The sequence below is a fragment of the Sorangium sp. So ce836 genome (assembly GCF_028553905.1).
Classification (GTDB): Bacteria; Myxococcota_A; Polyangia; order Polyangiales; family Polyangiaceae; genus Sorangium; species Sorangium cellulosum_D.
This window is the reverse complement of sequence record NZ_CP102233.1, coordinates 10,117,776-10,173,630: the sequence shown is the minus strand read 5'-3', so window position 1 is coordinate 10,173,630 and position 55,855 is coordinate 10,117,776. Positions and strand designations below refer to the sequence as shown.

Annotated in this window: 49 protein-coding genes (2 of these 49 only partly in view); 20 read left to right on the top strand and 29 right to left on the bottom strand. The window is 71.6% G+C overall.

Annotation, left to right across the window (positions count from 1 at the left end; translation table 11 throughout):
* The 7 genes from NQZ70_RS36955 to NQZ70_RS36925 all read right to left on the bottom strand — a co-directional run.
* On the bottom strand, window positions 1–172 hold the 5' portion of the coding sequence (locus tag NQZ70_RS36955) for a protoglobin domain-containing protein (RefSeq protein ID WP_237244377.1). 1,430 nt of this gene lie to the left of the window's left edge; the window shows 172 of its 1,602 coding nt (coding positions 1–172); it begins with the start codon at window positions 170–172; its stop codon lies off the left edge, out of view.
* 11 nt (window positions 173–183) lie between these two features.
* On the bottom strand, window positions 184–717 hold the full coding sequence (locus NQZ70_RS36950) for an adenylyl-sulfate kinase (RefSeq protein ID WP_129578425.1): 534 nt from the start codon (window positions 715–717) through the stop codon (window positions 184–186).
* Window positions 714–1,829 carry a phosphotransferase gene (locus tag NQZ70_RS36945; RefSeq protein ID WP_129581802.1) on the bottom strand — a complete coding sequence of 372 codons (1,116 nt, stop codon included), beginning with the start codon at window positions 1,827–1,829 and terminating at the stop codon, window positions 714–716. Before NQZ70_RS36945 ends, NQZ70_RS36950 begins: the two co-directional genes overlap by 4 nt.
* A 247-nt stretch (window positions 1,830–2,076) precedes the next feature.
* Window positions 2,077–4,041 carry a multicopper oxidase family protein gene (locus NQZ70_RS36940; RefSeq protein ID WP_275938178.1) on the bottom strand — a complete coding sequence of 655 codons (1,965 nt, stop codon included), beginning with the start codon at window positions 4,039–4,041 and terminating at the stop codon, window positions 2,077–2,079.
* A gap of 290 nt (window positions 4,042–4,331) precedes the next feature.
* Entirely contained in the window at window positions 4,332–6,251 is a 1,920-nt protein-coding gene (locus NQZ70_RS36935) for a multicopper oxidase family protein (protein WP_165374353.1), read from the bottom strand.
* A gap of 290 nt (window positions 6,252–6,541) precedes the next feature.
* Window positions 6,542–7,636, bottom strand: a complete 1,095-nt coding sequence (gene xylF / locus NQZ70_RS36930) for a D-xylose ABC transporter substrate-binding protein (protein ID WP_129578424.1) — start codon at window positions 7,634–7,636, stop codon at window positions 6,542–6,544.
* Window positions 7,637–7,710: 74 nt separating this feature from the next.
* Window positions 7,711–9,093 (bottom strand): cellulase family glycosylhydrolase, encoded by a 1,383-nt coding sequence (locus tag NQZ70_RS36925; RefSeq protein ID WP_237244375.1) that lies wholly within the window; start codon window positions 9,091–9,093, stop codon window positions 7,711–7,713.
* Window positions 9,094–9,823: 730 nt separating this feature from the next.
* Between NQZ70_RS36925 and NQZ70_RS36920 the strand changes: the two genes are divergently transcribed.
* Window positions 9,824–10,942: a sterol desaturase family protein gene (locus NQZ70_RS36920; RefSeq protein ID WP_129578422.1), complete on the top strand. Its 1,119-nt coding sequence runs from the start codon at window positions 9,824–9,826 to the stop codon at window positions 10,940–10,942.
* Between the two features lie 78 nt (window positions 10,943–11,020).
* On the opposite strand, the gene NQZ70_RS36915 is transcribed toward NQZ70_RS36920, so the two are convergent.
* From NQZ70_RS36915 to NQZ70_RS36905, 3 genes are all read right to left on the bottom strand, one after another.
* Window positions 11,021–11,500, bottom strand: coding sequence for a nucleoside deaminase (locus NQZ70_RS36915; RefSeq protein ID WP_129578421.1), 480 nt, complete (start codon window positions 11,498–11,500; stop codon window positions 11,021–11,023).
* 172 nt (window positions 11,501–11,672) lie between these two features.
* Window positions 11,673–13,478: a carbohydrate binding domain-containing protein gene (locus NQZ70_RS36910; protein WP_129578420.1), complete on the bottom strand. Its 1,806-nt coding sequence runs from the start codon at window positions 13,476–13,478 to the stop codon at window positions 11,673–11,675.
* A 216-nt stretch (window positions 13,479–13,694) separates the two neighbouring features.
* Window positions 13,695–14,321 (bottom strand): hypothetical protein, encoded by a 627-nt coding sequence (locus NQZ70_RS36905; RefSeq protein ID WP_237244374.1) that lies wholly within the window; start codon window positions 14,319–14,321, stop codon window positions 13,695–13,697.
* 18 nt (window positions 14,322–14,339) lie between these two features.
* On the opposite strand from NQZ70_RS36905, the gene NQZ70_RS36900 reads away from it, so the two are divergent.
* Window positions 14,340–15,404: a DUF4423 domain-containing protein gene (locus NQZ70_RS36900; RefSeq protein ID WP_237244373.1), complete on the top strand. Its 1,065-nt coding sequence runs from the start codon at window positions 14,340–14,342 to the stop codon at window positions 15,402–15,404.
* 25 nt (window positions 15,405–15,429) lie between these two features.
* Here NQZ70_RS36900 and NQZ70_RS36895 read toward each other — a convergent pair whose 3' ends face one another.
* The 3 genes from NQZ70_RS36895 to NQZ70_RS36880 all read right to left on the bottom strand — a co-directional run bounded on the left by NQZ70_RS36895 (window position 15,430) and on the right by NQZ70_RS36880 (window position 18,582).
* Window positions 15,430–16,008 (bottom strand): superoxide dismutase, encoded by a 579-nt coding sequence (locus NQZ70_RS36895; protein WP_129578419.1) that lies wholly within the window; start codon window positions 16,006–16,008, stop codon window positions 15,430–15,432.
* A gap of 451 nt (window positions 16,009–16,459) precedes the next feature.
* Window positions 16,460–17,134, bottom strand: a complete 675-nt coding sequence (locus NQZ70_RS53545) for a DUF1552 domain-containing protein (RefSeq protein ID WP_408022446.1) — start codon at window positions 17,132–17,134, stop codon at window positions 16,460–16,462.
* On the bottom strand, window positions 17,095–18,582 hold the full coding sequence (locus NQZ70_RS36880) for a DUF1592 domain-containing protein (protein ID WP_165374352.1): 1,488 nt from the start codon (window positions 18,580–18,582) through the stop codon (window positions 17,095–17,097). The genes NQZ70_RS53545 and NQZ70_RS36880 overlap by 40 nt, the downstream gene beginning before the upstream one ends.
* Before the next feature lie 598 nt (window positions 18,583–19,180).
* Between NQZ70_RS36880 and NQZ70_RS36875 the strand changes: the two genes are divergently transcribed.
* Together NQZ70_RS36875 and NQZ70_RS36870 are read left to right on the top strand one after the other, a co-directional pair.
* Entirely contained in the window at window positions 19,181–20,014 is an 834-nt protein-coding gene (locus NQZ70_RS36875) for an AraC family transcriptional regulator (RefSeq protein WP_237244372.1), read from the top strand.
* A 91-nt stretch (window positions 20,015–20,105) separates the two neighbouring features.
* Entirely contained in the window at window positions 20,106–20,570 is a 465-nt protein-coding gene (locus NQZ70_RS36870; protein ID WP_129578416.1) for a VOC family protein, read from the top strand.
* Between the two features lie 130 nt (window positions 20,571–20,700).
* Here NQZ70_RS36870 and NQZ70_RS36865 read toward each other — a convergent pair whose 3' ends face one another.
* Window positions 20,701–21,273: a response regulator gene (locus NQZ70_RS36865; protein WP_129578415.1), complete on the bottom strand. Its 573-nt coding sequence runs from the start codon at window positions 21,271–21,273 to the stop codon at window positions 20,701–20,703.
* Between the two features lie 777 nt (window positions 21,274–22,050).
* On the opposite strand from NQZ70_RS36865, the gene NQZ70_RS36860 reads away from it, so the two are divergent.
* The 4 genes from NQZ70_RS36860 to NQZ70_RS36845 all read left to right on the top strand — a co-directional run bounded on the left by NQZ70_RS36860 (window position 22,051) and on the right by NQZ70_RS36845 (window position 26,486).
* Entirely contained in the window at window positions 22,051–23,274 is a 1,224-nt protein-coding gene (locus NQZ70_RS36860) for a hypothetical protein (protein WP_129578414.1), read from the top strand.
* A complete protein-coding gene (locus NQZ70_RS36855) occupies window positions 23,271–24,029 on the top strand; it encodes a ferritin-like domain-containing protein (protein WP_129578413.1) in 759 nt (252 codons plus the stop codon). Before NQZ70_RS36860 ends, NQZ70_RS36855 begins: the two co-directional genes overlap by 4 nt.
* Before the next feature lie 153 nt (window positions 24,030–24,182).
* Window positions 24,183–25,505 (top strand): triacylglycerol lipase, encoded by a 1,323-nt coding sequence (locus NQZ70_RS36850; RefSeq protein WP_129578412.1) that lies wholly within the window; start codon window positions 24,183–24,185, stop codon window positions 25,503–25,505.
* A gap of 51 nt (window positions 25,506–25,556) precedes the next feature.
* On the top strand, window positions 25,557–26,486 hold the full coding sequence (locus NQZ70_RS36845; protein WP_129578411.1) for an undecaprenyl-diphosphate phosphatase: 930 nt from the start codon (window positions 25,557–25,559) through the stop codon (window positions 26,484–26,486).
* On the opposite strand, the gene NQZ70_RS36840 is transcribed toward NQZ70_RS36845, so the two are convergent.
* Window positions 26,468–26,752 carry a cupin domain-containing protein gene (locus NQZ70_RS36840; protein WP_129578410.1) on the bottom strand — a complete coding sequence of 95 codons (285 nt, stop codon included), beginning with the start codon at window positions 26,750–26,752 and terminating at the stop codon, window positions 26,468–26,470. The two genes, NQZ70_RS36845 and NQZ70_RS36840, sit on opposite strands and share 19 nt — an antisense overlap.
* Before the next feature lie 488 nt (window positions 26,753–27,240).
* Between NQZ70_RS36840 and NQZ70_RS36835 the strand changes: the two genes are divergently transcribed.
* The 3 genes from NQZ70_RS36835 (at window position 27,241) to NQZ70_RS36825 (ending at window position 28,277) form a co-directional block, all read left to right on the top strand.
* Window positions 27,241–27,627 (top strand): RNA-binding protein, encoded by a 387-nt coding sequence (locus NQZ70_RS36835; RefSeq protein WP_129578409.1) that lies wholly within the window; start codon window positions 27,241–27,243, stop codon window positions 27,625–27,627.
* Window positions 27,628–27,735: 108 nt separating this feature from the next.
* Complete coding sequence (locus NQZ70_RS53540) at window positions 27,736–27,918, top strand: hypothetical protein (RefSeq protein WP_129578408.1); 183 nt, start codon at window positions 27,736–27,738, stop codon at window positions 27,916–27,918.
* Between the two features lie 8 nt (window positions 27,919–27,926).
* Complete coding sequence (locus tag NQZ70_RS36825; RefSeq protein ID WP_165374351.1) at window positions 27,927–28,277, top strand: hypothetical protein; 351 nt, start codon at window positions 27,927–27,929, stop codon at window positions 28,275–28,277.
* Window positions 28,278–29,476: 1,199 nt separating this feature from the next.
* Here the strand turns inward: NQZ70_RS36825 and NQZ70_RS36820 are convergent.
* A complete protein-coding gene (locus NQZ70_RS36820) occupies window positions 29,477–29,881 on the bottom strand; it encodes a hypothetical protein (protein WP_237244371.1) in 405 nt (134 codons plus the stop codon).
* A 541-nt stretch (window positions 29,882–30,422) separates the two neighbouring features.
* Between NQZ70_RS36820 and NQZ70_RS36815 the strand changes: the two genes are divergently transcribed.
* The 4 genes from NQZ70_RS36815 (at window position 30,423) to NQZ70_RS36800 (ending at window position 36,500) form a co-directional block, all read left to right on the top strand.
* On the top strand, window positions 30,423–31,388 hold the full coding sequence (locus NQZ70_RS36815) for a DUF72 domain-containing protein (RefSeq protein WP_237244370.1): 966 nt from the start codon (window positions 30,423–30,425) through the stop codon (window positions 31,386–31,388).
* Between the two features lie 107 nt (window positions 31,389–31,495).
* A complete protein-coding gene (locus NQZ70_RS36810) occupies window positions 31,496–34,768 on the top strand; it encodes a hypothetical protein (RefSeq protein ID WP_129578405.1) in 3,273 nt (1,090 codons plus the stop codon).
* Between the two features lie 68 nt (window positions 34,769–34,836).
* On the top strand, window positions 34,837–35,940 hold the full coding sequence (locus NQZ70_RS36805; RefSeq protein WP_129578404.1) for a deoxyhypusine synthase family protein: 1,104 nt from the start codon (window positions 34,837–34,839) through the stop codon (window positions 35,938–35,940).
* 14 nt (window positions 35,941–35,954) lie between these two features.
* Entirely contained in the window at window positions 35,955–36,500 is a 546-nt protein-coding gene (locus NQZ70_RS36800; protein ID WP_129578403.1) for a hypothetical protein, read from the top strand.
* A gap of 12 nt (window positions 36,501–36,512) precedes the next feature.
* On the opposite strand, the gene NQZ70_RS36795 is transcribed toward NQZ70_RS36800, so the two are convergent.
* From NQZ70_RS36795 to NQZ70_RS36780, 4 genes are read right to left on the bottom strand one after another with little or no spacing between them, the layout of a single operon-like run.
* The gene (locus NQZ70_RS36795; RefSeq protein WP_129578402.1) at window positions 36,513–37,673 is read right to left on the bottom strand and encodes a homogentisate 1,2-dioxygenase; all 1,161 of its coding nucleotides are present in this window, start codon (window positions 37,671–37,673) and stop codon (window positions 36,513–36,515) included.
* Window positions 37,673–38,824: a 4-hydroxyphenylpyruvate dioxygenase family protein gene (locus NQZ70_RS36790; protein ID WP_129578401.1), complete on the bottom strand. Its 1,152-nt coding sequence runs from the start codon at window positions 38,822–38,824 to the stop codon at window positions 37,673–37,675. Before NQZ70_RS36790 ends, NQZ70_RS36795 begins: the two co-directional genes overlap by 1 nt.
* Window positions 38,825–38,863: 39 nt before the next feature.
* Entirely contained in the window at window positions 38,864–39,538 is a 675-nt protein-coding gene (gene maiA, locus NQZ70_RS36785; RefSeq protein WP_129578400.1) for a maleylacetoacetate isomerase, read from the bottom strand.
* The gene (locus NQZ70_RS36780; protein ID WP_129575679.1) at window positions 39,535–40,512 is read right to left on the bottom strand and encodes a fumarylacetoacetate hydrolase family protein; all 978 of its coding nucleotides are present in this window, start codon (window positions 40,510–40,512) and stop codon (window positions 39,535–39,537) included. The genes maiA and NQZ70_RS36780 overlap by 4 nt, the downstream gene beginning before the upstream one ends.
* A 138-nt stretch (window positions 40,513–40,650) precedes the next feature.
* On the opposite strand from NQZ70_RS36780, the gene NQZ70_RS36775 reads away from it, so the two are divergent.
* Window positions 40,651–43,077: a substrate-binding domain-containing protein gene (locus NQZ70_RS36775; RefSeq protein WP_129578399.1), complete on the top strand. Its 2,427-nt coding sequence runs from the start codon at window positions 40,651–40,653 to the stop codon at window positions 43,075–43,077.
* 40 nt (window positions 43,078–43,117) lie between these two features.
* Here NQZ70_RS36775 and NQZ70_RS36770 read toward each other — a convergent pair whose 3' ends face one another.
* A complete protein-coding gene (locus NQZ70_RS36770; RefSeq protein WP_237244369.1) occupies window positions 43,118–43,471 on the bottom strand; it encodes a DUF1801 domain-containing protein in 354 nt (117 codons plus the stop codon).
* A 222-nt stretch (window positions 43,472–43,693) separates the two neighbouring features.
* Window positions 43,694–45,100 (bottom strand): NAD-dependent succinate-semialdehyde dehydrogenase, encoded by a 1,407-nt coding sequence (locus NQZ70_RS36765; RefSeq protein ID WP_129578397.1) that lies wholly within the window; start codon window positions 45,098–45,100, stop codon window positions 43,694–43,696.
* Between the two features lie 238 nt (window positions 45,101–45,338).
* On the opposite strand from NQZ70_RS36765, the gene NQZ70_RS36760 reads away from it, so the two are divergent.
* Genes NQZ70_RS36760 through NQZ70_RS36750 form a run of 3 tightly spaced genes read left to right on the top strand, consistent with a single transcriptional unit; the run spans window position 45,339 to window position 47,626 of the window.
* Window positions 45,339–46,352 (top strand): hypothetical protein, encoded by a 1,014-nt coding sequence (locus NQZ70_RS36760; RefSeq protein ID WP_129578396.1) that lies wholly within the window; start codon window positions 45,339–45,341, stop codon window positions 46,350–46,352.
* A complete protein-coding gene (locus NQZ70_RS36755; protein ID WP_129578395.1) occupies window positions 46,349–47,095 on the top strand; it encodes a metallophosphoesterase in 747 nt (248 codons plus the stop codon). The genes NQZ70_RS36760 and NQZ70_RS36755 overlap by 4 nt, the downstream gene beginning before the upstream one ends.
* A gap of 36 nt (window positions 47,096–47,131) precedes the next feature.
* Window positions 47,132–47,626 (top strand): metallophosphoesterase family protein, encoded by a 495-nt coding sequence (locus NQZ70_RS36750; RefSeq protein WP_129578394.1) that lies wholly within the window; start codon window positions 47,132–47,134, stop codon window positions 47,624–47,626.
* Here NQZ70_RS36750 and NQZ70_RS36745 read toward each other — a convergent pair.
* From NQZ70_RS36745 to NQZ70_RS36720, 6 genes are all read right to left on the bottom strand, one after another.
* Complete coding sequence (locus NQZ70_RS36745) at window positions 47,623–48,459, bottom strand: alpha/beta hydrolase (protein WP_129578393.1); 837 nt, start codon at window positions 48,457–48,459, stop codon at window positions 47,623–47,625. The two genes, NQZ70_RS36750 and NQZ70_RS36745, sit on opposite strands and share 4 nt — an antisense overlap.
* Before the next feature lie 1,121 nt (window positions 48,460–49,580).
* Window positions 49,581–49,940: a hypothetical protein gene (locus tag NQZ70_RS36740; RefSeq protein WP_129578392.1), complete on the bottom strand. Its 360-nt coding sequence runs from the start codon at window positions 49,938–49,940 to the stop codon at window positions 49,581–49,583.
* 115 nt (window positions 49,941–50,055) lie between these two features.
* Window positions 50,056–50,601 carry a hypothetical protein gene (locus tag NQZ70_RS36735; protein WP_129578391.1) on the bottom strand — a complete coding sequence of 182 codons (546 nt, stop codon included), beginning with the start codon at window positions 50,599–50,601 and terminating at the stop codon, window positions 50,056–50,058.
* A gap of 111 nt (window positions 50,602–50,712) precedes the next feature.
* On the bottom strand, window positions 50,713–51,180 hold the full coding sequence (locus tag NQZ70_RS36730; RefSeq protein WP_129578390.1) for a peroxiredoxin: 468 nt from the start codon (window positions 51,178–51,180) through the stop codon (window positions 50,713–50,715).
* Window positions 51,181–51,290: 110 nt separating this feature from the next.
* On the bottom strand, window positions 51,291–52,499 hold the full coding sequence (locus NQZ70_RS36725) for a serine/threonine-protein kinase (RefSeq protein WP_165374350.1): 1,209 nt from the start codon (window positions 52,497–52,499) through the stop codon (window positions 51,291–51,293).
* A gap of 100 nt (window positions 52,500–52,599) precedes the next feature.
* The gene (locus NQZ70_RS36720; RefSeq protein WP_165374349.1) at window positions 52,600–54,030 is read right to left on the bottom strand and encodes a hypothetical protein; all 1,431 of its coding nucleotides are present in this window, start codon (window positions 54,028–54,030) and stop codon (window positions 52,600–52,602) included.
* A 131-nt stretch (window positions 54,031–54,161) separates the two neighbouring features.
* On the opposite strand from NQZ70_RS36720, the gene NQZ70_RS36715 reads away from it, so the two are divergent.
* Window positions 54,162–54,896: a hypothetical protein gene (locus tag NQZ70_RS36715; RefSeq protein ID WP_129578388.1), complete on the top strand. Its 735-nt coding sequence runs from the start codon at window positions 54,162–54,164 to the stop codon at window positions 54,894–54,896.
* 84 nt (window positions 54,897–54,980) lie between these two features.
* Here the strand turns inward: NQZ70_RS36715 and NQZ70_RS36710 are convergent, their stop codons facing one another.
* Window positions 54,981–55,855: the 3' portion of an HDIG domain-containing metalloprotein gene (locus NQZ70_RS36710; protein ID WP_237244368.1), read on the bottom strand. The gene runs 97 nt beyond the window's last position; only the last 875 of its 972 coding nucleotides appear in the window; its start codon lies off the right edge, out of view; it ends in the stop codon at window positions 54,981–54,983.

Sequence of the window (55,855 nt, the reverse complement as noted above, 5' to 3'; positions counted from 1 at the left end):
TGAAGACGTCGTGCGCGCCCTCGTGCTCGCGGATGCGGTCGTAGAACTCGCCCGCGATGCGGGGGAAGTGCGGCGCCGCGTGCGCGTGAAACGCGGCCAGCCGGCCTGCGTCCTCCTCGTCGAAGCGAACGTATCGCTTGATCTCGTCGAAGAGCGTCTCTCGCGCGGGCACGGCGCCGGAGCCTACCATGAGCGCACGTTCGCGGAGGCGGACCACGATCTCGCGCGCTCCAGGATCGCCTCGAGCGCCGCCGCGTCCTCGCCGCCGCGCGCGACGATCTCCGGCGAGGGCGGCGCCTCGTACTCCGAGCCCGCGCCGGGGAGCGCGCCGATCTCGCCGGCGCCGGCCGCCCGGTAGAGCCCTTTCGGATCGCGCTCGCGGCAGACCTCGGGAGAGACATCCATGTAGACCTCGACGAGCCGCGGCGCGAGCGCGCGGGCGCGGTCGCGGTAGTCGCGGCGGTGCGCGGTCGCCGCCACGACCGCGATCGGCCCCTGCCGCGCGATCAGCGCCGCGAGCCGCGCGAGCGTCTCGTAGAAATCGTCGCGCTCCCGCGGCGTGTAGCCGGGCCGCGGGACGAGCGCGTCGCGCACCTCGTCGCCGTCGAGCAGGCAGCTCGCCAGGCCCTCGCCGAGCAGCGCGCGGTGCACCCGCGCGGCCAGGGTGGACTTGCCCGACGCGGGGAGCCCCGTGATCCAGACGACCCCGCCGCTCACGCGAACAGCCTCTCGGCGTCGTCCGGATCGAAGCGCGGGGCGTCGAGGGCGCGCTCCGCGAGGGTGAGCAGCGCCTCCCTCGCGCGCGGCGTGACCGCGGGGTACCAGCCGGGGTTGGCCAGCACGAGCGCGCGCCACGCGAGGAACGGCGCCGCCGCGTCGAGCACGCCCGCGGAGCCGCTCCCGCCGAGGTAGACCTCCCAGAACCGCCGCCACAGCGCGCCGAGGCCGCCCTGCCATGCGCCGGGCGCGTCCAGCGCGAAGAACACGTAGTTGATGGCGAGGCAGGTGACGTCATCCGCGGGATCGCCCTGGGACCCGCGGCTCGTGTCGAGCAGCGTGAGCCGCGACGCGTCGTCGAACACGATGTTGAAGGGGTGGAAGTCGCCGTGCGTGCGCGCGAGCCGGTGGTCCCGGCCGCGGAGCTTCCACCGCCACTCGACGCAGCGCCGCTCGATGGCCTGGAGGCGCGCGGGCGGCGCGCCGGGCACGCCGTCCGGATAGCCGTCGACGATGCCGAAGACGCCCTCGCCGTGGCCCACGAGATCGCGCACCGCGCGGCGGTAGCTGCCCGGCTGCGCGCCCTTCTCGCCGTGGAGCGCGACGAGGTACCTGGCGAGCGCCTCGGAGCGCGCGAGATCCTCCGGGCGCGCGCGGCGCTCCTTCGCGATCCGCCGCAGATCCGCGGCGTAGACGTCGCCCTCGGCGTACGTGGTCAGGAGGTAGAACTCGCCCGCGTCCCGCAGGGACAGGAAGCGCCCGTCGCGGGTCAGCGAGCCGACGTCCACGACCTCGACGTGCGCCGGGATCGACCCGAAGGTGTCGAAGGCGAGCAGCATGTCCGCCGCGCGATCCGCCCGCCGGTCGTGCCCGAACGCGTTCGCGGTCGACGTGTGCAGGACCAGCCGCTGCTTCGAGCCGTCGCGCCTCACCACGGTGATCCGGCGGGGGACGCCGTAGCCGGCGGCCTTCTCGGTCAGGTCGTGGCCCGGGCCGCCGTCCGGTCCCAGGGGGGTGATCTCCTCGACCCGCACGTCCGGCAAGACCGCCTCGACGAGCTGGCGGACTGCGCGTGAGGGATCGGATTCGTGCGAGGCCGACGGGGCGTTCATGGTCTCCTCCGGCGTGTGGGCTGACGGTCCGCCGAGCTCGGTGGGGTCGTGGTCGTCGTACGGCCTGCGTTGCGAGAGTCGGGCCATGTGCCTGACGAGCCCGATCCCGCTGCGCCCGCGGCCGCGATCCGATCCGGGTTCGACCGGGGTCAGCAGCGGCGGCCGCGGACGGGCCGGGCGGCGGGGGAGCTCGCAGGAATTGCGTGCCCGCGCGAGGCGTGCGCGGCGCCGCACCCTCGGGTGCCGCTCAGCGCATGGGGAGATCGCCGGGGATCGGTCCGATGTGGTAGGGCCGCATCATCTCGTTGTCCTCGTGCTCGAGGATGTGGCAGTGCCACACGAACAGACCGGCGTTCGGGAATTTCACCCTGATCCGCGTGATCTCGCCGGGCAGCGCGCCGACCGTGTCCTTGTACCCCGTCTCCCACGCGGCCGGCGGGCGGGTCGGCGAGCCGTCGAACGGCTGGCGCTCGACGACCTGAAACTGAACGTCGTGGAGGTGGATCGGGTGCGCTTCTTCGGTGAAATTGTAGAGCTCCCAGATCTCCGTGGAGCCCACGGCCGGGGTCTCCGTGATGGGATGGTCCCAGTGGAGCGGCCTCGGCCTGTCGCCCGAGGGCTCGACGGTGCCCAGGAGCAGCCTGACCGCGCCGACGCCGGGCAGCATCTCCTCCGACAGCGATACGCGGCGTATCGCCTCCTCGTCTCCGAGGGGCTCGAACTCCGGCAGCACGAGCCGCTCAGGGGGCACGCTCGTGTCCCTGCTCGTCGCCCGCACGACCCGGAACTGCATCACCTGCCCGGTCGTCTCCGGATCGGCCACGGTCGACATGTCGCCGTGGAGCTCCGGTCCGACGTTGAGGAGGAGGACCTCTGTGCCAGCGGGGACGCGGCTGAAGTCGATGATGACGTCGTTGCGCTCGGCAGGCCCCATCAGGAGCGTCTGGAGCGGCACGGGAGCGGGCACGAACCCTCCATCGGAGCCTATCTGCCAGATCGGGTGCCCGTTGCTCAGCGCCAGGATGAGGAGCCGCTCATTGCTGCCGTTCAGGATCCGGAAGCGATAACGGCGCTGCTCGACCTCGAGGTAGGGCCACGTCCGGCCGTTGACGACGATGGTGTTCCCGTTGAACTCGGGGACCCAGATCGGCGCGACCGGGCCGTTCGGCACGTACACGTCCTCCGCGAGCTCGGGCGGGAGCCCGCGGCTGTCCGGGTAGAAGAGCGAGCCGTCGTCGTTGAACGAGCGATCCTGGATGACGAGCGGAACCTCGTACACCTTGGCGCCTGGACAGTCGTATGGCCCCGGCGGAGGGCCAGGCAGCACCCCCTTCGGCAGGTCTTGAGGCCCGCCGCGGATGATGTAGAGCCCGGCGAGCCCGGCCTGGGTGTTGAGTCGGGTCAAGCCGAGCGAGTGATCGTGGTACCAGAGCGTGGTCGGCCGCTGGCGGTTGTAATACTGGAACACGGCCGCCCCTGGCTCCCACAGGTGCCCGAGCCGTGACGTCCGCTGGAAGTAATCGAAGAAGGTGCCGGTCTTCGCGTACCCGTCAGGGATGTTGCGCGCCGCCGGGAGGTACCAGGCTTCGGGGAATCCGTCGCTCTCCTGCTCCACCGGGGTGCTCCCGTGCAGGTGGGTCACGATCGGCACCGGGCCCCGGTAAGGCCCCGGCGGGCAATGGCCCCTCACGACGGAACGTCCGTCGCGGCCTTCCAGCCCGCCGGGCGGATTGGCCCAGTGCAGGGTCGGGTCGACGGCGAACAGGTGCGGGAGGAAGCGGCCGGTCCGGAGGTCCTTGAGCTCGTTGATCCACTTCACGCACACCGACCTCCGCCATCTGGCCTCGATGGTGTGACCGGGGTACGAGAACGACTCCGGATGATGGATGGAACCATATCCCCACACCGTCGTCGGGGGCAATCCGAGCTCCGGCGGCAACACGTGCTGCTCGAGCTGACGAACGGCGATCTCGTAGTGATCGACGAGCGCGCTGTGGCCTCGGCGCCAGGGCGCCTTGGGCATGACAGGCGGGATGAGCAGCGGGCGCGTGTACTTGGGGATGTCGGCGCCGCGCAGCGTCGGGGCCGAACCCGGGCGGAAGGTACATTCGCCCACGACGGCGCGCGCGATCCCCCCGCGGCGCAGCATCAGGAGCCCGCCTGTCGCGGCCATACCGTATTTCAGCAGGAGTCGTCGCTTCAGTGAAGACATGAGATCTCCTTGCGCCGCGATCGGCGGCGCGAGCGGATGATCATCATGACTGCGACGTGAGTCCGAGCCATCCAGGATTCCCCGTATTTGAGGTTCCTGCGCGATCACGAGCAGGTCCTGATTGGCCGGGTACGCGCGCGATCGAGCGCCGTCCGTGCAGATCGAGTCCGTCTCGGCCGACGCCCGGTGCGCCAGGGAGCGCGGACGGCGCGGCTCGCGCCGTGGGTGGGGGCACCCGGCGAGCGATCCCGCGGCGGCGTAGCCGCTCGGCAGGCCGCGCGCTGGCAGGCTCAGCGCCTCGGGATGTCGGCGGGCATGGGCCCGATCTGATAAGGCCGCATCATCTCGTTGTCCTCGTGCTCGAGGATGTGGCAGTGCCACACGAACCGGCCAGGACTCTCGAATTTCATCTTGATGCGCGTGATCTCGAACGGCAGCGCAATGACGGTGTCCTTGAAGCCCTCCTCCCCGGCCTCGGGCGGGCGCGGAGCGCCGTCGAACGGCTGGCGATCGACGATCGCGAAGTGGATCTCGTGGACGTGGATCGGGTGCGCGTCCACGGTGAAATTGTATATCTCCCACACCTCGGTCGAGCCCAGGGTCGGGTTCTCGGTCACGGCGTCGTGCCAGAAGAGCGGCCTGGGCGTGCTGGAGCGTGGAGGAGGCTCGAGGGTGCCCAGCGCGGCCACCCTCAGGCCGGCGTCGGGCTGGAGCGCGGAGCTCAGGTCGTTCAGGGACACCTGCCGCACGACCGCCACGTCTCCGAGCGGCGTGAGCTGCGGCAGCTCGAGCCGGTGAGGGGGCGTGCTCGCGTCCGTGCCGCTCGCCGGCACGACGCGGAATTGCATCACTTGCCCTGTCGTCGCCGCATCGGCCGGGGTCTGCGGGCCGCCGGTGAAGGGCGCGTCCGGACCGAGGTTGAGGAGGACGAGCTCGGCGCCCGCGCGCACCCCGCTGAAATCCACGATCACGTCCGCGCGCTCGGCCGGGGCGAGCAGGAGAGCCTCGCGCTCCACGGGGGAGGGGAGAAATCCGCCGTCCGAGCCGATCTGCCAGAGCGGGAGACCGTTATCCATCTTCAGGATCAAGAACCGCGAGGCGCTGCCGTTCAGGATGCGGAATCGGTACCGCCGCTGCTCGACCTCGAGGTAGGGCCACGCTCGGCCGTTGACGACCATGACGTCGCCGAAGAACTCCGGGACGCAGATGGGCGGAATATCGCCCTTCGGGATGTACAGCGCGTCGAGCGGCGGGGAGAGCCCGCGGGAGGCTGGATAGAAGAGCGACCCGTCGTCGTTGAACGAGCGGTCCTGGATCAGGAGCGGGATCTCGTACACGCCCGCTCCCGGACGGTCTCCTGGTCGCGGAGCTGGTCCGGGGAGGACGTCCTCGGGGAGGTCGTCCGGCCCGCCGCGCAGCAGGTAGAAGCCGGCCGGCCCCGCGTAGAGGTTGAGGCGGGTGATGCCGAGCGAGTGGTCATGATACCAGAGCGTCGTCGCCCGCTGGTCGTTCGGGTACTCGAACACGGCGGCGCCCGGCTCCCACAGGCCTCCGAGCGGCGAGGTGCGTTTGTAGTAGTCGTAGAAGGTGCCGGTCGCCGCGTACCCCTCGGGGATGTCGGTCGCCGCCGGGAGGTACCAGGCTTCGGGATAACCGTCGCTCTCCTGCGCCACCCCGTCGGTTCCGTGCAGGTGCGTGACGAACGGCACCGGGCCCCGGTACGGCCCCGGCGGGCAGTCGCCTGGGAACGTCGGCCGCGAATCGCGACCCTGCGCCCCGCCGGGCGGGTTGGCCCAGTGCAGGGTGGGGTCGACGGGGAGCAGATGAGGGAGGAAGCGGCCCGTCGCGGGGTCCTTGAGATCGTTGATCCACTTCACGCGCACCGGCCTTCGCCACCTCGCCTCGATGGTGAACGCCGGGTAGCTGAACGTCTCCGGGTGATGGACGGAGCCGTAGCTCCACACCGTCGTCGGCGGCAGGCCCAGCTCGGGCGGCAGGACGTGCTGCTCGATCTGCCGGACGGCGATCTCGTAGCCATCGAGGCCTGCGCTGCCCGCGCTGAGCCCCGTGGACTGGGGCATGACTTGCGGGATGAGCAGCGGGCGCGTGTACCTGGGGATCGCGGCGCCGGAGAGGGTCACGGCCGAGCCCGGGACGGCCGGACACCTGTCCACGGCGGCCCTCACCGCGCCCACCTGGCCGGAGCGCATCGAGCCCGTCGCGGCGGACCGTGCGTCGGGAGCCGTCGTCGCTTCATGGAGGACATCGCAACTCCTTGCCTCGCGCGGCGCTGCGAGGGCGCAGCATCATGACCAGCGCACGGATCCGGTCCACCCGGGAAGCTCCGGATTCGCGAGCGTGCATGACCATGATGAGGATTCCGGCGTTGCCAGACCCTCAGCGCGACGGCCCTGATTGTGTCCTGGGAGGGAGCGCGGCGGCCGCCCGCGGGCGCGGCGGCGGGGGCGACGGCCGGGCCGTGCGGCCCGGCCGGAGGGGCCTACTTGGCGGCGCCCGACGGCCACTGGTCCTTCGGGATGTCCTTGTAGACGTCCTCGACCTTGTGGAACCCGTCGGCGATGACCGTGGAGGCGAGGTTGCTCTTGTCCACGGCGATCGGCGCGATGAGCACGCTCGGGACGTCCTTCTTCCCGTTGTTGACCGTCTGCGTCTTCTCGCCGAGCTGCTCCTTCTTCGCCATCTTGATGGCGAGCTCGGCGGCCTTCTCGGCGAGGGACTTGATCGGCTTGTAGACGGTCATGCTCTGGGTGCCGGCCGCGATCCGCTGGCAGGCGGCGAGCTCGGCGTCCTGCCCCGAGACGACGACCTTGCCGGCGAGCTTCTGCTCGCCGAGCGCCTGGACCGCCGCGCCCGCGAGCCCGTCGTTCGAGGCCACGACCGCCGTGACGTTGTTGTTGTTCTTGGTGAGGGCGTTCTCGGTGATCTTGAGCGCCTCGACCGGCTGCCAGTCCTTGGCCCACTGGTCCGCCACGACCTTGATGTCGCCCTTGTCGATGAGCGGCTTCAGGATGTTCATCTGCCCTTCGCGGAAGAGCTTCGCGTTGTTGTCGGTCGGGGAGCCGCCGATGAGGAGGTAGTTCCCCTTCGGGGCCGGCTTCACGAGCGCCTCGGCCTGGAGCTCGCCCACGCGGACGTTGTCGAAGGACACGTAGAGGTCGACGTCGGAGTCGAGGATCAGCCGGTCGTAGGCCATGACCGGCACGCCCTGCTTGTGCGCCGACTCGACGATGGTGGCGGTCGTCTTGGCGTTGTGGGGCACGACCACGAGCACGTCGACGCCCTGCGTGAGCAGGTTCTCCGCCTGGGAGTTCTGCAGGGCGTCGTCGCTGTTCGCGGACTGCACGAGCACCTGCGCCCCGAGCTGCTCGGCCTTCGCCTTGAACAGGTCGCGGTCGCGCTGCCACCGCTCTTCCTTGAGGGTATCCATCGAGAAGCCGATCGTGATCTTCTTCTTGTCCGTACCCTTGGCGTCCGCGGTCTTTGCGGCTTTGTCCTCGGTCTTGCCCGCGTTCGTCTCGCCCTCGGAGGCCGGCTTCGAGCAGCCGGTCGAGAACGCGAGCGAGATCATGGCCATGAGAAAGGTGGAGCGACGAATCAAGGTGACCTCCGAGTCAGATGAGGGATAGGGGCCCGTGCTCGGGCCGGTGGCTACTCGATTGTGTTGATGTTGTCCGCGTAGCTCATGATGATGTTGAGCGTTTCCGTGTCGTCGTCGTACACCGAGTACCACCCCTGGAGCTCGTGGGGCGGATCGCCGATGTAATCGTTGCCGAGGAGCCAGTAGTCGTTGCCGTCGTCCGACGGCCTCCCGGCGCCGGCCCAGGCCCAGAAGTTCACGCCCGCGAGCTCCGGGTTGTTGACGACGGCGTCGAAGACGGTCGAGTAGTACTCGTTCCGCTTCTTGACCGTCGACGCGACGGGCTCGGACTTGTCGTCCCGCGCGAGCCCGAACTCCTCGACGACGATCGGCTTGTTCAGCGCCTTCGCGTGCTCGATCTGCAGATCGATGTACCCATTGCTCTTGGTGATGGCCGCCGCTAGCGACCTGTCGGCGGTGCTGTCGGCCGGCAGCGACGGGTCGTACCACTCCCAGTTCTCCGGCCAGACGTGGAAGGTGAGGTAATCGATGCCGGGCACGTCGTGGAAGTCCCGGTAGTCGCTGTTGGCGTAGTCGCCCCAGTTGTACGAGAGGTCGCCCTCCGAGCCGATGGAGACGAGGTGATTCTCGTCGATGTCCTTGATGAACTTCGCGTTCCGCTCGACCCAGAGCTTGAAGAGCGCGCCCCAGCCCTTGAAGGAGCGCGGCTCGTTCCCGAGCTGCCACGCCATGATCCCCGGGTGGTCCTTGAGCTTCTCGATAATGACCTTGGCCCGGCTGAAGTAGAACTCCTGTGCCTTCTTGTTGCAAAAGAACAGGCTGGAGAGATCCATCTGGTCGGGCCAGGGGTTCGTGCTCGGGTCGAGCGTGCCCGAGTGGGGGATCGCCCACTCGTTGATGGCCACGGCCTGGCAGTCCTCGCCGGTGCCCTCGCGGAACCGGATCGAGCCGTTGAACGGCACGTCGTAGCCGGCCGCGAGCAGGGGGGCGTTCGTCTCGGGGTGGGTCAGGCCGACCTGGTACGCGCCGAAGTCCTCCCCGCAGGAGGTGCCCGGCTCCTCGTGGGCCCACTTCATGTACTGGGGCATCCCGCCGGACCAGTGCCAGAAGTCGTTCAGGGTCATGACCGCCTTCATGCCGCGGCTGTGGATCTCGTCGAGCACGGTCGCCAGGTGGTCCGCGAACTCCTCGAGCTTCGGGTCGGCGCACGGCTCGTCCGACGACGCAGGGAAGATCCGCTGCGGGCCGTACTGCTGATCGTTCTGCTGCGACGCGGGGATGTCGCCTTCGCTGAGCGCCATGATGCGGAGGTTCTGAACGCCGTGGGCATCGAGGATGTCGAGCTCCGTGCGCAGGCGCTCGAGGGAGATGAAGGGAGCCGACCAGAAGTTCGTGCCCATGTACTTGTACGGTTTCCCGTCGAGCGTGAGCATACTACCTTCCGCGCGGACGTAGCACTTTTCCGGTTGCTCGGCGCAGTCGAGCGCCCCGGCGCCCCCGGTTCCGTCCCCGCCGCCGCCGGTGGCGTCGCTGCCGCCGCCGCCGGTCGCGTCGTTGCCGCCGCCCCCGGCGTCGCCCCCGCCGGTGGCGTCGCCGCCGCCGCCCCCGCCGCCCCCGGTGCCGGAGCCCACGGGGTCGGTCGTGTCGGACGTGCACGCGGCGATGGAGAGCAAGCCCAAAGCGAGCAACAAGGTCTTCTTCATGGTCGGGTGTTCCTTACCTGGTTCGAGTGTCGTTCCTCAAGCGCGGCTGAGCGCTGCCGCCGCAAGCACACGGCCGCTCGCGGCGGCGTGCCGGGCTGGCGCGCCGTCGTCGTGCTGATCGTGGTGCCGTGGCCACAGCGAGCTCCCCGGGGCCCGCGCCGATGCAAATCTCCGCTCAGGGTGTCGTCGTCGCACCGGCGCGGTTCGTGGCAGACCACTTAATCGGTTCAGTGTCAACGGTGAAGTCGCGCCGAGCGGCGCCGCACCGGCGCGGGTGCGGCGCTCGGGACGGGCGGTGGGGCCCGGCGGGCGCGAGGAATGCGCCGGAGAATCGCGGAAGGGCGCACCGGCCGAGGTCGGCCGGTGAGGTGCGCCACCGGGCGTGGCGGGGGTGTTCGGGCTAGAATGGCCGGGCGTGAGCCGAGCCGCTGGGCGCTCGGCTCCGCGGAGGACCGGGGGCATGTCGCCGAGCTTGATCCTGTTTGCGGTGCCGGCTTTTTTCGCGCTGATCGGCGTCGAGCTCTGGCTTTGCCGCCGCCGCGGGCGGCGCGACTACCGCTTCTCGGACGCGCTCGCCAACCTCTCGTGCGGCGTCGGCCAGCAGGCGCTCGTCTCCGTCGTGAGCGGCGGGGTCCTCGTCCATCTCTTCCTCTTCGAGCGCGCCGCGCTCGTGCGGCTGCCTCCGGGCGCGGCGTCGAGCTGGCTGGCCTGCTTCGTCGCGGTCGACTTCTGCTATTACTGGGCGCACCGCGCGAGCCACCGGGTGAACTTCCTGTGGGCGGCGCACGCGGTCCACCACCAGAGCGAGGACTACAACCTCTCGGTCGCGCTGCGCCAGAGCTGGGTCCAGCGGGCGTTCTTCTGGCCGTTCTTCTGGCCGCTCGCCTTCCTCGGCTTCCCGCCCGCGATGGTCGTCACGACCTATACGCTGAATATCCTCTATCAGTTCTGGATCCACACGCAGCTCGTCGGCCGCCTCGGTCCGCTGGAGTGGGTGCTGAACACGCCGTCTCATCACCGGGTGCACCACGGCGTCGATCCCGAGTATCTCGACAGGAACCACGGCGGCGTGCTCATCGTGTGGGATCGGCTGTTCGGCACGTTCCGCGCGGAGGAGGCGCCGCCGCGGTACGGCGTGGTCCAGCCGCTCGCGAGCTTCAGCGCGCTGCGCGCGAACGTCGACCCGTGGCGGAAGCTCGCGCGCATGGCGGCGGCGGAGCCGCGCCTCTCCGGCAAGCTGCTCGTCTGGCTCCGGCCGCCGGACTTCCGCTCCGCGGCGGCCCCGCCCGAGGGGGGCCCGCTGCGCACCGATCCGGGCTACGTCCTTCACGACGTCGAGCGCTCCCCTCTGGTGCGCGCGCTGGCGGCGGCGCTGTTCCTCTCGGCGCTGCTCGGCGCGATCGCGTTCCTCTACGCGGCGCCGGGCCTCGCCCGAGGCTCGCTGTGGGCGGGGGCGGCCGCCATCGTCGGCGCGCTCGCCGCGGTCGGAGCGCTGCTCGACGGGCCGAGCTCGCCGGAGGCGCGGGGCGCGCCGGCGGCCGCGAGCTCGCCGAAGGGGCTGCCGATCGCGCCGGGCTGACGGCGGCCCTGTCCTGCTGGCTCGCGCGTGCTGCCGAACCCTTCCATGGGCGTCTTCCCGCTGGTACGGCCGCGCGCGTCAGCGCGCGGAATGGAAGCGTCGCAACAGCTGGCGAACCTCTTCCGCGAGGCTCTGGACGGGGCCTTCCACGGGCAGTCCCGGAACGACATCGCGGATCGGCAGGCCTCGCACCGGAGGATCCGGAAGGCCCCACTCGGCGAGCCAGCCGACCAGTTGTGCCGAGGAGCTCGCGTACACGATGCGGCCGAGCCGGACCCAGCCGTGGGCCGCGGCGCACATGGGACAGTGCTCGGTCGAGGTGTAGACCGTCGCTGCGGCTCGCTCGTCGGGGGCGAGGTTCGCAGCCGCCCAGCGCGCCAGCGCGAGCTCCGGATGGCAGGTCGGATCGCCGCCGCCCACGCGGTTGTGATCCTCGGCGAGGACCGTCCCGTCCGCCGCGACCAGCACGGAGCCGAACGGCTCGTTGCCGGTCTCCAGCGCCAGCGCCGCGAGCTCGACGCAGCGGTGCAGGTGTCTCATCTCGAGTTGGCTCGGCATGGTCGCCTCCTTGGGGGCACGGGAGCACTGCGCCGTCCGCGCTGGAGCGGCCCTCGCAAGAAAGGGACCGCTCCAGAGCCATCGGTGCATGCGTGCTCGGCCCGCTGCCGCGGGACCGCCGAGCCCCTTACCATGGGCAGCCGAGCGGGCTCTTGGCAACTGCGCGACGTCTTTACTGCGCCAGACGAACGAGCTTCACGCTGTCCACGGTGACGGCCGCGGTCCCTGCGTTGCCGACGTTGAAGTCGAGGAACGCTGCGGAATCCTGCGGGACGTTCGGGAGCTCGAACGAGTAGATGACCCATGCGGGGCCCGCCGCCGCGGTCACGCGACCGTAGCTCGCCCAGTTGTTGTCGCTGTTGCCGTTGCGTCCCAGGTTCACCACGAACGTGCGCACGTCATCCGCCTTGGCGCGGAATGTCAGCAGGTAGCGCCCCGCCTGCGGCAAGTTGACCGTGGTGCGAGCCTGGATGTGCCACATGTCGGAGCCGGGCTGCTGCACGTTGATGCGCATCTGGCGGCCGGTGAAGTCCGCCCATGCCGAGGCGCCGTTCCAGCTGAGGACCTGCCAGCCGCTGCTGCTCTGGCTCCCCGCGAGCGAGGTGTTGGTCACGTTATCGAAAGAGCAGTTGCTCACGAGGTTGAGAGGATCGCGGCAAGCGTCGATCAGGCTGACCTTCTCGTGGACCACGCCGCCCAGAAGGCCCGAGAACGCGCGCCAGCCGAGCGACAGGTCATCGCCCACGAGGCCGATGGGATCGATGCCGCCGTACCCGGAGTTGGAGCTGTTGACGCTCTTGTAGAAGTCGCGGATCAGGCCGGTCTCGTAGGCCCACTGCCCCGACGCGGCGTCGCGCTTGTAGAGCGAGAGGCCCTCGTCTCCACCGCCGACCGTGCTGGCCAGCGTGTCGCCGTCGAGCGCCAGGTGCACGTGAGGGTAGGCCGTCGCCAGCGATTGGCTCGCCGTGATCGTGCCGTCGGCCGCCACCCGGTAAAACGAGAGGTGCTGCTGCGGCATCACGTCGTTCACGAGGAACGTCGCGCCGGACGTGACAGCCAAGTTCCCGGAGGCCATGGCGAGGCTTCGCCCGAAGGCGCCGCTCGAGAAATAGCCGCTCGCGAGGGCCACGGCGTTCCAGGTGACGTCGCTGGCATTCCTGCGGAAGATGCGGACCGAGCCGAGCTCGACCCCGGCCTCGCCGCCGTCGGACCACGGCGATCCGACCGCGACGAGGTCGCCGTCGACCGCGACCGCGGCGCCGGTGAAGCGCTCGTCCGGCTCGTTGAGGAAGTGCTCGAGGACCCACGTGTCGTTCGAGGAGTTGTAGCGGTAGATCTCGAGCACGCTGTGTCGCTTGTAGCCGATCACGAGGTAATCGTCGGAGAGGGCGAGCGCGATGTCCTTGAAGCTGCTCAGCGCGGGGTAGCTGAGCGGGATGCGGGTGAGGGCGTGGCTGATGTTCTGGCCGTTCTCGCGCACCGCGTCGTTGCAGTTCCGCTGACCGCCGACCAGGGGGCACTCCGCCCATGAGCCGTTGCTCTTCCGGGCGATGAACACGGAGTTCGCCTGCGGAGAGGTGGAAGAGTTCGTGCCTCGGGTCGCGAACGCGAGGAAGCGGCTCGAGATCGCGAGCTGGCTCCCGGCCTGGAGGTTGAACTGGGCGACGCCCGGGAACTGGTAAACGCGCTCGGGCGTGGCGTTCGTCCCGTTCATCAAATAGACGGCGCCCTGCATCGTGCTGGGGAACGTGGGCTCCGGCTCCCCGCTGATCTTCACGTGCTCTTGGAGCGCGCCCACCAGCGTGTAGGTCCCTGCCCGTGCCAGGGTCGTCCCGGCTTCGGGGTACGCGGTGTTGCCGTGCGGCGTGGGCTTACCCACGACCACGCCTGCCGACGCCTGAGCGGCGACCAGACCGACACAACCGGCGAGCACCCCAGCGAGACTTCTGACCTTGATCTTCCTGGAAACCAAACTCATGAACCAACCTTCTTCTTTGAAACGAGGAAAGCGCCGGCTCAGGCTCGCGCACACGGGAAGCGTGCATCGCGGCGCCAAGCTGCGTCGATCCTCTCCGTCACCACATCCGTGAATCGCCGCGTCGCACCGACGCGGGGAGAAGTCGCTTGCGCCGACCTCGCGCGCCGCAGGCCGCCTCCGTGGGTGAAAGACGGCCGCGCGCGCCGCGGATCGGGCTTAGAAGGCGCCGACTTCGCCGAGCAGCGCCCCGTTCTCGAGCAGGTACACATGGCCTCGAGGGGCCGACTCGCCCGCCTCCCAGCGCGATTCGACGGAGAGGTCGAAGGCGCCGCCGCACCCCGTGCAGCCGTCCCCCGATCCTCCGCCGGCGTACACGTCCGGGAACGGGTTCTCGTCGAAGACGAACGACAGGCGAAGGTGCGCGGCCCCGTCGTCGCCCCGATAGAGCGCCCCGCGCTGCTCGTGGTGGAGGAGGCCGTCGGCGCTCGATAGATGCCCGAGCACGAGGATCTGCAGATACCCGTCGCCACACTCGCCGCTGCGGTCGATGTACGCCACGGTCGGTGAGCTCTCGGTGTCGGCGACGAGCGACCAGCTCACGGCGCTCATCATCCCGGTGGCCCATGCCACGTCGAAGCTCCCGGCCCGGCCTGTCGCATCGAGGGCCTCCTGGCCGCTCACGCCGAGGGGCGTCGGGTCGGTGAGGCCATGCTCCACGGCCGGACCAGCCGTCAGCGGCAGGGAGTCACAGGGATCGGAGCCGACCTCCCCCGTCTGTCCCCCGGCGTGCGAGCACCCCATGAGCAGCCCCGCCGAGAGCCAGCAAGCGAGTCGTACGTTCATCGAAGTCTCCGCCCCCATTTGGCGCAGCGACCGAGCCAGCGCAAGCGCCTCGTAGCGCAGCCACGCATTATTCTATCGCTCCGATGTGCTACCATCGATGCATATATGCGATACAAGATGCCGCAATACGATGAAATCGCAAAGGATTTCTGCCGGGCGCTCCGCGGCCGGCGCTCGCAGCGGCGGCTGAGCGTCCGGCTCGGGTACGGCACGAACGTCGCCTTCGGATGGGAGTCCGGGCGGCGCTTTCCCACGCTCCCCACCCTGCTGCGCGTCGCGGCCTACAACGGCGTTGACGTCCATCGTGAGCTCTCGGGCTTCGTGCGCCAGGAGTCGGCCTTCGGCGCCGACGTCGCCGTCTCCGACCCGGCCCTGACGGCCGCCTTCTTTCAGGCCATCAAGGGAGCGCTGAGCAACGCGGAGATCGGCGCCCGTATCGGGCGCAGCGCGTCCCAGGTGTCGCGCTTCATCGCGGGCACGTCCCAGCCCCGGCTCCCCGATGTGCTGGCCCTCGTCGACGCGACCACCGAGCGGCTCCTCGACTTCCTCGCCCTCTTCGTGCATCCGGGGCAGTTGCCCTCGGTGGCGCGCGACTTCCGCGTGCTCGAGGAGCGCCGCCGGATAGCGACGGAGCTACCCTGGTCTCACGCCGTCCTGCGCGTCCTCGAGCTCGCGAGCTACGCGGCCCTCCCCCGGCATGACGACGCCTGGGTCGCCGCTCGCCTCGGGCTCCCGGACGACGAGGTGCGTGCGTGCCGCGAAGCCCTGTCGCGGGCAGGCCTGATCCGGTGGCGCGAAGGGCGGTACGCCACCACGGCCGAGACGGTCGACATGACCCGCGGCGCCGCCGAACCCAGACAACGATTGAAATCGCACTGGCTCGACGTCGCCGCGCGCCGGCAGCGTCGCGGCGATCCGGGGCTGTATTCCTACAACCTCGTCAGCGTCGCGCGCCGTGACCTCGAGCGGCTACGGGCCTTGCACGTGAGGTATTTCCACGAGCTTCGTCAGATCGTGTCGGATTCGCGAGAGCCCGATTGCGTCGCGCTGGTGGCGATGCAGCTCTTCGAGCTGGGCGCGTGAGGCGAGGACGGGGGGAGCGCGCAGGTCACAGCTTCGAGGCGGCGTGGTCCCAGTTCACCAGGTTCCACCACGCCTCGACGTACTTCGGCCGGGCGTTGCGGTAGTCGATGTAATACGCGTGCTCCCACACGTCGCACGTGAGCAGCGGCGTCTTGCCCTCCGTGAGCGGGTTCCCGGCGTTGCCCGTCTGCACGATCTCCAGCTTGCCGGAGCTGTTCTTCACCAGCCAAGCCCAGCCCGAGCCGAACTGACCGATGGCCGCGGCGCTGAACTTCTCCTTGAACGACGACACGCTTCCGAACGCCGCCTCGATCGCCGCGCGGAGGGCGGCGGGGGGCTCACCGCCGCCCTGCGGCTTCAGGCTGTGCCAGTAGAACGTGTGGTTCCACACCTGAGCTGCCTGGTTGAAGACCGCGCCGGACGTCGTGCGGACGAGATCCTCGAGGCTCTTGCCCGCGAGCGCCGGGTCCGCCGCCACGAGCTCGTTCAGCTTCGTGACGTAGGCGTTGTGGTGCTTGCCGTGGTGGAAATCGAGCGTCTCGGCCGAGATGTGGGGGACCAGTGCGTCTCTGGAGTAGGGGAGCTCGGGAAGGGTAAAGGCCATGGTTCTGTTCCTCGTGTTGCGTGTCGACGGCTCGCGCTCGTCGCAGCCCGTTGTGAGTAGCTCGGCGAAGACCTCCGGGTGGCGCTCCCGCCACGGATCGAACGCCCGCGCTTCGCGGCCAAGCAGCCGCTCCACGTCGCCGGGTCCGGCGACAACGTAGCAGCTCCGGCGGGGGCGCGCGGCGCCTTGCCAACGCGTTGGCAGCTTTCCATCCATTTGGAGAGGCGGCCCCCCCGGCCAGCGGGCAAACCAGCAGCGGTGCTCGGCAGGCCTCCGCGTCCGGCGGATCACACGAGGCCGGAGAGCGGGCCGGAATCGCGCTTTCGGTTCCCGATGCTGCTCGTCTCCAGGCCCATGAGCTGGGCGATCGAGACCAGGAGCTTGGCGTGGTCCGCCCCGTCGTAACCGAGGTAACGCCCGGTCTTCAGCGCCCCGCCCGCCCCTCCCGCCATCACGAAAGGAACACGCTCCATGCGGTGCGCCGTGCTGCCGAGCTCCCTACCCACCACGACGAGCGTGTTGTCGAGCAGCGTGCCGTCGCCCTCGCGCACGGCGTCGAGCCTCCCGAGCAGGTACGCGATCTGCTCCGAGTACCAGGCGTCGATCTCCTGGAGCTCCCGGCGTCGATCCTGCCCGTCGTGGGACATCGTGTGGTGATCGCTTGTGTGTCCGAGCCACGAGTGCAGGTCGTGGGCGCCCCGCCGGTCGACGTCGCCCCGGCGAACAGCCGATTGAACGCGGCCCTGGGGCTCGTCTCGGGGTGAATCGGAGAGTTCTCGCCGGCGTAGATCATCCGGTTCAGGCTGTTTGGATTCAGGCACTGGACCCCGAGCTCGACGGTGCGGTACGGCGTCTCCTGCACGGGGTCGTCCGGAGCGCGCTCGTACGGCATGCCGCTGCCGTGGGCGCGGGCGATGATCTGGTCGATCGACGCGCCGCTCCCCCAGCCCGTGCGGTTTCCGTTGCCGCCGTCGAAGTTCGCTACGGAGGACGGACCGTTCAGCGTCGATGCCGTCCAGAGCCCCGCCATGCCGAAGGCGTGGGCCTCGCCGGCCCCGCCGGCCGTCATCTTGAGCCCCCACGGGATCACCAGCTTCGACTTCCAGGGATCGAGCGGCGCGTGAATGGCGTGGAGCGAGAAGCTGCGCTCCGAGCCCTCGCGAGCTCCACGCCGCCGTAGTACGGACCCGCGAGGTCCTCGCGCGCGCTCGTGATCTCGCCCGCCGCGTTCACCTCGCCGAGGCCGTCCGTCGCGCGGTACTTGCCGATGGCGTCGTAATGCTCGAAGCCGAGGCCGATCGGATCGATGAACTGATGGCAGCCCGCGCAGCCCGGGTCCGCCACGTGCTGGGCGAAGCGCTCGCGCGTGGAGGTCACGTCGTCCACCGGCGGGGGGACGTTGTTGACGTTCGCCGGCGGTGGGCTGAGCGGCTGGCACATGAGGTTCTCACGGACGACGATCCCGCGGTGGATGGGGGAGGTCTGGTTGTGGTGAGACCAGCGCGCGAGGAACGCCGCCTGCGTCAGGATCCCGGCGCGGCGGCTCGGATCGAGCGACACCTGGTCTCCCGGCGTGAACCCGTCCGGCGGCTCGATCTCGTACAGGTCGAACAGGGGGCCCTCCGGGAACGTGTAGTCCGCGCTGAGCAGCGCGCGGAGCAGGCCGTCGCCCTGCCGCACGACGTGATCCGTGAAGCGGGCGCTCTCGTTCAGCATGGCGTTCGCCATCTCCTCGCTGTACGCCGGGAACAGCTCGGGGTCCTTCTGCGCCTTGGGCAGCTCCGAGAGCCCGAGCCACTGCTGGTGGAACAGCGCGATCGTGGCGCCTGCCCTCGGGTCCTGCAGCATGCGGTCGACCTGTCTTTCGAGCACGTCGCGCGCGAGCAGGCTGCCGTCGGCGGCGAGATCGACAAGCTCGGCGTCGGGGATCGAGTTCCACAAGAAGAACGAGAGCCGCGAGGCGAGGCCGTAGCCATCCATCGGCTCTGGGGTCGCGGAGGGGACGCCGGACTCGCCGACATCGGCGTGGTACAGGAACGACGGCGACTGCAGCAGTCCCTCGATCACCAGGCGAAAGCCGCGCGACGCCCCGCCCGATCGCCGGCCCAGCGCGTACAGCGAAACGAGCCCCTGGATCTCGTCCGCTTCGAGCGGGCGGCGGTACGCGCGCTGCCCGAGCCGCTCGACGAGCTCGGTCGCGCACGAGGTCCCGTCGTCGTCCGCAAGGCTGCACGGCGCGATCGGGGCCATGCGCCCCTCGGCCTCGGACGCCACCCGCGCCGCGAGCTCCGCCGCCTGCTGGACGAGGAGATCCGTGATCGGAGCGATGGCGTTGCTGTGAAACGGCCCCATGCGCTCGTCCGGCGCCAGCGCGTCGGCGGGGCGCCCCTCGACGCCGAGCAGATCGCGAATGGCGTTGTTCAGCTGTTCCCGCGTGAGTCGGCGGAGCCTGCTCAACCCCACGTGAAGAACACCGTTGTTCGCCTCGCAGGCGGCGTCGATCGCGGAGGGGTCGTTCGGGAGCGTCGGGAGCTCGGACTCCTGGACGCCGTCCCCGCCACCAATCCGTCCCATACACCCAGGAAGCAACATTGCACCGCATAGGCTCGCGATCCCGGCCCATGGTGTCTGCCTCGGTCGGCTTACCCCTAAGTTCATATCGACTCCTCGTGCGGCGTAAGACATTGATGCGAAGCGCAAGCCCGCGCTGGCCATCACGACGTGTGGTCGGAGGCGACGTCGGGATGACCGCGGCTCGCCGCGCGGTCGTTGCGAAAAGGAAGTTTAGATGAACCGGTTAACACGATCGAATACATTTGCGCGCCTGGCGATTGAAGAGCCCGCGAGCGCTGGCGAGCGGCATGGCTCCGGAAGCGAGTCCACGTAAACCCCGGTTCAAGAGCGAAAAAGCTCAAAAGTAAATACATGAAACTTTGCTCTCCTCGCGCCTTTGCGCCTTTGAAGGGCGCAAAAACGCAGGAGTAAATACATAGAACTTTGTTCTTCTCGCGCCTTTGCGCCTTTGCGCCGAGCGCTCTCTCCGGATCCCTCGGACTCCAGGCGGGCGGGGCCAGCGGCCGGCGGCGCTCTCCGGGGGAATCCGCCCAGAGGGCCGTCGTCGCCGCCCGTTCGCCGCCCGTCCCGTGGCATGCTGTCTCCCACGGGCCGCCCCATGCGCTTCGTCACATACGCTCCGCCTCCGCCCCTCGGCCGCTTCGTCGGCCGGCTCTGGTACTACGCCGCCCCCGAGCTCCCCGACCTGCTCGAGCGCGTGCTCCCCAGCGGCGCGATGAGCCTCCTCATCAACCTCGCCGAGGACGAGCTGCGCTGGTACGACGCCGCCGCCCCCGCCCGCTGCCACCGCCTCTCCGGCATCGCCGTCTGCGGCGCCCACGCCGAGCACTTCGCGATCGACACGGCCGAGCAGCGCGCGATCGTGGGCGCCGAGCTCACCCCGGGCGGCGCCCTCCCGTTCTTCGGCCCGGCCACGGAGGAGCTCAGCGGCACCCACGTCTCGCTCGACGCGCTCTGGGGCCGCGAGGCCGCCCTCGTCCGCGAGCGCGTCCTCGAGGCGAGGACCCCCGACGACAAGCTCCGCGCGCTCGAGGCCGCGCTCGCCGCGCGGCTCGTCCGACCGCGCGGCTCGTCCGACCGCGCGGGCGACCCCGCGGTCGACTTCGCGCTCGCCGCGTTCGCCGACCCCTCCCGCGCGTACACCGTGGCCGACGTCACCGGGCAGCTCGGGATGACCTCGAAGCGCTTCATCCGCACCTTCACCGAGCAGGTCGGCCTCACCCCCAAGCGCTACTGCCGCGTGCGGCGCTTCCAGCAGGCGATCGCGGCGATCGAGCGCGGCGAGCGCGTCTCGTGGGCGGGCGTCGCCGCCGCGTGCGGCTACTACGACCAGGCGCACTTCATCCACGACTTCCGCGCGTTCGCCGGCCTCACCCCGACCGAGTACGTCGCGCGGCGGCGCGAGCGGAACCACGTCCCGCTCGACGGCTGAGCGATCGCCCGCGGCTCGGCCGGCGTCGCCGGCCGACCCCGCCGGCACGTTTTTACAATACCCGGTCCGGCCGCGCGGACATCCTCTGCCCATGACCACGCGACCTCACCCCATCGCCCCGCCTCCGTACCACACCGTCGTGCCGCACCTCGTCGTGGCCGGCGCCTCGGACGCCATCGCGTTCTACAAGAGGGCGTTCGGCGCGACCGAGAAGCTGCGCCTCGCCGACCCGAAGCTGGGCGGCGCCATCGTCTGCGCCGAGCTCGTCATCGGCGACTCCGTGATCACCGTCGCGGATGAAGCCCCCCAGTGGAACGCCCGCGGCCCGAAGGCGCTCGGCGGCTCGCCCATCGTCATCACGCTGAACGTCGAGGACCCCGACGCCGTCGCCGCGCGCGCCGTCGCGGCAGGGGCCAAGATCATCTATCCCATCGACGACCAGTTCTACGGCCGGCGCGAGGGCAGGATCGAGGACCCGTTCGGGTACCAGTGGAAGCTGTCGGCCGTCATCGAGGACGTCTCCGTCGAGGAGATGCAGGTGCGCATGGCGAGATGATGGGAAGAGAAGGGCCCGAGCGGCGCCTGAGCCGCGCGCCGCCCGCCCGCGTCGCTCCGCCGCCGTCGCGCCGGGGCGCCGCCCGCGCCCGCGCCCGCGCGGGCCGCGGCGCGCACCGCGGCCCCGAGGCTCACCGGGCCCGCGGCCTGCGGGCGCGGGGCGAGGGCGCGACGGCGCTCGCCGGCTGCAGCTCCTGCAGCTCGAGCGCCGCGGGGCCGCACGTCATGCGGCCCGCGAACCTCGCGGATCTCGGCGCCCGCGACGACTCCGGCAGCGCTGAAGGCTCGGTCCAGTCGCAGGACACGAGCTCGCCCCCGGGGTCCGTGGGCGTGAGCGAGTCCGCCATCGAGTGGACCGAGCGCTTCATCTCGGTGAGGCGCGCCAGCTGGAGGACGATCGCCACCAGCCGATCCGGATGAAACGGCTTGAGCAGGACGTGGTGATAAGCCGCCTCCTTCGAGCGCGCGTACTCCTCGGCCCCGGTGATCAAGAGACAGCTCGTGTACACGGGCATGATCGAGACCTTCCGGAGGAGCTCGTCACCCCTCATCCCAGGCATGAGCAGATCCGAACAGACCAGGTGAAACTCCCTCGTTTCGAGCAGTGCGAGCGCGTGCTCCGCCGACGTACACTCCACGACGTCGACCTCCGTGGAGAGGACCGCTGAGATGGTGCTCAGCATCTGCTCGTCGTCGTCGACCACGAGGACGCAGTACCTGCGCCGGCACGATGAGCTGACGGCGCCTCTGTGTTGACCCTGCGAAGAGGTGCGATGGGCTCTTACGGTCGATGACACGGTGGCTGCCTCCTGCGACGATCGCGGGTCCGCGCCCCGTGCCGCGTTGCCGCGGAGGTGCGCGAGCGCGCTTGCGTGTGTTCGAGCGGCCTGCCCGGCGCCCCCCGCGCCGACGGCCTCTTCCTTGGAAGCTACACGACCACGTTTGTCGGAGTCAACACCGCAACACGACCTCTCGACGGGTCAAAAGCAGATCTCGAGATCCGTTCGACCTGCGTAAATTGGCATCTTTTCAGGTAGCCCGGACGTCGAGGGTGTGACGTGAACGAACCGGAACATCGCTGCTGCGGGCGCGATGCATGATAATTAACAAATGTGCGATGTTCGAAGCTTCACATTGGTGCATGATGGTTAACACGGGTGTGATGTTCGAATCTTCACACTGGCGCGCGCCGGGGGCCACGCCGAGCCTGCCAGTCGCGCGCTGCGGGAGGCCCCGCCGAGCCTGCCAGTCGCTCTGTCTCCGCGCGTCGCGCGGGCGGCCTCGTCCCTGCTCGGCGCCGCGGCGATCTCCGATCTCATCAATATCTTCCATGCGCGCGTCGCGAGCGCCGGAGGCAGATCGCGCGGGCGATTTTGCGACAGCTGTGACCAAGTGCCCCATCGCGGCCCCCGGCTGTCGTGGACAGGGCAGGCGCCCGCGTGGAGCGCCTCTTGCACACAGCCCGGGCACTGGAGGTCAAGGTGGCACTTGATTTGTTGAACGAGCCGGGAACACCGCTCGACAAACAGCAGTTCGATTGGCGGGAGCTGGTCAGCATCCCGTCCAGCAAGCTGAACGATGACGCGTTCACCCGCGTCCGGATCATCTTGATGAACGGCATCGAGTCGGAGGCCGTGCGCTTCTCGCACGCCTGCGCTCGCATGAACGGCGCGCTCCAGCAGGAGCTCGCCCGCATCCGCCGGGTCGAGCATCACCAGCAGACGATGGTGAACTGGCTCCTCCCGGGGGACCTGTCGGTGCTCGAGACCACCATCGGGTTCGAGCAGGTGGCCATCGAGGTCACCGCGTCGGTGGCGATGAACGAGCCCGACGAGTACCTGGCCCAGGTCTATCGGTTCGGGATGCTCGAGGACTTCGACCACCTGTACCGCTACGCGGCGCTGATGGACCGGGTGCACGGCAAGGACGCGAACAACATCCTGCAGTGTTACACGGACATCTGCCCCGGCAGGCCCACGAGCGTCGAGCACCGTCACCCCGACGACGACCTGCGGGCCCCCTACGATCGGAGGACCGCGGCGCCGCTCTCCAAGCTGCACGCGCTCACGATCATGGCGTCCGAGCACCAGACGCACGACTACTACATGAACGTCGGCCCGACGTTCGCCGACCCCATGGCCCGGCAGCTCTACGCGGAGATCGCCTCCATCGAGGAGCAGCACGTCACGCAGTACGAGTCGATCATCGATCCCAGCGAGAGCTGGCTCGAGAAGTGGCTGCTGCACGAGGCGACCGAGGTCTACAACTACTACAGCTGTGCGAAGTCCGAGTCGAACCCCCGGATCAAGGCCATCTGGGAGCGGTTCGTCGACTACGAGCTCGGGCAGCTGCACCACGTGCGCCGCCTCTTCGAGCAGATCGAGGGCAGGGACTCGGCGGAGCTCCTGCCGGCCAAGCTGCCCGATCCCATCGAGTTCCGGAGCCACCGCGAGTTCGTGCGCCGCGTCCTCCAGGGCGAGGTGCACCTGCGCGCCGTCGGCAAGAACATCGTGGATCCCATGCAGATCCCGGAGTCCCCGCAGACGCTCGCCTACCGCGAGCGGATCAACATGAGCGGATCGCCGTCCGAGGCGGTGGCCGCCGGGTACGTGTGGGTCCCCGGGACGGAGCTCGCCGCGCAGGCGGTCCACGGCAAGGAAGCGAACGGCAACGGGGCCAGGGTGTACCAAGTGAGGTCAGCATGAAGACCGAGACGACCGCGGGGATGAACCGCACCGGGATGGACATGTCTCCGATGGACTCGAAGGAGGTCGTCGTCGGGGCGAGGATCATGCCGCCGAGCAGCGTTGGCGACGACTCGGCCATCGCCAACGTCGTCGCGCACTACGCGCGGCGGGAGGAGCGGGTCGGCACCATGCCTCCTCCCGGCACGCTCAAGGGCGCCGTGAAGTCGGCCCTCCAGGCGCTGAAGGGCGAGGCGCCGCTCGTCCTGCTCGACAAGCTGGGCGAGCGCCTCGCCTTCGAGCGGGCGGGGAGCCGGCTATGGAAGGGGGTGCTCGCGAAGTTCGACGCGCTCGGGTCGTTCGAGGGCGGGCCGACGCGCGCGGAGATCGAGCAGATCTACAGGGAGGAGGCCGAGCACTTCCTCCTGGTCGCCTCCGTGATCCGGATGCTGGGCGCCGATCCCACGGCCGAGACGCCGCTGGCCGACGTCCACGGGGTCGCCTCGTGCGGCCTCATCAAGGTCGTCACGGATCCGAGGACCAACCTGGCCGACGCGCTGGAGGCGATGTTGATCGCCGAGCTCACGGACAACGACGCGTGGGACGTGCTCATCGACATGGGCCAGGGCCTGAGCGACCAGGAGGTCCTGTCGCGGTTCCAGGCGGCGCGGGCCGCCGAGGCGCGGCACCTCACGATGGTGCGCTCCTGGGTCAAGGCGTCGGTGTTCGCGCGGGCCCAGGGGGACAACGCGCTGAGCGGCAGGACGACGAGCTGAGCCGCGCCGCGAGGGCAGACGCCTGACGAAGGCCCGCGCGCCGCGGCCCTGCGAGCGACGCACCGGCTCGACCAGGGCGCGTCCGATCCGCTAGGATGGCCCACGCCGGCCCGCGATCGGGCCGCGCGCGACGCCGCTCCGGGGGTGCCCTTCATGCTCGAACAGCTTCGTTTGCAGCTCGGCGGTCGGCACGAGGAGCCCAAGGTGGCTCCCGAGGTGAGGGACGTCGTGGTCCTCGTCCCCGGATTCCTCGGCTTCGACCACTTCGGCGGCTTCTTCTACTTCGCCGACCGCGTCTGCGGCGCGCTGCGCGGCGCGCTCGAGGTGAAGCTCGGCCGTCCCGGCCTCGTCCCGGTGATCCCTGTCACGTCGCGGCCCACGGCGTCCCTCGCCGAGTGCCAGGCGTCGCTGATCGTCTTTCTCAAAAAGGTCGTCCAGCAGTTCCCGAGCGCCAATCTCCACCTGGTCGGCCACAGCACCGGCGGCGTGCACGCCCAGCTGCTCACCAGCGCCCGGCCTCAGGGCAAGGACCGCTGGGACGACGAGGACCTCGATCCGGTGAGCGGGTGGCGTCCGAGGATCCGGTCGGTCGTCTCCCTCTGCGCGCCGCACTGGGGGACGTACCTCGCCCACTCCGACCTGGCACGGCTGGTCGGCTCCGGCGTCCAGCCGGGGTCGGTGACGGCCATTCCGCCGCTCTTCAACCTGCTTCGCCTGACGGTGGTCGAATCGGCGCTCTCGGCGTTCGATCTCACCTTCGCGACGGTGACGGAGCTGTGGGGGTTCTTCCTCGACGTGGGCAACAACCGGAAGCTCATCGACGCCCTCACGCCGGAGAGCATGGCCGAGGTGCGGGACAGGGACAAAAGCGCCGGGCCGCGGCATCCGGCCCGCCTGCGGAGCTTCGTGACCGTGGCGAACGCGAGCGACGACTCCGATCCTTTCTTCGTCGACCTCCACAAGCGGGCCGCGAACACGGCGTCCGGCGCGCCGAGCCGGATCGCGGCCGAGGCCATCGGGCGCCTCGAGGACGAGCTGCGGCTGCACGCGCAGGGGGGGCCGCCGCGGCCGTGCCGCGTCATCAAGTTCCCGGACAGCCCCGCTGGGCCCATCTCCCCGTCGAGCAACGATGGTGTCGTCAACACCGCCCATCAGCTCGTGGATCCGGGGTCGCCGGAGGAGCTCGCGGCGATCGTGGTCGCCGATCACGCCGACGTCATCGGGCACTACGACCGCTGGGAGCTGCGCGCCGCGCTCCCGGGGCAGGAGGTCCGCTGGTCGCGGTTCAAGCGGGGTCTCTTCCGCAGCGGCTCGCGGTTCCGGGACGAGCAGTTCTTCGAGCTGTACGCGGCCATCGCCGACGAGCTCCTCCCCGCGATGACGGCGGGCGCCGCGCGCTCGAGCGCGTCTCCCGCGGACCGCGCGGACCGCGCGCGGCCGGCCGCGCCGAGCGCCCCGCCGCCGGCGGAGGGCTGAGCCGCTCTCTCGATCACCACCCGCGGCCCGCGTGCGGCTAGACTCCGCGCAATGTTCTGGTTCGATGCCGTCCTGCTCGGGGTCCTCGAGGGCCTGACCGAGTTCCTCCCCGTCTCGTCCACCGGTCATCTCATCCTGCTCGGCGCGTGGCTCGGCCACGAGAGCGAGGCGGCGAAGACGCTCGACATCGTGATCCAGCTCGGCGCGGTGCTCGCCGTCGTCGTCTACTTCCGCGAGCGGCTCGCCGTCACCGTGCGCGGCATCTTCCGGCGCGATCCGGACAGCCTCCGCCTCGCGCTCGCCCTCGCGTTCGCCTTCTTCCCGGCCGCCCTCGTCGGCCTGCTCTTCCACAAGGCCATCAAGGCGTACCTCTTCGGCCCCGGCCCCGTCGCGGTCGCGCTCATCGCCGGCGGCTTCCTGATGATCGGCGTCGAGTCCGCCCGCCGGCGCCGGCCGGACCAGGGCGCGCCCCGGGTCGAGGACGTGACGCTGCAGCGCGCGCTCGCGATCGGCGTCGCCCAGTGCTTCTCGCTCTGGCCCGGCGCGTCGCGCTCGATGGCCACCATCGTCGGCGGGCAGCTCTCCGGCCTCAGCACCGCCGCCGCCGCCGAGTTCTCGTTCCTCCTCGCCATCCCGACGCTCGGCGCCGCGACCGTCTTCGACCTCGCCAAGAACGGCGGCGCCCTCCTCGACGCGCCCGGCGGCGCCGCCGCGCTCGCCGTCGGCCTCGCCGTCTCGTTCGTGGTCGCCCTCCTCGTGATCGCGGTCTTCCTGCGGTACCTCAAGCGCTACGGCCTCGCGCCGTTCGGCTGGTACCGCATCGCGCTCGGCGCCGTCGTCCTGTGGCTCTGGGTCGCGAGCCGCCCCGCCACGGCCGCGCCGGCCGACGCCGGCGCCGCAGCCGAGCCCGCGCCGCGCGGGGACGTCGCGGCCTCGGCGGGCGCCCTCGCCCGCGCCGGCGATCACCCGAGCCGCCCGTAGGCGTACAGCCAGCGGGCCGTCGTCGCCCCCCGGTTGCGGACGGTGTGCACCACGCCGGCCGGGATCTCGATCTCCTCGCCGATGCGGGGCACGAGCTTCCTGCCCGCGAGCGTGAGCTCGAGCTCGCCTTCGAGGACCATCAAGAGCTCGTCGTCCTCGTGAACGAAGTCCTCCCACACGCGGCCGGGCGGGTCGGTCCAGAGCCCGCCGTGGAAGCCGCGGGCGCGCCAGCGCTTCAACACCTCATCGCGCGTCGTCGTGTTCATGCGCGCTATTTTGCCCGACGCGCCGGAGATGTTGCCCGCTTCTTCGACGTCGGATCTTTGTCGGGACGGACGGCGGTGGAGCGCCCTGGTGGAGCGCCCTGGTGGAGGAGCGTCGGCGCCTGCGAGCTCGTCGGCGCCCTGGCCCACGCGCCGGGGCGGCTGGACGCGCGACCTCCTCGAAAGCAGCAGAAACAGCCTCGACCGCGGAGGCGACGGAAGAGCGACGGAAGACGGAACGGCCTGCTTGCGAACGAGGGCACGTCGGGCTAGGATGCTCCTCCTCACGAACGTCCCTGGCCCTCGACACGACGCTTTCCCTCTTCCCTCTCGCGAGGGAGACTGCAGCTCGCTCGGACGACTGGACGACGCACCGTGTGACCGCGCGGGAGTTCCGCGCGGCACGTCTCCGTTCGATCCGTTACGGCTTCGTCGGATGGCAGGCCGAGAGCGCCTCATGGCGCATCAGAAAGCCGTAAAAGCAGGATGACATGGGAAATCGTCTCTACGTAGGAAATCTTTCGTTCAGCACCACCCGCGAGACGCTCGAGTCCGCGTTCGCCGCAGCCGGCGAGGTCCGCGAGATCGCGATGCCGACCGATCGTGAGACCGGGCAGCCGCGCGGCTTCGCGTTCGTGACCATGGGCTCTGTCCAGGCCGCGAACAGCGCGATCTCGCAGCTGAACGGCGCCCTCCTGGACGGCCGCCCGCTCAAGGTCAACGAGGCGCAGGAGCGCCCGGCGCGCGGCGGCGGCGGCTTCGGTGGTGGCGGCGGTGGCTTCGGCGGCGGCGGTGGTGGCTACGGCGGCGGCGGCGGTGGCTATGGCGGCGGCGGTGGCGGCCGCGGTGGCCGCGGCGGCGGTCGGGACCGGTACTGATCAACGGCGCGGCGCGGCGGGGCTCGTGCGCCGCCGCGCCTGCGCCTTCAGAGCGCGCCCGAGGGCGCTGAAGAACGCGCCGGAGGGCGCCGAAAGGCCTGGTTCCGCATGCAGAAGCAGGGAGCATTGAAGCGGCAAAAGGAACGCGCACGGCAAGAGAAGCAGCGCGAGAAAGACGCGAACCGCCTCGCGCGCCGCAAGGAAAAGGGCCCCGGCAGCAGCGGCGCACCGGGAGAGGATCCGGACATCGCGGGGATCGTCCCGGGGCCTCAGCCTCCGGTCGTGGAGTGAAACGCGCCGTGCCGAGCGGGGGCGCCGAGGGCGCTCCGCCCGAGCCGGCGACCGATCGGGACAGCGCTGCGCCGCCGACCGATCGGCAGCGGTTCATCGAGCAGAGCGCGACCGCCGTGGGCCAGGCGTGGGCCAAGCGGTGGCGTCAAGACCTTCATCGCGAGGGCCGCCCCACCGCCGGCGGATGGCCCGGCACGCTGCGCGAAGCGCGGACGCAGGTAGAGAGCTCCCTCCCGGGCGAGCTGCTGCGCCGCAAGATGCCCGCCATCACCGGCGTGGAGCGCGAGCTCGCCGCCCGGACCGCGAACGCGAGCGCGCGGGACGAGTGGCGCAGGCATCTCGAGCCCGAGACGCCGTAGAGACGCGACTCCCGCACACGACATGGGGTGGTGCGGTACTTACCGCAGGCGGCGCCGCAGCGGATCGAACCGCCACGGGCGCCAAAGTATTGAGATTTCTTGGCGTACTCGATGTGCGCGAGAGGTGCTGGAGCGCGGGCCTGACGCGGGCGGGGAGGGCAGGGCCATCCCGGTCGGGGCGGGGCGGTAACCGACGTGGGCCACCCGCCTCCGGGGCTTGCTCGAAGGGTCACCGGCAGGCGGGGAGATACCCCGGGGGTGGCTCGAAGGGTCACCGGCGCGCTCGGAGATGCCCCGGGGCTTCCCGGAACGGGTCGCCGACGTGCTGGCGCAGGCCGATCGGGCTCTTTCCGGAGGTCGTTGACCTGCTGGAGAGGCCGGGAGGCCTCCCGGAACGGGTGATCGGCCCGTCCGGCAGACCTCGAGGCCTCCGGCGCCGGCGCACCGATCGCCGCGCCGAGGCCGGTGGCGCTCGTGATGCTTCCGAAGACCTCCCTCGTCAATTGCGCTGGAAGGCGTCACGTACGAGCTGGGACCGCCAGGCAAGCGCGGTGTGAGCTGGGATTGGTCTGGCGACGAGGTCAGAGGGGGACGGCGTCGCCGTCAAGACGCTTCGATTCCCCCGAGTGAATGAAGCCCATTGTCCTCCGCGTTGTTCTCCATCTGCATGAACCCACTCCGCCGGCACCCCGTGAGTGGATCGCGTATCTGAATCACGGCATCGGCCGCGCTCGAAGAGCGCCGTGTAATCCCCCGGAACCAGTTCGATTACGACTGTTTCGGTGAATGGATCTTGTGGGCACGATTGAAAATGGAAATTTGTGAATAGGTGACTTCGGTGCTGAACGGGGACATGTCCTATTCCACGATGATCCTGATGCGTGTGCCATCGGGGATCCTTCGACACTGGTTCCCAATGCATGCTCCATGCAGCAGCAGGGGCCGCGCTGCGTCGACGACGCTTTCGGCCGTCCGCGCTGGAGGCGCAGCAGGCGAGCTGGATCGGAGGTGCATCGACCTCATCGCCCGCCATCGCCGTGGATGTGGCCTTTGCTTCGCTCGCTCCTGTGCTTGCGGTCGAGCCGCGCTCCTCGCGCGCGGCCCCGACGTCCGGTCGAGCTCGCTCCAACGTCCTTGGTAGGCTCGATCCGCTCGCGCCGTCCGAGGCGGCCTCAGGCGAGGACCGCCGTCCCCGGTCCTTACGCCTCGGGGGTCGCCCGGTACGTGGCCGTGGCGACGTACCGGAGGACCCTGGAGCAGAACGCGCTGCCACAGCTCCCCCGACACACGCATTCGCCCTCGAAGCGCGCCGCGCGCGAAGCGAGGGCGCTCAGCACCTCCTGCGTCACGTCGTAGCCGCCGTTGTCGCAGGAAGAGTACGAGCACGGCATCTCGAACAGCGCCGGCGCGTGCTCGACGACGACGCGACGGATGTACTGCGTGTCATTCTTGGCCGCGTCGGGCCGGGCCTCGCGGATCTCCAGGTTCAAGCTCATCAGATCCGGCACCTTGTGAAGGAGCTTGCCAGCTGCCTGCTCCCGCTTCCCGCGGAGCTGCATGCGCTCCTCCCGCTCGATATTCCTGCGGCGGTTCGCTGAGTACATCGATCACCTCTGTCGCGCAGGAATGCACCAAGCCCCTGCCGTTATTCAGTATAGCGCATGCCGCGGGGCGGCGCATGCACAATCTGGGCTCTCCAGGAACTCGGCGATCCCGGAGGAGAGGCCCGTAGGGAGGAGAGGCCCGTAGATAGAAGCGGCCCGGAGGAGAAGCGACGGAGGCCCCGCGAGGCGGTGATGGTGGACCGCCTGCGCCGGATCGACATCCGCTGCTCGCGACGCCCGGAGCGCCCCAGAGCGCGTGAGAAAATTCCAATGTCGAGCGGAATGTGTCGAACGCGGCGAGCGGGCATGAGCGTACGTACGCAACACGTGCTCGACAGCAGCGCGGATCTCCAGGAGATACGATGAGCGCCTCTGGCCGAATCTCCTGGAGAGCGCTTCCGTCGCCGCGAAAAGGCCTTACGTTGCCCTCGATATGCACCAAGCAGCCCTGCGCGACCCGCCGCGGTCGCCCTCAGAGGAGACTCCGCACCAGCACGAAGATCGGCTCGCGCGCGCCAGCGCTCTCGCGGGGTGCGCGCCTGTGCCCGCCCGCTGGGCCAACGTCCTCGCCGGGACCGCCGGCTGGACCGACCCCACCCTGGTGAAGAGCCAGCGATTCTATCCGAAGGGCGCGTCGAGCCCGGAGCAACGGCTCAAGTTCTACGCGTCCCAGTTCCCCGTGGTCGAGGTCAACTCGACCTATTACGCCCTCCCCCGCACGGCGATGGTGGCGCAGTGGGTCCAGCGGACGGCGCCCGACTTCGTGCTCAACATGAAGGCGTTCGCGCCGCTCACCCAGCACCCGGTGGAGCCCGCCCGCCTCCCCGCGGACGTCCAGCGCGCCCTGCCGCCGGCGCTCCTCGACAGGCGCCGTCTCTATCCCGGCGACCTGCCGGCCGAGACGAGAGACGTGCTCTGGGAGCGCTTCCGGCAAGCCGTCGAGCCGCTGCGGCAAGCGCGCAAGCTCGGGTACGTGCTGTTCCAGTTCCCGCCGTGGTTCACGGCGACGCGCGGCAACGTGAGGGTCATCGAGGACTGCCGCGGTCGCATGGAGGGGATCCCGCTCGCCGTCGAGCTCCGTCACGCGTCCTGGGGCGAGCCCGACCGCATCGAGCGCGTCGTGGACTTCCTGCGGGATCTCGAGGCCTTCTACGTCATCGTCGACGAGCCGCAGGGCAAGGAGAACAGCATGCCTCCCACCCCGCTCGTCGCCGATCCGCGCCTCGCCGTGGTGCGCTTTCACGGCCGCCGCGCGGAGACCTGGGGCGCCTCGGTCAGCGTGAACGAGAAGTTCAGGTACGTTTACGATCCCGCGGAGCTCGACCCCTGGGCCGAGACCGTCGCGCGGCTCTCCCAGCAGGCGGAGCGGGTCCACGCGATCTTCAACAACTGCGTGTCCGATTACGCCGTGCTCGGGGCCAAGGGGCTCATGGCCCTGCTCGCCCGAAGGGCCGAGTCGCTGGATCGCGCGCCGGCCCCGGAACAGGCAGCCTCGACCGTCCACTGAGCGCCGGCCGCCCTCGCGGCGTCCGCGGACACCCCCGCGTCCGGCGGCGCCGGGCGCCGGCGCTCGCGGCGTCGCCGCGGCCGCGGATCACGGTAGGCTCCGCCGCGATGATGCAGTCCAGAGCGGCGGGCGCGCCCCGCCTCGCAGCGCCCCCGCGCCGGTCGCGGCGCGCGGCCGCGCTCCTCACGGCGCTCGCGCTCGCCCGCTGCGGGGGCGCGCCGCCCCGACCCGCGCCGCAGGAGGGCCGCGCGCCCGCGCCGGCGCACCCCCCGCCGCCGGCGCCGGAGCCCCTGCGCGCCCGCTGGGTCGACGCGAGCGGCGCGACCGCGGTCGGCCCCCGGGTCGCCGGCGGCACCATGGCCCTGCTCGGCGGCCGGCGCGTCCTCGTCGGGAGCGACGGCGCAGCCCGGCCGGAGACCGCCCCCTGCCCCGAGCCCCTGATCGAGCTCGCGCTCGTGCCGTCCGCCGCCGGCCCGCGGCTCGTCGGGCGCGGGGTCCACGGCGTCTACCGGTTCGATGATCCGCTCGGCGCGCCCGCCGTCCTCGCCCGGTCCGAGACCGAGCTCCTTCGCATCGGCGGCGGGCCCGCCGTCGTGGCGGTGTGGGACGCCGCCTCGGATCTCCCGAGCTTCCTCGACATCGAGACCGGGCAGCCGCGCGCGCTGCCGGGCTTGCCCGCCCTGCCGCTCCGCGCCGTCGCGTTCCGGGACCTCCGGCAAGGCGCCGGGCTCTTCGAGGCGGCGGGGCTCGCGGTCACGGCCGACGGCGGCGCGTCGTGGCGCCCCGTCGCCCCGGCGCCGCCCGGCGACGGCCCGGGGACCGACCCCGCCGCCGCCCTGCTCCACCTCTCCGGCCTGCGCCTGCGCGGCGACGAGCTGCTCGCGGTGGCGCAGGGCGCGGCCGCGCCGCCCGGGCAGCGCGAGGCGCGGATCCTCGTCGCCGAGGCGCGGCTCGCGCCCGCCGGCGACGCGGCCGAGCCCGGCGCGGACGCCCCGCTGCTCCGCTGGATCCGCGCGACCGGGCGCCACCCGCTCGAGGCCGCGATCGCGAGCGGCGCGGCGTGGGGGAACGCCGCGATCGCGGCGAGCCACGGCCTCCTCGCCCGCGTGGACCTCGCCTCTGGGGCGCTGCACGAGCTCGCCGGCTTCGCCCGCGGCGACTGGTGGCTGAGCGCCTGCGGCGTCGGCCGCGCGGGGCGCTCGGTGTGGGTGGCCTGCGCGCTCGGGGAGGAGGGTGCGGACAGGCGCCACGATCCGTTCGGCGTGCTCCAGGTCACCGCCGGCGGCCCCCTCGGCCGCGAGCCCCCGGTCCTCCTGCGGAGCGGCGAGGCGGAGCTCCGGGTGTCGCCGAGCGGGGGCGCCATGCTGCTCGCGCCGTGCGACGCGGACGAGGAGGGCAGCGCGTGCGTGCGCCAGCCGAGCGGGGCGTGGATCACGGTCCGCCCGGGCACCGACATCCACTGGCGCGGCGCGGGCCCGCTCGCCGACGGCCGGATCGCGATCGTGCGCGGCCTCTGGGACAGCGACGTGGCGCCCCGCGAGGAGCCCGCGGCCGAGCCCGCGCCCCGCGGCGGACAGGGCCGCGAGGGCGCCGCGGCCGGCGCCCACGTCGCGGTGATCGACGCCCGCGGCCGGGAGGAGCCGCTGATCCCGCTCGGCTGGCTGCGCGACGGGGGCGGCGACGTCCAGGTGGTCAGCCCGATCGAGGAGGGGCGCGACGGCGCCCTGTCGTTCGTGGTGGCCGACGAGGCCGGCGCGCTCACCGCCGCGGTCGTGCCCCGCGGCGGCGAGGCGTCGCGGGCTCGCCTGGCCGGCGCCGCGCACGCCCTGATCCACGGCGGCCGCGGCGTCGCGGTCGGGGAGGGCAAGGTGCTCGCGTCGACCGACGCCGGCCGCTCGTGGGCGCCCGTCGAGGCCCCGCCCCGCGCCCTGGAGGCGACCGCCCAGCTCGGCGACCTGCTCGCGGAGCCCGGGGTGCTGGCCGTCAACGAGGTCGGCCTCAAGATCGACGCCTACCTCCGCGTCGGCTGGGGCCCGGCGCTGCCCGCGCCGGGGGCGCCCGCCGCCGGGCCGGCGCTCGACGTCGCGCCGCTCCTGCCGCACCGCCCGCCGCCGGCGCTCCCGGAGCGCGCGCTCGCCTGCACGACGCAGCCGGGGCCGCCGCCCGCGCCGCAGGGCGTGCCGCCGCCGAGCAGCGCGCAGGAGGCGCTCGCGCTGCTCGCGGGCGGCGCGACGCCCGGGCCCGCGGGGCAGCGGCGCGCCTCGTCGGTGAGCGACCGGCGCTGGGGCCCGCTCTCCACCGTCGCCGTGCTCGAGGCGACCGCGACCGACGGCGCGGCCAGGCGCGCCGGCCCGGGGCGGGGCGCCGCGGCGCCGCGCGTCTCGTGGACGCTGCGCTGGCTCGATCCCACCGAGCCAGGGGCCCGGGTTCGCTCGTGGACGGGCCCCGCGCCGGAGGGCGTCGGGTACGACGCGATCCTGACGCGGTTCGCGGCGTCCGGCGACCGGATCGTCTTCGGCGTGCGCGCCTCGGGCCGCGACCTGCTCGTCCGGGCGAGGCCCGGCCGCGGCCCCGAGGCCGTCGAGGCGCCGCAGGAGCTGATGCCCGAGGCGGAGGTCGCCTTCGGCGAGGCGCCGGACGGGCCGATCGCGTGGCTCCACGGCCCGTCGCTCATCGCGTGGCGATCCGGCGAGGCCCCGCGGCCGATCGCCTCGGTCGCGAGCCGCGGCGCGCGCGCGCTCGGGCAGCCGACGGCCGCCGGCGTGCCGCTGCTGCTCGGCTTCCGCGACCTGACCCTCGGGCGCACGGTGCCGATCCCGCCCGCGGAGAAGGCCGCGCCGGGGGCGCCCGCGCAGCGAGGCGCGCGTGGAGCGTCTCGGGAGACGGCCGCGCCGGGCGCACCTCCGGAGACGGCCGTGCCGGCGAAGGCCCCGCCGCTGCTGCCGCTCGACGGCTGGGAGATCGCCCCGAACGTCCGCGCCGAGCTCACGCGCCTTCCAGCGTGCCCCGCGCGCCCGCGCGGCGCGCGCTTCGTGCTGGACCGCGCGAGCGCCGCCGCGACCCTCGACGGCCGCGGCGCGACCGCGAGCACGGCTGTCTATGACGTTCGTGTGTCAGGGCGTGACGCCTGCGTGGCGAAGATCGCCGCGCTGATCGAGCCCTCTCGCCGGACCGAGGCCCCGCCGAGCGCCCGCCCCGGCGCGGGCGAGATCGCGTTCGTGCGCGCCGATCTCGCGGCCCAGCGCGCCGAAGGTGGCGAGCGCGGGATCGGCGAAGGCGCTGGCAGGCTCGGAGGAACGGCGCGCGGCGCCGTACGTGGAACCGTAACCGCACGTGGAACCGCGCGCCGCCTCGCGTGCTCCCTGCCCGTCCGGCCCTGAAACGCCGCTGCCGCGGGGAGCTTCGTGCTCGACGCCCCACCCCAGGCGCGGCTATATGTTCGCGCGCTATGTCCTCTTCGAAACACCCGCGCTCCTCGCACCGCCATCTCAGCGATGGAGTCGAAGACAAGCTCGTCCCGCTCGAGGCGCTCGACCCGCTGAAGATCGGGTCGTTCGACGATCTGCTCCGCGCGATGAGCCGGACCGCCTTCAGCGGCCGTGCGCTCGGCGAGGCGTGCGACGTGCTCGAGACGATGGTGCGTGACGACGACTGCCTCGTCGTGGCGACGTTCTCCGGCGCCATGACGGTGGCCAAGATGGGCGTCGTCATCGTCCGGATGATCGAGGCCGGGATGATCGACTGCATCATCAGCACCGGGGCGCTCATGGCGCACGGGCTGAGCGAGGCGGTCGGGCTGACCCACTACAAGGCGAACCCGGCCATCGCGGACGAGACGTACTTCGAGAAGGGGTACAACCGCGTCTACGACACGCTCGAGATGGAGAAGAACCTCAACGCCATCGAGGTCTTCGTCCGGAAGGAGCTCGACAAGCTGGACGACGGGTCGCCCTTGTCGAGCGAGATCGTCTGCCGCCAGCTCGGCAAGGCGCTGGCCGAGATGGGCGACTCGCCCGGCGTGCTCCGGAGCGCGTACCTCCGCAACGTCCCCGTCTACGTGCCGGCCTTCACCGACAGCGAGATGGGCCTCGACGTGGCGACGTGGATGCTGCGCAAGGTGAAGGCGCAGCACGGCGACAAGCCGGGCTTCGACGTGTGGCGCGAGGCGGTGCCGCCGCCGTACAACCCGTTCCTCGATCTCCTGAGCTACGCCCGCCTGGTCCGCACGAAGAAGCGCCTCGGCATCTTCACCATCGGCGGCGGCGTCCCGCGCAACTGGGCCCAGCAGGTCGCGCCGTTCTACGACATCGTGGGCGATCGCCTCGACATCGAGGTGGATCACCCGCGGTTCCAGTACGGCGTCCGCATCTGCCCCGAGCCGGTGCACTGGGGCGGCCTCTCCGGCTGCACCTACTCCGAGGGCGTGAGCTGGGGGAAGTTCACCCCGTCGCAGGAGGGCGGCCGGTTCGCCGAGGTGTACGCGGACGCCACGGTCGCCTGGCCGCTCCTCGTGCGCGCCCTCCTCGAGCGGCTCGGCAAGATGCCGAAATAACGGAGCAAGCCACCATGCGCGCCGCCATGCCCCGCCCGCCGCGCCTCCTCGAGGCGCTCCTCTCCCTGGCCGCCGCCGGCGGCGCGCTCCTCGTCGCCGGCTGCCCCTCGCAGGAGGAGCGCGTCTGCGATCTCATGTGCGACTGCAGCGGCTGCAGCGAGGCGCGGTACCGCGAGTGCATCGACAAGACGGACGCCGCGAGGCAGGCCGCGGTGCAGGCGAGCTGCCCCGCCTTCCTCGACGAGTACCTGGCCTGCGTCGACGAGGAGGCCGAGTGCAAGAACGACGTGCTCTCCTACGACGGCTGCGACGACCAGGAGAGGAACCTCCGCCAGTGCGGCATCTCCGTCTTCCGCACCGTCTGCGAGCGGGCCAACGAGCACCTCATGGGGTGCGGGCAGGGAGCCCCCTTCGGGAGCGGCCCCGAGGCGTGCCCCGAGCCGGTCGCGTGCAACGCCGAGTGCATCGTCAGCGTGTCCTGCGACGGGCTGAACGGGATCAATTTCGAGGAAGCCCAGCGCTTCAACGACTGCAACAGCAGCTGCTTCCTGAAGCCTTGAGCGCCGGGCCCCTCAGGGGCCTGCGATGAAGCTGTCCTGGTAGCCCGGGTCCTCCACCTCGAGCGCGGCCGGGGTGGCCGCGAGCGGGCGGAGCGTGTCGAGCATGACCGCGAGCTCGCTCGTCGCGCGGCTCCCGAGGCTCGCCTCGTACGCGCCGGGGTGCGGCCCGTGCGGGAGGCCGGCCGGGTGGTGCGAGATGCTGCCGGGGCCGACGCCGCGGCGCGAGGTGAAGTTGCCGCGGCAGTAGAACAGGATCTCGTCGCAGTCGACGGACGAGTGCGGGTAGGGGCAGGGGATCGCCTCCGGGTGGAAGTCGACCGGGCGCGGCACGAAGCTGCAGACGAGGGCGCCCCGCGCCGCGAACGTCCCGTGCCAGTCCGGCGGCAGGTGCACGAGCCCGACGCGCGCCTGGAAGCGCTCGATCGGGAACGCGAACGGGTACACCGTCCCGTCCCAGCCGACGACGTCGAGCGGCGAGCGCTCGCAGGCGAAGCCGTGGAACGCGCCGCCGCGCTTCACGACGAGCGCGCGGATGCCCTCGTCGAGCGGGCCGACGAACGTGGGCCGCCGGAAATCGCGGTGGGAGTAGGGCGCGTCCATCCGCAGCTGGCCGACCTCGTTGCGCCACTGCCGCGGGAGGTGGACGTCCGCGGCCTGGATCGAGAGCCAGCGCTGGGGCGCGGCGTCCGGGAGGAAGCGGTGGAAGAGCCCCTTCGGGACGACGACGTAGTCGTCCTGCTCGAAGCGGAGGTCGCCGAGCATCGTGCGCAGGACGCCGCCGCCTTGGGCGATGAAGAGCAGCTCGTCGGCGTCCGCGTTCGCGAAGTACACCGGATCGGCCGTGTCCGGCTGGGCGAGCCCGATCACCACGTCGTCGTTGAAGAGCAGCGGCACGCGGCAGTCGACCGCGGGCCCGCCCCGCCGCGGCAGCTCCTGCGAGCGGTAGTGCCGCTTCGCGAGCGGGCGCGGCGGCGCGGCGACCGGCAGCGCGAAGCCGTGCTCGGCCCGCGCGAGCCGGTGCTCGTGCGGCCGGCGCTCGTGGTAGGCGATCGTGTAGGGGCCGTCGAAGCCCGCCCGCGTCAGGCACTCCTCGTAGCGGAGCTCCCCCGCCTCGCTCCGGAGGGCGACGTGGTGCTTCGGGGGGACGCTCCCGGCGACGACGCGATCGAGCATCAGCCGCGCCCCTCGACCTTCTGCTGCCGCTCGATGCTCTCGAACAGCGCCCGGAAATTGCCGGCGCCGAAGCCGCGGTCCCCCTTGCGCTGGATGAGCTCGAAGAAGAACGGGCCGGCCTCCGGATCGCGGTGCGTGCCGGCCGACTCCTTGAGGAAGATCTGGAGCAGGTACGACCGCGCGCCGTCGCCGTCGACCAGCACCTCGAGCTCGCGCAGCGTCGCCACGTCCTCGTCGAGCTGCCCGACGCCGAGCCGCTGCAGGCGCTCGGGCAGGAGGTCGTAGTAGGCGGCCGGGGTCGGCATGAACTCCACGCCGCGCGCGCGCATCGCCCGCACGGCGGAGAGGATGTCGTCCACGGCGAGCGCCACGTGCTGCACCCCGTCGCCGCGGTGCTCCTCGTTGAAGACGTTGATCTGCGAGCTCTTGAAGTGCGGCCGGTAGGGCTCGTTGTTGGCGAACTTCACGCCCGAGCCCGGGTCCCACATCACGGCCGAGCGCAGGCCCGAGCCGTGGCCCGCGTCCTTCGCGACGTCGTTCGTGTGGAACGCGATCTTCCAGAACGGCTCGAGCCCGAGCACGTGCTCCATCCAGAGCAGGGCCGGCGCCATCGTCTGGAAGTTCGAGGTGATGTGATCGAACCGGGCGATCCCGAACCGGTTCTCGCCGCCGCGGGGCGCGTCGTAGGCCGCGCAGCCGGGGAACAGCGCGGGGTAGTCGTGCCGCTCGACGAAGCGGAAGGTGGTGTCCCCGAACGGCGTCGTGATCGAGAACGAGGCGAAGGTGCCGCCGCCCTCGGTCACCCGGTGGATCTCGTCGATCGGCGTGCCCCCGCGGCCGTCGAGCAGCCGGAAGGCGCGGTCCACGTCCTCCACCTCGAAGACGATCGTGCCCACCCCGTCGGGGTGCTTGCGCAGGTAGCGCCACGCCCGCCCGCCCTCGCCGATCGGCTGCGAGCAGACGATGGCGCACTCGCCGGCCTGGAAGACGGCCGACCGCTGCGCCGCCGCCGCGCTCAGCTCCGGCGAGCTCGCGGCGGTCTCCTGGAAGTCGAGCTTCTCCGTGTAGAACCTGCGGCTCCGCTCCAGGTCGCGCACGTAGTAGTGCAGGGCCTCCACCCGCTTGATGCCGATCGACTCCACCTTGGCCATCCGGGTCCTCCGTCGCGAGGGGTAAACGCAGGGGGCGAGCTACGCGCCCGCGGCGACCGCGTCGACCTGGCGGTCGGCGTGGGCCGCCTGGAAGGCGGGCAGCGCCATGCACGCCGCCTCGATCCGCGTGAGGGTCGAGAGCGGCGCGAGGTCGACGTCGTAGCGTCGCGCATTGTAAAGCTGGGGCACGAGGAAGACGTCCGCCACGGTGACCTGATCGCCGACGCAGAAGCGCCCGCAGAGCTCGCTCGCCGCCGCCTGGAACGCCGCGAGGCCCGACGCGATGTAGCGCCGCGCGAACGCCCGCTCGTCGCCGCCGAGCTCGTCCCGCACGCACTTCAGGGTGGCGGTGTTCTGCATCGGCTGCGTGCCGGAGTTGATCATCTCGGCGAGCTGCCGCGCCTTGGCGCGCAGGTACGGATCCGCGGGCAGGAGCGGCGGCGCGGGGAACAGCTCCTCGAGCAGCTCGACGATCGCCACCGACTGCGACACGCGCCGGACGGCGCCGCCCTGCTCGAACTCGAGCAGCGGCACCTGCGCCATCGGGTTCTTGGCCCGATAATCGTCGCGGAGCTGCTCGCCGCCGTCCCGGACGAGGTTCACCGGCCGGTACGCGTGCTCGATGCCCTTGTAGGCGAGGGCGATGCGCGCGCGCCAGCTGCACGAGCTGCGCCAGTAGCCGTAGAGCGTGAGCCCCGTGAGCGCGGCGCTCATCCGGCCACCACCCGCTGCGCGATGCGCCCGAACAGGCTCTCTCCCGAGCGATTCAGCATCTCGATCATGATCGTGTCTCCTGGCTTCATGAAAGGCGTCCTCGCCGCCCCGTGCGCGAGGACCTCGAGCATGCGCTTCTCGGCCAGGCACGAGACGCCGCGCGCCGGGTCCCGGTTCGAGACGGTGCCGCTGCCGAGGAGGGTCCCGGCCGTGAAGCTGCGGGTCCTGGCGATGTGCTCGATGAGGTCGAAGAACGAGAAGTGCATCTCCGGGCCGGCCTCGGGGTCGCCGACGAGCGCGCCGTTGTACGTGGAGCGGAGCCGCAGGTGGACGCGCCCGTCGCGGAGCGCGTCGCCGAGCTCGTCCGGCGTGATCGCGAACGGCGAGAACGCCGTCGCCGGCTTGGAGCAGAAGAACCCGAAGCCCTTGGCGAGCTCGGCGGGCACGAGGTTGCGCAGCGTCACGTCGTTGGCCAGGAGGAACAGGCGGATGTGCCGGTGGGCCTCGTCGCGGCGCGCGCCCTGCGGGGTGTCGCCGAGGACGGCGCAGACCTCGGCCTCGAAATCGAGGCCCCAGGCCTGGTCGCGCAGGACGATATCGTCGGTCGGCCCGAGGAGCACGCCGGAGCCGCCCTGGTACACGAGCGGATCGGTCGTGAGCGTCTCGGGGGGCTCGGCGCCGCGCGCCCTGCGCACGAGCTCGATGTGGTGGATGTACGCCGACCCGTCGATCCACTCGTACGCGCGGGGCAGCGGCGCGGCGAGCTCTTCCACGGCGAGCGGGGCCACGGCCGCGCCGCCGCGCTCGATGTCGTCGGCGATGCGGCGCAGCGCCGGCTCGGCGCGCTCCCAGTCGTCGAGCGCGGCCTGGAGCGTGGGAAAGGCGGCGCCGGCCGGCGCGTAGGCGAGGCCGTCGCGGCGGACGACGATGAGCGTGCCGTCGCGGCCGGGGCCGCGGAGAGAGGCGAGCTTCATGCGGGTGCGAGCTCCTCGTGCGGTACGGTGCTCTCATCGTCTCCGCTTGACAAGCACGAGGCCGCTCGCGCCTGCTAGTGCGGTGCTCCCTTGCGTCGCGCGCAGCGAGCGAACGGGTGACCGGCTGAACGGATCTGCATGAATACCGGACTCGATGTTTTCTCGACGCTCCACCACCTGGTGCAGCGCGCCATGGCCAGCCTCCCCGGCGCGCAGCGCGGCGGCCTGCTGGTGCGCGCGGGACGGCGGCTCGTGTACACGGCGACCGTGGGGCTCGACGGCATCCTGCCAGGCAAGCTGCGCATGCCGTCGGACGGCGGGCTGCTGAGCGCGTCGGCGCCGTTCGGTCCGGCCGCGGCGCCCGAGGCGGCGCGCGGCCCGTGCCTCGTCCCCGCGGCCGCGTGGTACCGGGCGCACCTGCCCGAGGTCGCGGCGCGGCCCGGCTGGCCGCCCGAGGGCGCGTACGTGCAGGTCGTGCCGGTGCCCCTGTTCGGAGGGCCGGGCGCCTACCTCGCGCTGGAGCAGGCGGACGGCGCGCCGCTCTCGGGCCCGTACCGCGCGCTCGTGGAGTCGGTCGCGGAGAGCGCGGGCGCCGCGCTCGAGCGGCGCGGCCTGTTCGAGGAGAAGGCGCAGGTCGCCCAGGAGCTGCGCCTGCTCGAGGAGGTGCTGAGCTCCGTCGCCGAGTCGGTCGATCTCGTGGAGCTCATCGAGACGCTCGCGGACGGGATCCGGAGCGTGCAGACGGGCCCGCGCTGGGGCACGATCGACCTCGCCATCCTGGAGGACGCGGGGCGCGAGCCCGCGGCGGACGCGCGGCGCACGCTGCGCCTCTACAGGGCCCCCCGCCGGCCGATGACGGCGTACTGGAACAACGTGCGCGACGGCGCGCTGGCCGCGGGGCGGGATCTGCGGGTCGCGGTGGCGTTCACGAGCGGGGTGGGCGCCGACCCCGCGTCGCAGGAGGCGCTGTTCGAGGAAGGGCTCCGCCGGGGCGTGATGGGCATCGCCGTCGCGCCGATCGATCCGGTCGCGCTCGAGCCGCTCATCCGCCGCGCGGTCGCGGCGGGCGTCGCGGTGGTCGCGATCGACTCGCCGACCGTGCAGGGCAGCGCGGCCCCGGTCTACATCGGGACCGACAACCGGGCCGCCGGCAGGCTCGCCGGCGAGGTGATGCTGCGGCTCCTGCCGCAGGGGGGCCTGGTCGTGACCCAGGCGGCCTCCTTCGCCGTGTCCAACGCGGGCGAGCGCCTCGAGGGCTTCCGCGAGGCGATCGCCGGCTCGGCGCTCCGCGTCGGCGCGCCCCTCGAGAACCACTTCGACCCCGCGCGCGGGATCGAGCTCGCCACCTCCGCGCTGCGCGCCGACCCCGAGATCGCCGGCGCGTTCGGGGTGTGCAGCGAGAACGGCCCGAGCTTCGGCGCGGCCTCGGTGACGCTCGGCCGGTCCGGGGATCTCAAGCTCGTCGCCTTCGATCTCATCACGCCCACGGTCGCCATGCTCCAGGACGGCGTGGTCCACGCCGCGATCGTGCAGCGCGAGTACGACATGGGGTACCGCTCGGTGCAGGTGCTCTACGACATGGCCACGCGCGGCGTCGAGGCGGCGCTCGAGGCCCTGCCGGCGTCGCGCTTCATCGACACGGGCGTCGACGTCGTGACGGTCGAGCGCACGCCGTTCTCGGTGGCGCTCTCGGATCACCTCGCCATGAGCTCCGCCCGCCGGATCACGAACCGCCGGCTGGGCGCGTCGGGCCGCGGGCGGCCGCTCGAGTTCCTGGTGATCGGCATGGCCGAGCGCGAGAGCCTCGTCGACGACGAGCGCGCGCCGGTCGAGGAGGACTCCTTCGTGGGCCGGGTGATGAGCTCGTGCAGCTCGCTCGTCATCGACACCGCGTCGAGCGAGCACCAGCACTTCAGCGACGTCGCCGAGGCCCGCTGGAACGGCGCGCGCACGCTGGTCGGCGTGCCGCTGGTCTCCCGGGACGCGGTCCTCGGGGTCCTCGTCCTGAGCAGCCCGCGGCCCGACGCGTGCTCGGCGAACGACCTGGCGCTGATCGAGCGCGTGGCCGCCGTGGCGGCCGTCGTGCTCGAGAACGCGCGGCTGCTCTCGCGGATCAAGGAGCGGACGCGGGAGCTCGAGTCGCTGAGCCGACGCCAGGAGGCGCTCCTCGACACGATCGCCGCGATGTCGAGCCCTGCCGTGCCGATCGCGCCCGGCGTCCTCGTCATGCCGATCGTCGGCACGCTGGACGCGCAGCGCTCCGGCCGCTTCATCGAGGCGATGCTGCAGGAGATCTCCGAGCACAAGGCGCGCGCCGTGATCATCGACGTGACCGGCATGGCGGTCGTCGACGCGAGCGCGGCGAGCCACATCGCGCAGGCGGCGCGCGCCGCCGCGATGCTCGGGTCCGAGGTCGTGCTCGTCGGGATCGCGCCGGAGGCGGCGCGGCTCATGGTGGAGCAGGGGCTCGACCTCGGGGGCATCGTCACCCGCTCCACGCTGGAGCTCGGGTTCTCGTACGCGCTGGGCAAGACCGGCGGGCGGGTCGTCTACCGGCGCTCCTGAGCCGCGGCGCCCGCCGCTCGGGCCGCGCGGCCCCGCGCGGTCAGCGGTCCCGGCGGAGCTCGACGGCGGCCGCGACCAGCGCGGCGATCTTGGGGACGTCCACGTCCCTGGCCGAGCGGATGTGGACGTTCCTGGCCTGCTTGGCGTCGCCGGTGAGCAGGCCGCTCGGATCGGGCAGCTCGGCGCCGTGCTCGAAGCCGAGGTTCACGCCGAAGCGCTGCGGGGCGAGCCAGCAGATCTGGCGCTTGTGCGCGTCGCCCATGCGGAAGCTGATGATCCGCCAGCCTGGATAGACGTGCTCGTGCACGTCGGGGATGATGCGGAGGAGCAGCTTGCGCACGCGCAGGGTCAGCTGCTGCGCTGCGGGAGGGTACTCGCTCAGCAGAGCGGCCACGGCCGGATCGTCCGACACAATCGATTACGCTAGGTCGACGTTCACGGAGACGCAACCGGCTGCGCAGGGCGACGCCACGTTTCGGCTCGGGCGCTCGGGCGCTCGGGCGCTCGGTCGCGCTCGGTCGCGCTCGGTCGCGTTCGGCCCGGCGGCGGCGGGCGCGTGACCCGGGTCACGTGGTTACGTGGTCACGTGATCATGTGGTCGCGCGGGTTACTCGGTTTACTCGGTTGCCGGCAACCCCCTCGGTCGTTCGTCCTTGGCGATCCAGACGGTCTTGATGTTCACGAACTCGCGCAGGCCGTACGACGAGAGCTCGCGGCCGTGGCCGGACATCTTGACCCCGCCGAACGGCAGCCGCGGGTCGGACACGACCATCCCGTTGATGAACACCTGGCCGGCCTCGAGCTCGTCGATGAGGCGCTCGCGCTCCTGGGGGTCGCGGGTCCACGCGCTCGCCCCGAGGCCGAACCGGGTGGAGTTCGCCATGTGGATCGCCTCGTCGAGGTCGGCGACGCGGAAGACGGCGGCGACCGGGCCGAAGAGCTCGTCGTCGGCCGCGGGGGAGGGGCTCCGGACGTCGGTGAGCACGGTCGGCGGGAAGTAGTTGCCCGGCCCCTTCAGCCGCTTGCCGCCGGTGAGCAGGAGCGCGCCCGCGGCCACCGAGGCCCGCACCTGCTCCTCGAGCTCCGCGGCGATCTGCGCCGTGGCGAGCGGCCCGACGTCGACCGACGGGTCCATCGGATCGCCCACCCGGAGGCGCCGCATGGCCGCGACGAAGCGCTGCTCGAACTCCGGCACGACCGACTCGTGCACGATGAAGCGCTTCGCCGCGATGCAGGACTGCCCGTTGTTGATGATGCGCGCCTTGATCGCGGTCCCGACGGCGGCGTTGAGGTCGGCGCTCGGCAGGACGATGAACGGATCGCTGCCGCCGAGCTCCAGCACCACCTTCTTGAGGTGCTTGCCCGCGTGGGCGCCGACGCTGCGCCCCGCGTTCTCGCTGCCGGTGAGCGTCGCGGCCGCGATGCGCGGGTCGGCGAGCAGGCGCGGCACCACGTCGGTCCCGGTGAGCAGCGCCTGGAAGGCGCCCTCCGGGAAGCCGGCCCGGCGGAGGATGTCCTCGATGGCGAGCGCGCAGCGGGGGACGTTCGACGCGTGCTTGAGGAGGCCGACGTTGCCGGCGACGAGCGCCGGCGCCGCGAACCGGAAGACCTGCCAGAACGGGAAGTTCCACGGCATGATGGCGAGCACCGGGCCGAGCGGGTGGAACGCCACGTAGCTCTTGCCGGCGTCGGTGGCGACCTCCTCGGGGGCGAGCAGGCGCTCGGCGTTGTCGGCGTAGTAGCGGCACACGGTCGCGCACTTCTGGGCCTCGGCGATGGCGGAGCCGATGGTCTTGCCCATCTCGAGCGTCATGAGCCGCCCGAGCTGCTCCTTCTCGGCCTCCAGGATCTCGGCCGCCCGGCGGAGCTTCTGGGCGCGCTCGGCGACCGGGGTCCGCCGGAAGCTGCGGAACGTGGCGTGCGCGCGCGCCACCTTCTGCTCCAGCGCCGCCGACGAGAGGGGCTCGAAGGTCTCGAGCGTCTCTCCCGTCGCTGGATTGATCGTCGCGATCGCGGTGTTCACGGATGTGCCTCCTCTTCGAGCTTCGAGCGCCGGGGGGCCGCGCCCGTCTCCTGCCGGCCAAGAGCGCGCCGAGCGATCCCGGCAGGCGAGCTTGAGCCAGACCTGCCTCTTCGTGCAATGGTCAGCGAGGACGAACCCGCCTCTGTTCCCGCTGTCGTGTCGATGGGGACGCCCGCGAGCGCAGGGTGGGGGCGGAGGGGGGTCGCCATCGCACGTCCTGTTCATTACGCAGAGCGGGATGGCCCGCAGCGGACCCCCTGCCGTCTTCGACGCGGAGCGCGCGGGTTCAGCCCGGTCGACGCGGGCCGGCGAGCGCGCGGCGCTGGCCCCGCCGGCCGCCGACGATGCCGCCGGCCCGCTGTCCCGCGCGGGCGAGCTGGAGGTAAGGGTGAGGGCGCTGGAGTCGCTCCTGTGCGCCGGGGTGCCCTTCATGGTGGCGGGGGCGTATGCCTTCTTTGCGTACACCGGCATCTTCCGGGACACGAAGGATCTCGACGTGATGCTGGACGAGCGGGAGGTGCCGGCGGCGTTCAGGGCGCTCGAGCGGGCCGGCTTCGAGACGGCGCTGCTCGACCCGCGGTGGATCGGGAAGGCGTATGCCGGCGATCGCTTCATCGATCTCATCTTCTCGTCGAGCAACGGCCTGGCCGTGGTGGACGGCGGCTGGTTCGAGCACGCGCGCCCGGCGACGATCCTGGGGCACTCCTGTTTGATCGCGCCGGTCGAGGAGATCATCTTCACGAAGGCGTTCGTGGACGAGCGGGAGCGGTACGACGGGGCCGACGTGAACCACCTCATCTACGCGTGCGGCGACGAGATGGACTGGGAGCGGCTCCTCGACCGGTTCGGCCCGCACTGGGAGGTCCTGTTCGCGCACGCCACGCTGTACCGCTTCGTCTATCCCGGCGCGCGGAGCCGGGTGCCCGAGTGGCTCGTCGCGGAGCTCTGCCGGCGCACGCTGGAGCAGTCGCGGGCCGGCGACGCGCCGCTCCGGGTCTGCCGGGGGAACCTGATCAGCCGGCGGCAGTACGCGCACGATTACGAGAAGCTCGGGCTCGTGGCTGCGCCCGCCGGTCCCGCGCCCGAGCCCGAGGTGGCGCTGGGGTCGCCGTGCCGGAATCGCCGGCGGTCCGGGGCGGCGCGGCGGCGCGTCGGCAACAAGGGGGCGCAGGTCCGCGAGGGGGCGCCGGGCGGCGCGGATCGTCTTGGGGCGGAGGTCGAGGCGGCGCGGCTCCGCAAGCCGGGGTCATGAGCGCCGTCGCCGGGGGCAGCGGGGATCACGGCAAGCGGCGCGTCGCGGCGGCCTCGGACCTGCATTGCCGGCCGGAGCACGCCGGCAGGATGCGCGAGCTCGTGAGGGCGGTGAACGCGGAGGCCGAGCTGCTCGTCCTGTGCGGCGATCTCACCGATCGCGGCCACCCCGAGGAGGCGAAGGTGCTGGCCGACGCGCTCTCCGGGCTGTCGGTGCCGTGCGCCGCCGTGCTCGGCAACCACGATCTCGACCGCGGCGCTGCCGCCGAGGTCACGCGGCTGCTCGGCGACGCGGGCGTCGAGGTGCTCGACGGGGATCACCTGATCCTGCGCGACGACATCGGGGTTGCGGGCGTGAAGGGGTTCATGGGCGGGTTCGGGAGCGCGACGCTGCAGGCGTTCGGCGAGGGCCCGCTCAAGGCCTTCGTCCAGGAGGCCGTGACCGAGGCGCTGAAGCTCGAGGCTGCGCTGTCGCAGCTCGACAGCGACAAGCGGATCGTGATCATGCATTACACGCCGATCCCGGAGACGACGGTCGGCGAGAACGTGGAGATAAGGCCTTTCCTTGGGACGAGCCGGCTGGTCGCGCCGATCGATCTGTACGGCGCCGACGTGGTGTTCCACGGCCACGCGCACCACGGGGCGCTCGAGGGGCGCACGCCGAGGGGGACGCCGGTCTACAACGTGGCCATGCCGCTGCTCAGGAAGCTCACCGGGCGGTCGTTTCTCGTGCTCGAGGTGTGAGGGCGCGGGCCGGATGGAGTCTCCTGCGGGGTCCTCATGACGAAGCGACGAGCGCAGCGGGAGCACCGGATCGGCGTCATCTCGGACACGCACGGCCTGGTGCGCCCGGAGGCGCTGGCCGCGCTCGCGGGCTCGGAGCTGATCCTGCACGCGGGGGACGTCGGCGGCCCCGAGGTGCTCGCGGCGCTCGCGGCGCTCGCGCCCGTGACGGCGGTGCGCGGCAACAACGACCGAGGGCGCTGGGCGGACGGCCTGCCGGAGCGGGCGACGGTGCGGGTAGCGGACGCGACGCTGTTCGTGCTGCACGACGTCAAGGAGCTCGGCCCGGGCGCCGGCGCGGCGGGGTACGCGGCGGTGGTGGCGGGGCACTCGCACCGGCCGGCGATCCTGGAGCAGGACGGCGTGCTCTTCCTCAACCCCGGGAGCGCGGGGCCGCGCCGCTTCAAGCTGCCGCTGTCGGTCGCCCGGCTGATCGTGCGGGGCGCCGCGGTGACGGCCGAGATTGTGCCGCTCGCGATCACGGCGTCCTAGGGACGCCGGCCTCCGTGCTTCTGCAGGAAGTCCCGGATCGCGCCGAAGTACGCCGGCGCGAAGAGGAGGATATCGTTGTGCCCTGCGCCATTGATGAGGCAGAGCTCTTTCTTTTCGTGCGGGACGGCCGCGTGGTTCTCGCGCGCGTGGAACGGCGGGAGCAGGCTGTCGTGCGCGCCGTGCAGGGAGAGAACGGGGATCTGGACGCGCTTCAGGAGCTCCGGGTTGGAGAAGCGGCGGTGTGCCTCGTCGCGCAGGTCGCCGAGCTCGATGTCGAACAGGGCGAGGAGGTGCCGGACGTCGCTGAAGCCGCTCTCGAGGATCAGCGCCCGGTAGGCGCTGCCGCGCTCGCTGGCGATGCGCGACGCGGGCGAGCTGCCGAGCGAGCGGCCGAAGAGCAGCGGCTCGGGCGGCCGGTCGAGGCCTCTGGCGCGGCTCGTCTCGGCGAGCTCCCGCTCGAAGAAGTCGGCGACCTTCGCGGGATCGTCGTGGAGCGAGCGCAGCGTCGGCCGGCCTCCGCTCCAGCCGTAGCCACGGTAATCGACGATGAAGAGGTTGAGCCCGATGTCCCGCCACATCTCGGCGATGTCGTCGTAATCGGGGACGGTCTCGCCGTTTCCGTGGAAGGCGAGCACGGTCGGGTTCTGCGGGTCGGCGAGGTGCCATCGCGCCCCGACGGTCACCCCGGGGGCGACGGGGATGTCGTAATCCGTCGCGCTGGCGGGCGGGGGCGTGTTCACCTGCCTGGGATAGAAGACGCCGGCAGAGCGAGGGTTCGCTTCGAGCGCGCGAAGGAGCTCGTCGAGCTGGTTATCGGGGTCGTTCGTCGGCATGGCTCACCGTTCTGTCGAGTTGGCGTGGGCAGTGGGCGCGCAGGATACGTCGTGTCGGGACAGGAAGGTACCTGGGATGGACGCCCGCGAGCGGGTCGGGGCGGCAGGGAGGCGGGGCGCGCGGCGCGATGGTGGCTTACGCGGTCGCGATGACGCCTTGCACCGCGGGCTCGCCGTACTCGGCGCCGCCGGTGCGCACGACGACGTTCGGGACGATCTCCGCCACGTCGGCGCCGTGGGTGTGGCCGTAGAGCAACCGCCCGACGTGCCGGGGCTACGGCCCGACGGTCATGATGGCGCTGGCCGGGCGCTTCCTTCCGCAGGAGCGCTAGCCTGAGTGGGTCCTCACTGCCGATTTGACAGTGCGCGGCGCAGCCAAAAACGCGCCGAGCGGGCTCCTTCCCCCCCGACGCGCGGTGGTCGTCGAATCAGCGGTGAGGAATTGCTTGGACGCAAGCTCGTTCCTGTTGTTAAATGGCTTAGCGCGGTTCAGATGCTGAATTTTGATGAGCATCTTTCGATTCGTTACATCAGGACATCGTTGAATATTGCCCATTTGAAGAAATGTTGATAGACTATCGCGGATCGTTGAATTCCTGCGGGTTGTCACTGACTGCATTGGTGCCGGCGGAGTTGATGATGAAGCGCCAGCACGGGCCGAAGGTCTAGCCTAGGGTCACCGTACGTCGATTCTCAGCAAGGAAACCTTGTAGCTCGTTCGCCGCAAGATCCTTGCTGCGTTTGCGAGGTTGAGCTGGCTCAGGAACGGGAGAGATGCGGGCCAGGCGGCCGTGCGCTTGCCGCGAATCCGGCGGCCTCGGCGTGGGCAGCGCCGGTCGCTGCGCCGCACGGCTTTGGGTTGGCGATGGGTGGAGCGTTCTGAGCGAAGCTCGGCGCGCTCGAGGATGCCCAGGATCGCCGGCGGGGCGAGCGCGCGGGTGCCCTCAACCGGGCGGCTCAGCCGCGCGAGCGGCCTTTACACGTCGCCGTCCACCGGCGCCGCAGGCTGCTCGACCGGCTTCTTGTCTGCGGGTTGCTCGACCGGCTTCTTGCGCCGGCCGATCGCGAAGAAGTCGACCGCCGGCAGCGGCTGCTGCTGCGGGTCCCGAGCTCGGGTGGCATCACGGCGACAGCCCGCCGGTCCCGTCCTCCGCCAGCGATGCCGCGAGCGCGCAGCGCGTGAGACCGGCCCTCTGGGCCTCCTCGCGCAGCATGGCGCCCTGTTCTGCGGCCCCCTTCACGCTGAGCATCGTGCGGAGCTCGATCCCATCGGGGTTGGTCACGTGCTCCGCGATCCACGCCGACCGCATCTGCCCGACGCTGATCGGATCGCCTTCTGCATCGAGCCCGGCTCTCCCGTCGACGTCGCACATCATCGCGACGGCTTCGGGGAACGTCTGCCCGGCGGGGGCTTTTGTCTTGGCTTCCGGGGCCGGACCGCAGGCGAGGAGGAGCACGGGGAAAAGGCGACAGGGGCGCATGCCGCCTTGGACAAGAGACGAAGCTGAGGCTTGGCAACGCTCGCCTCGCCCCGGAGGATGGCCGCTGCCCGCGCCGGGCAGAGCTCGAGACCTCGCTCCCGTGGCCTCCCGCCGGCTACTCTTCGCTGTCCTCGTCCACCACCGGCACGAGCTCGATGTCGATCTCCTGAGGAACGAAGTCCTCGCATTCGTCGCTCACGACGGGCGTGAGCGTCTGCTCGAAATCCTCGTAGCCTGTCCCCGAGATCTCCACCCGGGTCACCCCCGCGGTCCACAGCTCGCAGACGAGCTCCTCCAGCGCTTCAGGGGGAGGCTTCGCGCGATCGACGGCGCACACCACGTTGGCCTCGTCGAGCGTCTTCCAGGTGCTCGGGTCGTCTAGGACGAAGGTCGGTTCCTCGGCTGCGCTCCACGCGACGTGAACGGCGGTGTCCGGCGGGACGGGGGCGCCCCTCGCGCGCACGGCGATGGTGAACATCGCCTGTCGCGGCCCCATCGGGCAGCCGTCGGCGCCGCCCATGCCCGAGCCGCCGGCCCCGCCGCCCCCCGGGGCCTTGCAGGCGCCCACGGAGGCGGCGAGCGCGAGCGCCGCCGCGGCGAGCGCCGCGAAGGCCGTGAACGATAGGGCTCGACTTGGCGCGAGGGGAAGGCGTGCAGCCACGAAGGCGACAGGGTAGGGGGGCGACGCTGGCAAATCCAGCGAGAGCAGGTTTTGTACAGGACGCTCGTCCGAGCCCCGCGCCCCCGGGCCGCGCCGCGGGCGCTCTCCAGCTCAGCCCTGGGCCTTGAGCTCCGCGATGTCCTTGAGGAGCGCCTGCTCGTGCCCCTCGGGCTTCACCTTCTGGTACGTCTTCCGCAGCACGCCCTGCGGATCGACGACGAAGGTCGTCCGGTCCCAGTAGAAGTTGCCCTTCCACTCGCTCTGCCCGACGCCCGCGGCCTTGAGGAGCTCGTGCTTCGTGTCGGCGAGCAGATCGATGGTGAACGAGAACTTGTCGCAGAAGCTCTTGTGCGACGCGACGTCGTCCTCGCTCACGCCGACCACCGCGACGTTGGCCTTGTCGAAGTCCTCCTTGGAGGCCGTGAACGACTTGCCCTGGATGGTGCAACCCGGCGTGTCGTCCTTCGGATAGAAATAGACGACGAGCCATTTGCCCGCGAAGTCCTCGAGCTTCACGGTCCTGCCGTCCTGGTTCGGCAGCGCGAAGCGCGGGAACGGCTTTCCAATCTCGACGCTCATCTTCTCTTTGCCTTTGGCTGTGGGCCGGAGGACGGCGCCTCCTGGCCGGTGACGGTCGTGTTGTGGTGGAGCGGCGCGGCCCGGGCAATCCTCTCGTTGCCCGCGCCGGCTCAGCGCGGGATGAGCCCGCGGAACCAGGCCGCCACCGACGAGGAGGACTCGTCCTGGTGGAGCGACTCCGGCCCTTCCAGCTCGTCGGCGAGCCCGCCGAGCGGCCCATCGCTGCGCGGGGGCGGCGAGCTCGAGTGGGTCTGCCCGTGGAGCAGGCTCGTGGACCCGTCCAGGGTGGGCAGCAGGTTGAGGCCGCTGCCGCTCGAGGTCGGCTCCTTCGTGAGCGACTTGAACTCGAGGAGCATCATGTCGATGAGCTCGGCGATCTTCTGCGTCCCGTCGACCGCCCGCGCCGGCCCGCCCTTGGCGCGCTCCACGAGCTCGGCCACGTCGTCCTCGCTCACCGGGCGGCCGAAGCGGTAGAGGAAGCGGGTGAGGTCGCGCCCGAGCTCGCGCGCGGTGTGGTAGCGGGCCGCCGGATCGCGGGCGAGCGCGCGGCGGATGATCTGCTCCAGCTCGCGCGGCACCTCGCCGTTGATCTGCTGGAGCGAGGGGACCACCGCGTCGCGCACGAGCCGCACCGTGATGTAGTCGGAGTCGCCGAGGAAGAGCCGGCGCCCGGCGAGCATCTCCCAGAGGATGATCCCGAGCGCGAAGATGTCGACGCGCTGGTCGACGCCCTGCTCGAGCACCGTCTCCGGCGCCAGGTAGCCGAACTTCCCCTTGATGATGCCCGCGTCGCTCTCGGCGAGCTGGCTCGACGCCTTCGCGAGCCCGAAGTCCACGATCTTCACCTCGCCGTAGCGGGTGATGAGCACGTTCGCCGGGGTGATGTCCCGGTGCACGATCTGGAGCGGCTTTCCGTCCGCGGTCGCGAGGTCGTGCGCGTAGGCGAGGCCCTGGCACATCTTCGCGGCCATGAACGCGGCGACCTCGACGCTCATCGGCCGGCCCACCTTCTTCTGGTGCTCGAGGAGGGCCCGGAGGTCGGCGCCGTCGACGTACTCCATGACGATGAAGTACGTCCCGTCGCCGACGCCGATGTCGAACACCGACACGACGTTCGAGTGCGAGAGGTGCGCCGAGAGGCGCGCCTCGTCGAGGAACATCGCGATGAACTGCTCCTTCTTGCTGAGCTGCGGCAAGACGCGCTTGATCGCGACCTGCTTCTTGAACCCCTCGATCCCCGCGCTCTCGGCGACGAAGACCTCCGCCATGCCGCCGGAGGCGAGGCGCTTGATGACCCGGTACCGCTGCTGCTCGGACATGCCCTGTCTGTCGTCCTCCCGTCCCGTCTCGTGTGCCCAGTCTAGCGGCTCGGGGCCGGCGGCGGATGAAATCCATGCGGCGCCGCTCGCGCGCCCCGGGTCACCGGAACGTGGCGAGCGCCGCGACCGCCGCGAAGGAGAGCCCGACGAGCGCGGCGAGCGCGAGCACCGACAGGATCGGCTCCGCCCGGACGGTGGCGAGCAGCCGGCCGCGATCTTCCCTGGACAGCGGCGCCCCGTCGGTTCCGTCCTCCCCCTCGCCGCCCGACGCTGCGGCGAGGTGCGCGGCGAGGCGCCGCCGCGCGGTCCGGGCGCGGAGCGCGAGCAGGAGCATCTCGGCGACCCCGGCGGCGCCGAGCACCAGGAGGCCAGCGCGCCGCGCCCGCGAGGCGCGGGCCCGCTCGCGCGCCTCGGCCGCCGGCACCCCGTCCGCGAGCAGCGCCACGCGCCGCGGCGCGACCGGGCTCGCGGCGGGCGAGAGCGGCCAGGCGACCGTGCCCGCGCCCCGCTCGTACGGGTCGCTCGCGACGACCGCCCATCCCGCGGCGCCGGGCGGCTGCCCGTCCGGGAGCGCCAGCGTCCCCGAGAAGAAGCCTCCGCCATCGGCCGCGAGCGGGACCACCGCCCCGAGCAGGCGGCCGTGCGCGCCTCCGATCGAGACGTAGGCGTGCGGCTTCGGCGCCGGCGAGGTGAGCCGGAGCTCTGGCCGCTCGCCCGCGAGGCCGGCCGGGTCGAGCCAGATCGCGCCTGGGATCACGGGCAGCCTCCCTTCCCAGGCGCCGCCCGCGCCCCGCGCCCCGGGCGGCGCGCTCCCGGGGCGCGCCGCGCGCAGCGTGAGCTCGACGTTGTGCGCCAGCGGCCTGATCGTGAGCTCCGCGGCGCCCCGCGCGTCGGCGGTGATCTGCGCCGGCCCGCTGCCCTGCTCCCCGAGATCCGCCCCGACGGCGCTCGCCTCCACGCGCGCCCCTGGCACGGGCGCTCCGTCCTCCGTCTCGACCGTGACGCGCACCGGCTCCGGGAACGGTGCCGCCATGGCGCCCCGCGCGACCGTGACCCGGAGGCGGAGCTCCCCCTGCGCCGCGCCGGGCAGCGGGCTCGCGTCCGCCGCGCCGGGCAGCGCGCTCGCGTCCGCCGTGGGGAGCGGGGGCGAGAGCGGCACCTCCTGCTCCAGGAGCGCGTCGCCGCCCCGCAGGATCCGCACAACGACCGGCGCCTTCAGCCCGCCGCCTGCGCGCAGCAGCGCTTCGCCGATTCCGTCCTTTCCGGTCGAGCCGCTCCATCCCGCGAGCGGCGCCCCCGCGGACGTCGCGCTCACCTCGATCTCCGGCAGCGCCGCCGGATCGTCGGCGCCGTGGAGCCGGCGCACCCCTTCGATGCGGAGCGCGAGCGCCTCGCTCCCGGCGACCGGGGCGCCCCACACCCGCACGCCGGTGGCCATGCGCTGCGCTCCTGGTCCCAGGAACACGAGCGCGGCGAGCCCGATGCTGAGCGCGGGCAGGACGTAGGTCGCCGCGTCGGGCATCGATCTCATGGTCGTCCCAGCATACCTCTCCGTCCCTGCGGCGCGGGCGAGCCTCGGGTCAGGCTGGCTGCTCGTGCGGAGCGCTGGTGGCTTGCCGAGCCCCTTTGCGTCCGGGCGTCTCCTCCGATAGGAAGCCGCCGATGGCAGCCGACAGACCGGTGAAGCGCAAGCGCAAGGGCTCGGGGTCCACGGGGCAGGGGGACGAGGTGCTGCTGCGGCAGCGCACCGATCCGCGGAGCGAGCGTCGTTTCGAGCCCAAGGCGTCGCTCGAGCTCGCCCTCACCTTGCTCGGCATGTCCGTCGCGGCGCTCCTCGCCGGCGCGGGCGTTTACGGCCAGTGGTTCCGGGGCGAGGAGGCGGGTGCGCACCCTGCTGCCCCGTACCTGCTCGTCGGTGCGCTCCTCCTCGGCGCGGCGGCGGGCCTGTTCGGTCAGTGGTCGATGAAGCCCGTCCGCGTCGGCGACGCCGGCGTGGCGCTCGAGAACGGCCCTGGCGAGATCGAGCGCATCGGCTGGAACGAGGTCACCGGCCTGCTGCTGACGGAGTCGGCGCTCACGGTCCAGGGTGGCGGCACCGTGATCGCCATCCCGCTGCGCGCGCATCTCCCTGCGGCCTCTCGCGTCCTTGCGGAGGCGAGGAAGCGCATCCCCGGCCGCGTCGCCGACATCAAGGAGGACGCCCTGCCTGCTCCCGACGACGCTGCCGGCGAGGTCCGCCCGCTGGAGCCGCCCCAGGTGGCCGGCCTTCACTGCAAGGCCACGGACAAGCTCATCGCCTTCGAGGCCGACGCCCGCCTGTGCGGCCGCTGCGGCGAGCTCTACCACAAGGACGGCGTCCCCTCCCGCTGCACGACTTGCGAGGCCCCGCTGCGCTGAGCGGCGGTCGCCCGCCGCGCGACGAACAGCCTCGCCTCGGGCCGGGCGGCTCGGCACTCCGCCCCCATGCGCCGCCGCCGACCCTCAGAGCCCGAAGCGCGCCGCGTTCTCCCGGAGGAACGCGATGTACACGTCGGCCTCCTGGTGCGACGTCACCTCGCCCGCGTCGACCGCCTGCTCCAGCGCCCGCTTGATCTCGCCCACCCGACGCGACGGCGGCAGCCCGAACGCCTTCATGATGGCGTCGCCGATGCCGCTCGGCAGCGGCGGCACCACCGCGTCCTCGGCCTGGACCTGCAGCACCCGCTCGGCCAGGTCGTTGATCTGCTTCAGCCCCTTCCGCTTCTTCTCGGGCCGCTTCGTCGTGATGTCCGCCCGCGACAGGTCGAGCACGTCGTTCAGGCAGCCGCCCATCTCCTTCGCGAAGCGCCGCACCGCGCTGTCGGTCCACGACGGGTCGTACTGGCTCGCCCGCAGGTGGTGCAGGATCAGGAAGCGGATGCTGCCCTTCAGAGACTCTTCCTTCGAGAACAGCGGCAGCCGCCGGTCGATCTTGTCGAACATGCGCGCGCCGACCTCGGCGTGACCGAAGAAATGGACCTCCCCCGTCGGCGAGATGGTCCGCGTCCTCGTCTTGCCGATGTCATGGAGCAGCGCCGCCCAGCGGACCTCGAGCCTCGGCACCGCCTGACGCACCACCTGCTTCGTGTGCTTCCACACGTCCTTGTGGCGCCACTCGCCGTCGCCGAACCCCACCATCGCCTCGACCTCGGGCAGCATCGTCGCCAGGGCGCCCGACTCGAGCAGGGCGTCGAGCCCGGCCTCGGCGTCGTCGCTCATCATGATCCGGTCGAGCAGCTTGCGGACGTCGGGCAGGTAGATCGCCGCCGCCGCCTTGAAGTCGGCGGGGCGCCCCGAGATCACCCTGGTCGAGGGGCGTGGCTCGGCGGCCGCCTCGG

What these genes read in the sequence shown, in the direction of transcription:
- NQZ70_RS36855 (WP_129578413.1), top strand. Translation starts at nt 23,271, where the DNA reads ATGAAGACCGAGACGACCGCGGGGATGAACCGCACCGGGATGGACATG.
- NQZ70_RS36750 (WP_129578394.1), top strand. Translation starts at nt 47,132, where the DNA reads ATGACGAAGCGACGAGCGCAGCGGGAGCACCGGATCGGCGTCATCTCG.
- NQZ70_RS36725 (WP_165374350.1), bottom strand. Translation starts at nt 52,499, where the DNA reads ATGTCCGAGCAGCAGCGGTACCGGGTCATCAAGCGCCTCGCCTCCGGC.
- NQZ70_RS36720 (WP_165374349.1), bottom strand. Translation starts at nt 54,030, where the DNA reads ATGAGATCGATGCCCGACGCGGCGACCTACGTCCTGCCCGCGCTCAGC.
- NQZ70_RS36850 (WP_129578412.1), top strand. Translation starts at nt 24,183, where the DNA reads ATGCTCGAACAGCTTCGTTTGCAGCTCGGCGGTCGGCACGAGGAGCCC.
- NQZ70_RS36945 (WP_129581802.1), bottom strand. Translation starts at nt 1,829, where the DNA reads ATGAACGCCCCGTCGGCCTCGCACGAATCCGATCCCTCACGCGCAGTC.
- NQZ70_RS36840 (WP_129578410.1), bottom strand. Translation starts at nt 26,752, where the DNA reads ATGAACACGACGACGCGCGATGAGGTGTTGAAGCGCTGGCGCGCCCGC.
- NQZ70_RS36935 (WP_165374353.1), bottom strand. Translation starts at nt 6,251, where the DNA reads ATGCGCTCCGGCCAGGTGGGCGCGGTGAGGGCCGCCGTGGACAGGTGT.
- NQZ70_RS36730 (WP_129578390.1), bottom strand. Translation starts at nt 51,180, where the DNA reads ATGAGCGTCGAGATTGGAAAGCCGTTCCCGCGCTTCGCGCTGCCGAAC.
- NQZ70_RS36920 (WP_129578422.1), top strand. Translation starts at nt 9,824, where the DNA reads ATGTCGCCGAGCTTGATCCTGTTTGCGGTGCCGGCTTTTTTCGCGCTG.
- NQZ70_RS36835 (WP_129578409.1), top strand. Translation starts at nt 27,241, where the DNA reads ATGGGAAATCGTCTCTACGTAGGAAATCTTTCGTTCAGCACCACCCGC.
- NQZ70_RS36810 (WP_129578405.1), top strand. Translation starts at nt 31,496, where the DNA reads ATGATGCAGTCCAGAGCGGCGGGCGCGCCCCGCCTCGCAGCGCCCCCG.
- NQZ70_RS36795 (WP_129578402.1), bottom strand. Translation starts at nt 37,673, where the DNA reads ATGCTCGATCGCGTCGTCGCCGGGAGCGTCCCCCCGAAGCACCACGTC.
- NQZ70_RS36760 (WP_129578396.1), top strand. Translation starts at nt 45,339, where the DNA reads ATGGCCCGCAGCGGACCCCCTGCCGTCTTCGACGCGGAGCGCGCGGGT.
- NQZ70_RS53540 (WP_129578408.1), top strand. Translation starts at nt 27,736, where the DNA reads ATGCAGAAGCAGGGAGCATTGAAGCGGCAAAAGGAACGCGCACGGCAA.
- NQZ70_RS36745 (WP_129578393.1), bottom strand. Translation starts at nt 48,459, where the DNA reads ATGCCGACGAACGACCCCGATAACCAGCTCGACGAGCTCCTTCGCGCG.
- NQZ70_RS36740 (WP_129578392.1), bottom strand. Translation starts at nt 49,940, where the DNA reads ATGCGCCCCTGTCGCCTTTTCCCCGTGCTCCTCCTCGCCTGCGGTCCG.
- NQZ70_RS36755 (WP_129578395.1), top strand. Translation starts at nt 46,349, where the DNA reads ATGAGCGCCGTCGCCGGGGGCAGCGGGGATCACGGCAAGCGGCGCGTC.
- NQZ70_RS36875 (WP_237244372.1), top strand. Translation starts at nt 19,181, where the DNA reads ATGCGCTTCGTCACATACGCTCCGCCTCCGCCCCTCGGCCGCTTCGTC.
- NQZ70_RS36870 (WP_129578416.1), top strand. Translation starts at nt 20,106, where the DNA reads ATGACCACGCGACCTCACCCCATCGCCCCGCCTCCGTACCACACCGTC.
- NQZ70_RS36895 (WP_129578419.1), bottom strand. Translation starts at nt 16,008, where the DNA reads ATGGCCTTTACCCTTCCCGAGCTCCCCTACTCCAGAGACGCACTGGTC.
- NQZ70_RS36805 (WP_129578404.1), top strand. Translation starts at nt 34,837, where the DNA reads ATGTCCTCTTCGAAACACCCGCGCTCCTCGCACCGCCATCTCAGCGAT.
- NQZ70_RS36915 (WP_129578421.1), bottom strand. Translation starts at nt 11,500, where the DNA reads ATGCCGAGCCAACTCGAGATGAGACACCTGCACCGCTGCGTCGAGCTC.
- xylF (WP_129578424.1), bottom strand. Translation starts at nt 7,636, where the DNA reads ATGGCCATGATCTCGCTCGCGTTCTCGACCGGCTGCTCGAAGCCGGCC.
- NQZ70_RS36780 (WP_129575679.1), bottom strand. Translation starts at nt 40,512, where the DNA reads ATGAAGCTCGCCTCTCTCCGCGGCCCCGGCCGCGACGGCACGCTCATC.
- NQZ70_RS36905 (WP_237244374.1), bottom strand. Translation starts at nt 14,321, where the DNA reads ATGAACGTACGACTCGCTTGCTGGCTCTCGGCGGGGCTGCTCATGGGG.
- NQZ70_RS36820 (WP_237244371.1), bottom strand. Translation starts at nt 29,881, where the DNA reads ATGTACTCAGCGAACCGCCGCAGGAATATCGAGCGGGAGGAGCGCATG.
- NQZ70_RS36880 (WP_165374352.1), bottom strand. Translation starts at nt 18,582, where the DNA reads ATGGGACGGATTGGTGGCGGGGACGGCGTCCAGGAGTCCGAGCTCCCG.
- NQZ70_RS36800 (WP_129578403.1), top strand. Translation starts at nt 35,955, where the DNA reads ATGCGCGCCGCCATGCCCCGCCCGCCGCGCCTCCTCGAGGCGCTCCTC.
- NQZ70_RS36910 (WP_129578420.1), bottom strand. Translation starts at nt 13,478, where the DNA reads ATGAGTTTGGTTTCCAGGAAGATCAAGGTCAGAAGTCTCGCTGGGGTG.
- NQZ70_RS36940 (WP_275938178.1), bottom strand. Translation starts at nt 4,041, where the DNA reads ATGTCTTCACTGAAGCGACGACTCCTGCTGAAATACGGTATGGCCGCG.
- NQZ70_RS36715 (WP_129578388.1), top strand. Translation starts at nt 54,162, where the DNA reads ATGGCAGCCGACAGACCGGTGAAGCGCAAGCGCAAGGGCTCGGGGTCC.
- NQZ70_RS36925 (WP_237244375.1), bottom strand. Translation starts at nt 9,093, where the DNA reads ATGCTCACGCTCGACGGGAAACCGTACAAGTACATGGGCACGAACTTC.
- NQZ70_RS36845 (WP_129578411.1), top strand. Translation starts at nt 25,557, where the DNA reads ATGTTCTGGTTCGATGCCGTCCTGCTCGGGGTCCTCGAGGGCCTGACC.
- NQZ70_RS36775 (WP_129578399.1), top strand. Translation starts at nt 40,651, where the DNA reads ATGAATACCGGACTCGATGTTTTCTCGACGCTCCACCACCTGGTGCAG.
- NQZ70_RS36790 (WP_129578401.1), bottom strand. Translation starts at nt 38,824, where the DNA reads ATGGCCAAGGTGGAGTCGATCGGCATCAAGCGGGTGGAGGCCCTGCAC.
- maiA (WP_129578400.1), bottom strand. Translation starts at nt 39,538, where the DNA reads ATGAGCGCCGCGCTCACGGGGCTCACGCTCTACGGCTACTGGCGCAGC.